Raw genomic sequence first — 57,671 nt, 5'->3', positions numbered from 1 at the left:
GAATAATAAACCATGCACCCACCCTACAATTTTCACAGCCATGGGAAGGTCAAAAATATATTTTAAAGGCATGGCTATAAAGAGAAGAACTAAGAATGATAGACCTTCTGCAATACTAATTTTTCTAAATCTTTTGAGCCATTTTGTTTGTGCTGCAGTATATTGCATTGTCTGATATATTTATGATTTGATTCCAAAAAGCACCTGAAGTGCAGTCCAAAGTGATTTTTTCATGTTTACGTTGCTATTGACATCTTTGAGGTCATCTGCAAACAAATACTCTACGCCATCTACATTGAAGATTTCGTAAGTATTTTGCTTTAATTTTGAAATGGTATGGTTCAGTTTTCCAAAAACCAAAATTTTGTTGGGATTTAATGCATCAATGCTTTCAGGACTTACTTCTTCGACAGACTCTGAGGCAGCTAATGCAATATCTTTTAATGAACAACCCACAGCGCCTAAGATCTTGAATAAAAACTCCCTCAGCTCAGGTTCAAGGTGACTTCCTTGATAGATGATCATGATGGCTTTCTCGTAATTTCCTTCAAAAATCAAGGCATTAGAGTCAGCATCAATCTCTACTTCAGTGAACTCTTCACCTAAAGTGGCATTGATCAGATTGGAAATTAGCTTAGGAACCTCCTCCTTTACCAATACCACATTGTCGTCGAGAAATAGACTGAGATGCTTTAAGTTTAAATTTTCCATTGAAATCGGATAGCAATTAGCTTAAACATTTTCCAAAGATCTAAGCTAAGCAATATCCTTCAATTGTCTAGTGAGTTTTATGATTTGTCTTCAGTTTCGAAGATCGATTTTAATTCAACAGCATCTTTTGGATCCATTCTTTTTGCTAAAACCAACCTCAATTGTCTTCTTCTTAATGCTCCTTCAAATAGTTCTATTTCTTCCGCTGAGACAGGCTCTACTTCTGGGACTTCTATAGGACGACCTCCTTGATCTACAGCAACAAAAGTGAAAAAGGCTCTGTGCGTGGTGATTTTTTTGTTTGCAGGAATATCTTCAGCAAAGACTTCAATAAAAACTTCCATTGAAGAATTGAAAGCGCGAGTTACTTTGGCTTTTAAAGTGACTACATTCCCCAGGGCGATAGGGTGTTTAAAAGAAATGCTATCAGCAGCTGCTGTTACGACGATTCTATTGGAGTGTTTTTGTGCGGCTATTGCAGCCACGATATCCATCCAATGCATTAATTTACCCCCCATGAGATTGTTAAGGGTGTTAGTATCATTGGGTAAGACCATTTCGGTCATGATTACTTCTGATTGTTGGGCGAGTTTTTTTCTTGTCATAAAGATTGTTTTTTACAAAAATACAAAATTTAAGTTTATGAATTATTTTATTTATTGGTAAATCAAAATAATATATTGATTCACCTGCTGATTTTCCAGCCGTCAGCTCCTAGCAAAGGAACAAATGCAAAGTTGTCAAAGGCTTCTTGAATGATTTGTTTATCTGTTTTTTTTGTAAGCTTCATCATTTTCTGGCTTTTCCTATCTCCTACAGGTATTACCAAGATACCACCAACTTTCAATTGATGAAGGAGGGCATTTGGTACCACAGGTGCACCTGCTGTGACGATAATTTTATCATAAGGTGCTTGGGCAATCAAGCCTTGCGAACCATCACCATGATAGAAGTGTATGGGTATAGCAAGCTTAGAAAGGAACTTTTTGGTCTTTTCATATAGCTTGACTTGATACTCTATACTATGCACTATACCGCCCAGTAAATGTAAAATAGTGGCTTGATAGCCTGATCCTGTACCTATTTCGAGAATTTTATCTCCAGGTTTTACATCCAAAAGTTCAGATTGAAAAGCTACTGTAAATGGTTGGGAAATCGTCTGGCCTTCTCCTATTGGGAATGCTTTGTCCTCATACGCATGAGAGTCCAATGCTGTGTCAAAGAAAAAATGTCTAGGAAGTGTATTGATAGCCTCAAGGACTGCCTCGCTTTTGATTCCTTTTTGTCTTAGTAGGTTTACTAATGCGTTGCGTTGTCCTTTGTGCCTGTAGGTATCCTCAAGTCTGAGCATGTTTCGATTTGAATGTATTTTAAGAAACTTAATTCGAAAGTGCTAAGTTAAGGTTAAAAATGGCTTAATTTGAATCAAAATTCATGAATCTAGGTTTAGCTTTGAATTATTAAAGTATAAAACTTCATCACAAATGTTCACAGGAATAGTAGAAACTCTTGGAGAGATCAAACAAATCACTCAAGAAGGTACCAATTTTCATTTTGATATTCAGTCACCTATCACAAATGAATTGAAAATCGACCAATCGGTTTCTCACAATGGAGTATGTCTTACTGTAGTAGCGATACAAGGAGATATGTATCGAGTCACAGCGATAGATGAAACAATGAAAAAAACCAATTTGCAATCTTGGATCGTTGGTAAAAAGGTGAACCTAGAGCGATGCATGCCAGCAAATGGAAGGTTTGATGGGCATATCGTCCAAGGTCATGTTGATCAGACTGGTGTAGTAGAAAACATTTCTGAAGTAGACGGTTCGTGGGTTTTTGACTTTTCATTCGATGCTTCTATAGGGAATGTGACAGTTGAAAAAGGTTCTATTACTGTCAATGGGACAAGTTTGACATGTTTCAATTCAAAAAATGGTCAGTTTTCAGTTGCGATTATTCCATACACTTATGAATTTACTAATTTTCACCAACTCAAAATAGGGGATATGGTCAATTTAGAGTTTGATGTGATTGGTAAATATATTCAACGAATCATCAGGGGTTACGAATCTTGATTGGATCTTTTGAAATGTAATTGGTGGTAGAGCTTTTGTCCAGTTTGATAAGAAATCCAAGCAGCTCCTACGCCAACTAATCCACCTACAATGATATCCGCTGGATAATGTACTCCAAGATATACTCTTGTGTAGGAGAAGAACACTGCCCATAAGATCAACCATTTGATGTTGGGATAATAATTGCCTAGAGCTAGAATCATAAATGTGGCTATGGCAAAACTATTGGAGGCATGGGAGGAAGCAAACCCAAACTGTCCCCCACATCTACCAAAATTATGAACTATTCCTTCCCATTTTGGATCATGGCAAGGACGAAGTCGCTCAAAGAATGGCTTCATAAATCCTGAAGTAAATTGATCGGCAATCAGTATGGTCAAGCCTATGCTTATCAAAAGCCACCAAGAGGATTTTCCGTGGGACTTGATAATAAGATATAAAAGAAACATGTATAATGGAATCCATGGCCATGTTTGCGTCAGTAGATACATAATGGGATCCAAAAAATCGGCATGAATGCTGTTCAAATATATGAACAGCGATTCATCCCAGTTTTTGATAGTCTCGATCATAGTGCTATATTCAAACCCATTCTATGCCCTTTTTCAACAATGAAAGTGTATGTGCTTCTTCCGAGCCTGCTTCTGGCTGATGCATGTATTGCCAGTTGGCAATTGGGGGCATGCTCATGAGTATACTTTCAGTTCTGCCATTGGTGTCTAGCCCAAATTTGGTACCAGCATCCCAGACAAGATTGAATTCCACATACCTTCCTCTTCGCAAAGCCTGCCATTGTTTTTCTTTTTCCCCAAAAGCAATTTTGCTATTTTTATTCATAAAGTGACGATATACTTTCGGGAACAAATAACCGATGGCTTTAGCAAATTCAAAAATTTGATTCATTTCATTTTCATCATCAGAACTGAGGCGATCAAAGAATATTCCCCCAACTCCTCGAGTTTCATTTCTATGCTTGATAAAGAAATAATCATCAGCCCAATTCTTGAATTTTGGATAATAGGTAGCGTTGTATTGATCACAAGTATCTTTTACAGCTTGATGGAAGTATTTGGCATCAGCTTCGTCTACATAATGTGGGGTGAGGTCTATTCCGCCACCAAACCACCTAACCCCATTACTCATTTCAAAGTACCTGATATTCATATGGATGATTGGTACCATTGGGCTATCTGGGTGGATCACGATAGATACACCAGTAGCAAAAAAGTCTGCTTCATCTAGTTTGAGTTTATCAAGGATTTTTTTTGGCGTGGGACCTTCTACAGCTGAAAAAGCTACGCCTCCTTTGGCTATGATATTACCTTCTTGTATGATTCTGGTGCGACCACCTCCTCCTTCAGGTCTTGACCATAAGTCTTCTTGAAACTTTGCTTTGCCGTCTTCAAGTTCCAATTCCTTACATATATGATCTTGAATGGCACGAAAGTCTGCTGATATTTTTTCTTTGTTCATCTTTTGTTCTGGCTGCGTATTAATCCTCGATTTCTAATGATTCTAAAATGTCCGCCAATTCATCAAAATCTCTTACACCAGGTTTTATTTCATCACCACCTTTAAGGCAGATGCCTTTTACACCTGTTTGTTCGACGGTTTCAGTGATATTGTCTGCATTTATACCAAAACCCAATAAAACATTACAACTTGAAGCAAGTGATTTAATTTTCCCGAGCACTTCATCCTCCATGTTGAGGTTATCACTTGAAAGGTGTAAAACGACGTCGAAGTTTTTGTAAGAGTCAGCTTTGGCGATCAAATCATCCAAATCACCCAAGTTTTTTACATTTATTTTCCAAATGATCCCATATCCTGAATTTACAAGCATTTTGATATGAAACTCTTCTTTGATTTCTATCGAAGTTAAATTTGGGTAGGATTTTACTGTTTCTAAAATTTTATCAGGATGGGTAGTTTCAAATTCAGCAACAAAAGCTACCCCTGAAATCCAATCTGTGATTTCTTTGTATTTTTCAGGAGTTACAAAATCTTTGTGATTGTTTTCTAGGTTGAAGCCCATAAGGTCTACATACATCCCTGCACAGTATCGTGCATCACTTAGGTTGTTGATATTGCTTATTTTAACAAAAGTCTTGAGAGCCATGCTATGTTTATTTTTGATTTTCTATGTGCTAAGGTAAAGGTTTTCGTCCGAATAACGTATTTTTAGCGTTCAGAAGCGATATTTATGTTGAGATATATTGTTAAGGCCGTATGCTTGGGTTTGCTCCTCATGGGTTGCCGAGAAGTCGAACAGGTCAATAGAGACATGGGGTTTGATTTTCAACCTTTGGAAGAAGGGCTTTTTTGGGAGTATGAAGTAACCGAAAGGATTATATTCGGTGAAAATGATGAAGAGCTAAATACGTATTTTTTAAGAGATAAAGTAGATTATACCTATTTCAATGATGAAGGTATTGAGGTTTTTGTCCTAGAAAGGGAAAAAGGTGATGCTCCCAATGAATATGATGTGGTTGGCAACTATGCTCTTTTCGTCCGAAATAATGCACTTGTAATTATGGAGGAAAATGAAAGGGTGGTTAAGTTTCCATTTCCTCCAAGTCTGGGAAAACAATGGGATGCAAGAATCTATTCAAGCAATGCTACTGAAACCTTTGAGATTGATTTGTTTGGTTCATATGTATTGAATAATATCAATTACACGCAAGCGGCAAGAGTTTTGCAAGAAGAGGATGATGACCAGATCACTTCTCGAGATAACCGTTTTGAAGTATTTGCAAAAGGAGTGGGGATGATTGAGTCATATTATGAAGTAATCAGCTATTGCTCTAGAAATGATTGTCTGGGACAGCAAATTGAAGAGTCTGGAAGTATGGTCCATATGAAAATTATCAACTATGGGAAAAATTAGATTTTGTTTATTTTTAATGTGTTTTGGTTTCTATGGAGTGGCTTTTTCACAGCATACTTACGCTGTACATTTTAAGCACAAGCCTCATGATAATTTGACGTTTGAGGATCCTCAAGCATTTCTCTCTCCAAAAGCCATCGATCGGAGAGCAAAACAAGGTATAGCAATCGATTCTTTAGATTTACCAGTTTCTCCAACTTACATTGAAGGTATCCGTCCATTTGTAGAAGAATTCTTATACCAGGTCAGTTGGCTAAATGCTTCATTAGCAACAATCAGTGAAGACCATATAGGGGATATTGAGAATTTAGCGTATGTAGATAAAGTGGTTTTGGTTTCTCCCAACTTAGGAAAAGGTGATAAAGCAATTCAAAAAATCAAAAAGGGACTTCAGTTTAAGATAAACCTCAAAGGAAATAGGACTAATGAAGAAGTGTATACCTTTCAAAATGGGGTTTTAGGAATCGATGAAATGCATGCTTTGGGTTTTAAAGGTGAAGGAATGCTGATTGCTGTGTTTGATGCAGGTTTCCCTGGGGTTGACACCATAGATGGTTTGAGACATTTAGTTGACAATAATCAGATTGTAGCTATCAAAGATTTTGTAACCCTATCGAATGATAATGTCTTCACCAAACATCAGCATGGGACAAATGTACTTTCACTCATTGCTGCAAACAAGGAGGAATCCCTTGTGTCAGGCGCACCAGAAGCTTCTTATATCCTTTGTATCACAGAAGACAATGATTCTGAATATCGAATTGAAGAATATAATTGGGTTAAAGCCGCAGCCTTCGCTGATAGCTTAGGAGTTGATGTTATAAATTCATCATTAGGTTATTTTGATTTCGATGATTCGGAGATGGATTATGGCGTTGAAGATCTCGATGGGAATAGCGCTGTGATCAGTCAGGGAGCTGCCATAGCTGGCACCAAAGGTATCTTGGTAGTCAATAGTGCAGGGAATTATGGCAGAAGTGGTGCCTCAACTTTGACTGCTCCAGCAGATGCCAGAGGGATTTTAACAATAGGAGCCACCAATACTTCTGGAGAAATGGCTGCCTTTAGCTCCCAGGGTCCAACCGCAGATGGACGAATCAAGCCAGACTTGTCTACTTTTGGGGAGGGTGTATATTTGTTTCGTTCCAATGGTGCTGTCAATAGAGCCAATGGGACATCTTTTTCATCACCACAAATTGCTGCATTGGCAGCAGGATTGTGGCAAGCTAAGCCTGAGTGGAGTAAGGATGAGTTAATCACCGCCTTGCTTGAAAGTGCCACACAAGCTGATGCCCCTGATAATCGGCTTGGTCACGGTATTCCAAATTTTCATTACGCTTATTATGGTAAGGTGCTAGACATAGAAAACCCAAAAGAGGAAGAAGTATGGAAAGTATATCCAAATCCTATTTCTGGAAATACCCTCAATGTAGTGTTTGGAAGTGAATTTATTGCCACATATGTAATCAAAACACTTTCGGGACAAATGGTGCTAGAAGGTAGGATGCTTCGGGATAGGATAGACAAACCTTATGAAATAGAGCTTCCACTACTTTCCCAAGGTGTTTATATGATAGAGGCACAGTCTGGAAGTACGATCAAGAGGACAAAATTGATCAAAAGATAGGGGAGTATTGACTTTTTTGTTTCCTTTGCAGCAAAATAAAATTTGCTATAAATGTCAGTAAAAATTGCACCCTCGATTTTAGCCTCGGATTTCGCCAACCTTCAGAAGGAAATAGAGATGCTAAACGCATCGGAGACTGATTACATTCATGTGGATATCATGGATGGAGTTTTTGTTCCCAATATCTCTTTTGGTATTCCTGTAACAGAAGCTGTCAATAGACATGCAAATAAGCCGCTTGATGTGCACCTCATGATTACCAATCCAGATCAGTATTTGTCAGCTTTCAAAGAAGCTGGTGCTGCCATCATATCGGTCCATTATGAAGCATGTACTCACTTGCATAGGACTTTACAAGCCATTAGGCAATTGGGATGTAAAGCTGGCATAGCTATCAACCCTCATACATCAGTAGAATTGTTGAAAGATGTTATCAAGGATACAGACTTGGTGTGTATCATGTCAGTCAACCCAGGATTTGGAGGCCAGAAGTTTATCGAGCAAACATACGCCAAGGTGAGAAGGTTAAAAGAAATCATTATCGAACAAGGTACAAGTACCGAGATAGAAATTGATGGTGGAGTGAATCAGCAGAACGCACCATTATTGATCGAAGCCGGAGCAGATGTATTGGTAGCGGGTAGTTTTGTATTCAATTCAGCGGATCCAATTGAGACGATTAAATCATTGAAATCTTTATAGTAATATCATCTCTATTTCTTCCTTCAATCAGAAGAATTTGCCTTTTAACAATTTTTAAGGCAAGGTTTTTGTGCAATTCCTTGTGAAAATGAGCTTTAAACATTTTCTTGTAAATTGAATTTTATTAAAAACTAAATCAAATAAGAGTCATGATGAAAAGAGTATTTGTATTAGCCTTCTTGATGTTGGGTATGATGAGTGTGCAAGTAAATGCACAGGAAGACACTGAAGAAGTGACAGAAGAAGAAATGGCAAAATTTGCCTCAATGGAAGCAAAGGTTGCTAAATTTCTTGCAAATAAGCAGGCTGAAATGGAAGAAATGATCAAATCCAATGAAGTAATTGAAGGTGGTGGAGCAAGATATAATGAGATCAAGGCAGCTTGGGGAGATGAAGAGAAACTTGCTGAAAAAAATGTGACCGACGAAGAAAAGAAAGAATTTCAAAGGATTCAAGACTTTATAGGTTCAATCGGTGATGATATCAAACAATATAAAACTGATTTGATCATGGATCAAGAAGTATTGGGAGCAGCTACATATAACAAAGTAAACAAAGCAATTAAGGAAGACCCTGAAGTGAAAGAGAAAGTGGATACCCTAATCGCTGAGTATAAAAGTAAAGAAGATGAAGCTGCTGTAGAAGGAGAGTCACTTTAATCTAAAATGAATTTTATTTAAAATATTTTGGAAGGTCTTCAATTTGAAGGCCTTTTTTTATGCATTTTTACCATATCAAATCAGGTTAGTCGGTCGTTTATCTTGAGTATGTTTATGAAATCAAAAATTCTAACACTCGTATTTCTATTTATTAGTACATTTTGCTTCAGTCAAGAAGACTTTTTTGGCATTGACACTAAGGCAAAGAAAGGCAGAATGAGTGAAAGTAATTTGGGGAATACGTTTCGAAAAGCGATAAGTAACTTTAGCTTTGAGCTTTCCACTGGTGGAAATTATCTGATGAATAACATGGATTTTAATTCTAGCCAGCCGAGTGATTACCCTGTTTCACAAGTCCGCAATACAGACTTGGCAAGAGATATAACCTTGAATGATACCATAAATTTTACAGGATCAGGATTTGGAGTACCGATCAATCTTGGTGTTAGGCTCAACTTGTTTGATATTTTTGTATTGGGTGGTGGCTATGGTCGAGAGGTTGGGCAGCAGTCTGTAATGGCTGGAGGAGATTATGATTTCAGTTTTGATCAGCAAGCTTATACTTATGATAAGATTTACGGTACTTTTGGCTTGGTACTTTATGATGCAAAGCGGAGAATTAGTTTTTTGAAATGGAAATACAAAAAATACGCTACCCAAAACACCTACATGCAATCTGAAAAAAATCAAAGGATGCGTCAAAACTACCCTTGGAGATTTGTTTTGGAAGGAGAGTATGGACAACTTTACCCTAGAACTTTACCTGATCAACGTTTGATTGTAAACAATGATCCTTACTATGGTATTGCTTTGAGAATTGAAAGGGAGTTTTCTGAGTATGCCAGACTTTTTGTCAAAGGAGGGGCGGAATTTAGAAATGCTTCCTATGCAGGAATCGATATGGAAGAATTTCAACAGATCAAACAGCAGCTTTTTGGTTTGCAAGTAGGAATGTCGATAAGTCTTCCAGGTACAAAGAGGTGTAAAGTACAAGGTTGTGGTGTGGTTATGAAGCACTTACATGATGGAGTAGAATACAGGGGTAGCTCCATTTGGAATCTTCAAAATAGAAAAGTTGGTCAGTGGTACTAAAAAACCAATAAAACCCAATAAATAGTATGTAAAATTCATGTTTCAAAACCATATACTTTTTATTATCTTGCAAGCTTATTGTTGAGAATAGATAAATATGGCTCAAGGAGAAAACGAGAATATCATACCAATTAACATTGAGGAAGAAATGCGTGGAGCCTACATCGATTATTCGATGTCGGTCATTGTTTCCAGAGCACTTCCAGATGTCCGAGACGGACTAAAACCAGTTCACCGAAGGATTTTATTCGGAATGCAAGAATTGGGAGTATTACATAATAAGCCTTTTAAAAAATCTGCTAGGATAGTAGGAGAAGTACTAGGTAAGTATCACCCACACGGTGACTCTGCTGTGTACGAGACAATGGTTCGTATGGCTCAGCCATGGTCATTGAGGTATCCGCTTGTAGACGGTCAAGGGAACTTTGGTTCAGTAGATGGAGATAATCCAGCTGCGATGCGTTATACTGAGGCTAGGCTTAAAAGAATTGCTGAGGAGTTATTGATAGATATCAATAAAGATACAGTCGATTTTCAATTGAACTTTGATGATTCATTGAAAGAGCCTGTAGTACTGCCTGCGAAAATCCCCGCATTGTTGCTAAATGGTGCTTCGGGTATTGCTGTGGGTATGGCTACGAATATGGCTCCACATAACCTCGGTGAGGTGGTAGATGGTATCATTGCTTATATAGACAATAGGGAGATTACAATCTCCGAATTGATGGAGCACATTGTCGCACCAGATTTTCCTACGGGAGCCACTATATATGGTTACAATGGTGTGAAAGCTGCATTTGAAACTGGCCGTGGAAGGATCGTTGTTCGTGGTAAAGCTGAAATCGAGACAAAAGATAGCGGCAAAGAGATGATCATTATCACCGAAATCCCATATTTGGTGAACAAAGCCAATATGATCGAAAAAACGGCTCAGCTAATCAATGAAAAGAAAATTGATGGAATCTCTGCTATCAGAGACGAGTCTGACCGCCAAGGTATGAGAATCGTCTATGAATTGAAAAGAGATGCCATTTCAAATGTTGTATTAAATAATCTCTATAAGCAAACCCAGTTACAGACTTCATTTTCAGTAAATAATGTAGCTTTAGTAAAAGGTAGACCTCATACCTTGAACCTAAAAGACATGATAGTCCATTATGTCAGCCACAGACATGAAGTTGTGGTGAGACGTACGGAGTATGAGCTGAGAGAAGCTGAGAAGAGAGCTCACATTTTGCAAGGTTATTTGATAGCATTGGATAATTTGGACGAAGTTATTTCCTTGATCAGAAATTCGAGAGATCCAGAGACAGCTAGAAATGGTTTGATGGAGAGGTTTGAATTAAGTGAGATTCAAGCTAGAGCGATCTTGGATATGAGACTTCAGCGATTGACGGGTATGGAGCGTGAGAAGATCCAAGAAGAATATGATCAAATCATGAAATTGATAGAAGAGCTTAAGGAGATTCTTGCAAACGAGGACAAGAGGATGCAGATCATCAAGGATGAGCTCACAGAGATGAAGGATAGATACAGTGATCCTAGACGTACGCTGATTGAGCACAATGCGGAAGATTTCAGCTATGAGGATATGATTCCAAATGAAGAAGTGGTAATCACCGTTTCTCATCAAGGATATATCAAAAGAACAGCTTTGACGGAATACAGAACTCAAAGTAGAGGAGGAGTGGGATCAAGAGGAGCCACTACGAAGGACGACGATTGGACAGAGTATTTATTTACCGCTTCCACTCACAATTATCTTTTGATTTTCACTGATCTAGGGAAGTTGTTCTGGTTGAAGACTTATGCGATTCCTGAAGGAGCAAAAGCGTCCAAAGGAAGACCAATACAGAACCTTATCAATATAACTTCAGAAGATAAAATCAGATCAATTATTCAAGTAGGTGATTTGAATGATGTTGATTACATCAACAATAACTTCTTGGTTATGGTTACCAAGAAAGGTATCATTAAGAAAACCACACTTGAACAGTATTCAAGACCACGCGCCAACGGTATCATTGCCTTGAATATCAGAGATGAAGATCAGTTGATGCAAGTGGAAATGACAAATGGTGATACCCATATCATCATAGCTGCAGGATCTGGAAGAGCGATACATTTCCATGAGTCTACAGTTAGACCAATGGGTAGAACTGCTACGGGGGTAAAAGCCATAACGTTAAGTAATGTTAATGATCACGTGATTGGCATGGTATGTGCCTCTCGTGAAGATGCCAACTTGTTGGTAGTATCCGAAAAAGGATATGGTAAAAGATCACCTTTGGATGAGTACAGAATTACAAATAGAGGAGGGAAAGGAGTGAAAGCTATGAATGTAACTGAAAAAACAGGGACACTAGTAGCAATCAAAGAGGTAGTAGATACTGATGACTTGATGATCATCAATAAGTCTGGTATCACCATAAGAACTCCAGTTTCAAACCTACGCGTAATGGGAAGAGCAACTCAAGGAGTTAGACTAATTAAGCTAGGTGAAAACGATGAAATTTCATCTGTAGAAAAAATTAGAAAAGATGAATCTGAAGTAGAATTAGAAGATGAATCGAATGTTAATGTGGAAGGAGAGAATCCTGAAACTGATGGCAATATAACCGAGGAACCAAACAATTAAGTTAATAGAAAAAAATGAAAAAATTAATCCTATCGTTCGCATTAGCAGGTCTTGTTTCTGTGAGTTTCGCTCAGAAAAAGGTTGCGAAATCTGCTGAGAGAAATTTCAAGAAGGGAGAATTGACTACTGCCCTTGATGAAATAAATGAAGCTTTACAAGATCCAGAGACAAAAGATGATCCTGCAAATTATCTTTTGAAAGGGAAAATTCAGACAAAAATGTTTGAATCAGGTGAAGTAGATGATATGTCTACTGTTGATGTAGGAAGAGATGCATTTGATACTTTCAACAGCACTATGGGCATGGTCGATAATGACGAAAGCTCAAAAGTAGGAAAAGAAGTATATAAAGAAGATATTGATGGTATGCCTGAAAATCTTAGGCCTTACGGAATATATACCCTGAAGAATGTATCTTTCAGAAAGGCTATCGATACTTATGAAGAAGATAACTTTGAGATGGCTTATGAGTATTTTGCTTTGGCTGCTGATATTGACCCTGTGGATACTACGATGAATTTCAACGCTGGCTACTTGGCTAACGATCTTGGTAAGACAGCTGAAGCTAAAAAATACTTCACTAGATTGTTAGATATTGAAGAATATAATAAGTTGAATGCTTATTACTTCTTGATTCAAATCGCTAATAGTGAAGATAATGATCCAGAAGAAGCTTTAAGACTTATCGGTGAGGCAAGAAAAGCAGACCCTACAGACAAGACTTTGGCTGAATATGAAATCCAATTGTTACTTCAGTTGAACAAAATGGATGAGGCATTGACTTCTGTAGTTTCTGCATTGGAAAATGATCCAAAAAACCCTGGAATCTTATTAAGATATGGATATTTGCTTGAGCAGTCTGGAGACCTAGAGGGTGCATTGGAGCAATACAAAAAATCAGTAGAAGCTGATCCTGAATTCTTTGAAGGTAATAATTATGCTGGAGCGATCTACTTAGAAAAAGCAAGGGTAATCCTGAATGAAGTAGGTGGACTTTCTGACGAAGAGTGGGAAGCAAAATCAGATGCAATGAACAAAGAAGCTGAGGACCTTTACAGAGAATCAATTCCATATTTCACAAGAGCATCAGAGATTCAGCCTGAGTCAACAGATATCCTTAGGATTCTATTCCAAGTGCATGAAAGACTTGGAAATGAAGCTGAAAAAGAAAAATATAACCAAAAGTTGATCAAACTTCTAGGTGAAGATTGGTTAGAAGAAGGATGATTTGAAATCGAAATCATATAAAGAAGAAGCCGCCCATAACGGGTGGCTTTTTTTTTTTACATAATTCAAAACCCTTTGATAAAAAAATGTTTTTATATCTTTAAAACATCTGTTAGCTTTTACCTTTCAAAATGACCTAAGTTTATGTTCAGAAAATTAGCCTTTGGCTTGATTGTATTTCAATTGGTATCAAGTTTTGCTTTTGCGCAAAATCCCTCGTCCAAACTTTATCATGAATTGCTTAAACTTCAAGAGACGAAAAGGATTCTTTTTGTAGCTGCGCACCCTGATGATGAAAACACAAGATTAATATCCTACTTAGCAAATGGTGAACATGCACAGGTGGCTTATTTGTCACTTACTAGGGGAGACGGAGGGCAGAATTTAATAGGCAAAGAGCTGGGTGTGCCATTAGGCTTGATTCGTACACATGAGCTTCTTAGGGCACGAGAGACAGATGGTGGTCGTCAGTTTTTTTCTAGGGCTTTGGATTTTGGTTTTAGCAAAAATCCTGATGAAACATTGAACAATTGGGACAAGGAAAAGCTATTGGCTGATGTGACTTGGGTAATCAGAAGTTTTCAGCCTGATATTGTTATCAATAGGTTCAATTTGACTCCAGGAACTACACACGGGCATCACACTACTTCAGCCATGCTTTCTTATGAAGCTTTTGATTTGGCAGGAGATTCCAAATCATTTCCAGATCAGCTCTCCAAAGTTAAAGTATGGAAGCCAAAGCGTTTGTTTTGGAATGCTTACAGCTGGGGTGGACAATATGAGGCTAGTGAGGATAAGAAGTATCACGTTTTCCCTGTAGGAGACTATAATCCTTTATTAGGTACAACCTACTCTCAAATAGCTGCCGACAGCAGGACGATGCACAAGTCTCAAGGATTTGGCTCTACACCACAAATCGGCATGGGACAAGACCATATTGAGCAGTTGAAAGGAGATACTTTTAAAAATAGCCCGTTTGAAGGAATTGAAAGCAAATGGAATCAAGTACCTAATGGAAAGGCCATTCAGGATAAGCTAAATCAATTACTTCAAGACTTCGATTTTGTGAATGTATCAAACAATATTGATGGATTGCTGGAACTCAAGAAGATGATCGACAGCAATTCTTTAGAGGAGCTTTGGTACACTGAGAAAAAAGAGGCAATTAATCAATTGATTTTGGATGCGATGGGCATCAAGGCAGAATTCAATGTGAATAAGGAAATTGCCTACGCTGGCGAAACTATAGCCGCTGAAATCACCTTTAACAACCCAAGCAAAATTCCTACAGAACTATCGAAAGCTAATCATCAGCTGTTCGAAGTTGATTTTTCAACTAACTCAAAACCAAATCAACCTTTAACTAAACCAGTTTCTATAGAAATACCTGTTGATTTTTCTATTTCTCAACCATTTTGGTTGGAGAAACCAATCGACAATAACCTATTTGATATAGCTGATCTAGCAAAAATTGGTCCTCCAATCAATCAGCCTTCGATCGCTGCCAATCTTGAATTGACCATACAAGGTCAAAAGTTTGAGATGGTATTGCCATTGATGTATAAATATAATGATCAAGTGGATGGAGAAATCAAGCAACCGCTTACCGTAGTACCCGAAGTAAATGTATCATTGAATCAATCACTGGCATTTTTGATGAAAGATCAAAAGCCTTCTCTAGAAGTTGAAGTGAGTTTCAAGCGAGAAATCTTAAATGGTGTTTTGGAATTGGAAGGTTTGGATAAATCCCAATATAAGGTTCTTTCTGAAGACAGAGATGAGAGAAGAAAAAGAGTGATATATAAAGTGGAATTGATATCTGCTAAAAATCAAAAAACCACAGTCACTGCAGCATATAAAACTGAGGATGGCAGAATATACAACCAAGATATCAATAGGATTCTTTACAAGCACATTCCAAATTTGACTTACTTTACTACAGCATCATTTGATTTGATAAAGTTTGATTTTGCTATCTCTGGTCAAAAGATCGCCTATATAGCTGGTGCAGGTGATGATGTACCAGAAGTATTGAGGTATTTGGGATATGATGTCAATGTCTTAGATAATGGATCGATAAGTAAATCTAATCTCCAACTTTACCCTACTGTGATCATCGGTATCAGAGCATTCAATACGAATCAGCGTTTAGCCAATAATGTTGATCAATTGATGGAATATGTGAAAGAAGGTGGGAATTTGATCGTGCAGTACAATACATCTTCACCACTTTTGACAAGAGAACTTGGCCCTTATCCATTTGCTATATCAAGGGATAGGGTTACGGTTGAAGGGTCACCTGTCGTTGCGGATTATAATCATCCAATACTAACCTCTCCAATACAGATTACCTCCAAAGACTTTGAAGATTGGGTACAAGAGAGAGGTCTATATTTTACATCAGATTGGGATGAAAAATATACCACTCCACTAGAGATGAAAGACCCTGGAGAAGAGGCAAGTAAGGGATCTTTGCTTCATACAAGATATGGTGAAGGTACCTACACCTATTCTGGTATCTCATGGTTCAGGCATTTGCCGGCTGGCGTTCCTGGTGCTATCAAACTTTTTGTCAATCTTATAGAGCAAGGAGATGGAAGATAATCAAAATTGGAATAAATGGTATTTTATATTAGCCGGGACACTTTTGATTTTGATCGCCTTGTTTTATTGGTTAACTAAAGCATACGCATGAGTACGATTGATTGGATAGTATTATTTGCTACGCTTTTGCTGATAGTAGGGTATGGAGTCTACAAGACATACGGTCCTAAAAGTATGGACAACTATCTCCGTGGAGATAGTGACATGAACTGGTGGACAATAGGCTTATCTATCATGGCAACACAAGCATCTGCGATTACTTTTTTGAGTACTCCTGGGCAAGCCTATGAAGACGGTATGCGCTTTATTCAATTCTATTTCGGATTGCCTATAGCGATGATTATACTTTCAGTGACATTTATTCCTATTTATTATAAGCTAAAAGTGTATACAGCTTATGAGTTTTTGGAAAATAGATTTGACCTGAAAACTAGAACACTGGCTGCACTTTTGTTTTTGACACAAAGAGGATTAGCTGCGGGAATTACGATTTATGCACCTGCGATTATTTTGTCCACTTTGTTGGGATGGAATTTGTTTTGGACCAATATTTTTATTGGAGTTCTGGTGATACTTTATACGGTATCAGGTGGTACCAAAGCCGTTTCTATTACTCAAAAACAGCAAATGGGAGTAATGATGGGAGGTATGATTTTGGCAGGAATTTTTGTGATCAAAATGCTCCCTGTAGGTTTCTCTGATGCGCTACATGTTGCAGGAAAAATGGAAAGACTGAACATTATCAATTTCGAATTTGACTTGGCAGATAGGTATAATGTATGGTCTGGTATGACTGCTGCATTATTTCTTTTTCTTTCCTATTTTGGAACAGATCAGTCTCAAGTACAGCGCTATTTGACAGGAAAGTCACTTGCAGAGAGTAGGATGGGGCTGATCATGAACGGTCTCCTGAAGATTCCCATGCAGTTTATCATCTTGTTTATTGGGGTGATGGTTTTTGTATTTTACCAGTTTTTCCAACCACCGGTAGTATTCAATAAAGTGCAAACAGAGCGCTTGATCAATTCTGATTATGAAGAGCCATTTTTGAAACTAGAAGGAGCTTATAGTGAAGCTTTTGAACAAAAGTCAAACCATATCAATGAACTACTTGCGGCTGTCAAGGCTGATGATGAACAAGGGATTAGGAATGCCCAATCAGGAATGAAAGCTTCCCAAAAGCGTCAGGAAGAAATTCGAAATGAGGTAAAGTCTCTTATCGTCCAAAATGAACCTAATGCTGAGACCAAGGACACAGACTATGTGTTTATGCGATTTGTAATGGACTATCTACCGATGGGTATTGTCGGATTGCTATTTGCTGTGATTTTTTCAGCTGCAATGTCCTCTACTGCTTCAGAATTGAACTCCCTAGGTACCACATCTACGATTGATATCTACAAACGTTCGCTTCGTAAAAATGAATCAGACAAGCATTACATGCTTTCATCTAAGTGGCTTACAGCTTTATGGGGAGTATTTGCCATATTATTTGCCACTTATGCCTCACTATTTGAAAACCTCATTCAAGCGGTTAACTTACTTGGTTCATTGTTTTACGGGACAATTTTGGGTATTTTCTTGGTTGGGTTTTATATGAAATGGATCAAGGGACATGCTGTTTTCATAGCAGCTTTGATTGCTGAGGCGATTATATTAATGCTCCATTGGTTTAATGGCGAATCAATACTAGGCATAGACATCAATATAGGTTTCCTTTGGTACAATGCCATTGGCTGTATTCTGGTGATGGTATTGGCTGCTTTGATTCAGTTGATGAGGAGAGGGTGAGGTTTCCCGAATACTTTGTGATGTTTATATTGTATGAGATAGGTGAAATACTAAAGTAGGTGTAAGCCAATTCAGCAATTTGAATGCTTTTGTCAAAAAGCTCAACGTTGAAATTCACTTTTGCTTTTAAAGCTCTGGAAACTTTTAAAATTGTTTCCAGAGATACATTTGTTTGATAGTTTTCAAGTTCTGATAGCTGAGCCCGCTGTACACCAACTAATTTTCCAAGTTCTTATTGTGTTGAGTTTCTTTGCAGCTTTACTTTACGGATTAACTCACCAACTGCTTCAAGTTGAAGCTTTTGTTCGTATTGTATTCTACGATATGTTCCAATTTCACCTATAAATACACCTTTTATTTGCTCAAAAGCAAATTGGATTTATCATCTCGTTATTGGTTGAGGAAACACAGCTAAACTCTCATGTCCATTTTCTCCAACGGCCTGTACAGCGAAGAAATAATTGTCTTTGGAGTAGGGGATAGTCAAGGTCAAGTCTTCGGTATAAAACTTTTTCTGCCACATAGAAGCGTCAGTTTCTCTGAGGAGAACATAGTATCCTTTAGCTTTTCCAGTCTTTGGAGCTTCCCAGCGAAGGGTAGAACTATTGCTTAGCTTTCTTACATCTATGCCTACCATTAGTGGTTCAGAAGGTGCTGTTGCTAGATTTGCTAGTACAGCTAAGTTGATCCCTGTAGCTTTCCTCATGTATTCGAAATCCATGAACTCGGGAAGATCACCATACTGAATAGCATTCTCTAACCTCACATCTTCATGTTGTGCATAGTAGTTTTCATTCATTTCACAAACTCGAATAGCTGTGAATCCTTCTCTTGCAAATGGTGTATGATCCCCGCCTCTCAAAAATCGATCATTTCTGTAAACCAATTTGACTTCTAACTGATCTACATATTTTTCTCCGATTTCTTTGATAAACCTAGCAAGCTGTCTTGATTTGCTATCATTTTCTCCATTAGTATATCTTCTGATGGCAGCCATTTGTTCTGTCTCCGCCATTGGAACACCTTCAGAGAAAATCCGGATTCTGGTATTGTCAGCAATATTTGTTTCTGAAGATCGGCTGTTGCCTATCATATCATTGTTCAGTACTGCGACAAGGTTCCAGTTTTCTTCTTTGGCTTTTTTTGCAAGGTATTCAGCTCCCTTAAGTCCTTGCTCTTCACCGCTCACCACGGCAAACTTGATCGTAGCTGGGAATGATCTACCAGACATGATACTTACCAGTTCCATAATTGCAGCTACACCAGAGCCGTCATCATTGGCTCCAGGAGCATCTATCTTGCTGTTCATCACATCTAATGCACGAGAATCAATATGTGCCATGATTAGGAATACCCTATCATCATTTGGGTCAGTACCTTTCAAGGTGGCTATGACATTCCCAAGCTTGCTATCTGATGGAATCCTACGATTGTCTGCAGGGATGGTGAAGAAGTCTATTTCAGAGCTTAATCTACCTGCACTTTTAGACTCCATAGACTTGAAATGGTCTAGTACATAGTTTTGAGAAGCTAGGATGCCACGATTTTCTTGCTGATCACTCAAGGTATGTCTGGTACCAAAATCAGCCAATTTTCTAACATATTGTTCAAGACTTTCAGCACTGATTTCATTTACCATTGCTTCTATTGCAGGGTTACGTTGTATGATTTGGGTCTGTCCGAAGCAATCTAAACTAGCTATGAGCGCAAGTATGAGTAATATTTTTTTCATTTTTCGACATTATGATGGTATATGCATTAAATTTACCAAAGGACAAGCTATCACCAAACTAATTTTACATGAACGAAACATTCAAGCCTAAAGTAGGAGAATATGCGCCTTATTATGAAAGCTATATCAAAAGGGTTATAAATGAAAACATAGATAAATTGCTTTTGACCCAGATTCAAGAAGTCAGAAGTTACTTTGAGACTATGGGGGAGGAGAAAAGTAATGAAACTTATGCTGAAGGTAAGTGGACGGCAAAGGAGGTATTGTCTCACATGATAGATACGGATAGGATAATGACTTTTCGTGCTTTATGCTTTGCTAGAGGAGAAAAATCTCCACTTCCAAGTTTTGATCAAGATGAATATGTGGCAAGATCTATGGCAAATGCAATTCCACTTAATAAGCTGATAGAAGATTTTGAGTTTTCACGTTATGCATGTGTTTCTTTGCTCAAAACCTTACCGATTGACTCATGGTCAAATATAGGAATGGCAAGTGGTTATGAGGTGAGTGTAAGGGCATTATTTTACATCATGACTGGTCACGTAGCACATCATTTGGCTATACTTAAAGAGAGGTATTGAATAGCGAGATTAGGTTAATTCATTTGAGAATTTTGAATTTATGAAATAATGTATCGATCTATTTAGATAAATATGCTATATTTGCTGAATTTATCTAATACAAAAATTTGTAAAACTGGTATTTTCGCTTGCCTCTGACATGCAAAAGTGAATTAAAAGGAGGGTAGAATCTAGTCAATTTTGCTAAGAAGTAATCAAGGAGAAAGGCCAATTTATAATTGAAAAAAACGAAGAACATATGAAAAGAACTAGAGCACAGGAATCACGCGCAGCCATTGAGAAGCTATACATTACGATGAGGCATTTGTTTATGAGGGGGTCTTATAAGCCAATGGGAGTTTCCGGTGAGTCGCTAGTGAGTTCACTTTTGGTTTTGAGCCCAGAGATTTACGGATTGGTAGTGGATGAAGAAAAAATCGAACTTGATGGCTTATTGTATGTAATGGAGAGGTTGCCAAGAGGGATAGAAGAGTGTCGCTATGTCAGGTTGATCAGTAGAGAAGGTTACGAGCACTCAGATTTCCCAACTTTTGTACCTGCAAGGAGAAAGAGAAACTGTTATAGGGTAGATGAAGAGCAAATGTACGTAGAAATGACGCGAGGCAAATCCGACATATATGATATACTTACCCACCTTACCTTTCTCTATATTGAGGCCGAAAAGATAAGAGAAAATGCTACTGATCAAAAAGGTAGGATGAACCTTAACTGGAAGATGCTTGCAAGTATTGTTGAGAAAGAAAGAAAAGGAGAGGAGTTTGACAAAGAAGCTGCATGTTCTTACCTGAGCCATATTACGGGTAGAACTTTTGATGAGACTCACAATGCCATTGAGAAGTTTGATCAATCATCCAATTCCAATAGCCTGTTTTCCATTATCTATCATTTAGGAAAGTTGTCAATAGATGAGTTTGTAGAGGAAAAAGATAGGGAGATTTCATTTTCTGCGACATTGAGAGAGCGTGTGGGACACCATGTATATGGAGAGCTTTGGGCGACACGGATCAAGCAAGTATTGGATGAAAATGATTTACTGGAAAGACCTATTCATATCATTTCGGCGAATTTGCATAGTGTGGTAAATACAATCTATGGACATCAAGCGTTGGGGCTGAAATCTTATGATGAGATCGAAAAGGTGGCCATGGAAATCAGTACTGGAGAAAAGAAAAACTATACAAAAGAAATCCAAAACTTTGCAAATATCAATGGATTCATAGATTTACCTGATCTTTCTGGAACCAACATAGGAGCTCAAATCATAGATACTGCTCAGATGTCTAAAGGATCAGTGATTCCAGGTGTTTCTTTGCCAAAGGAGAAAAAAGACCGACCAGTAATTGTCGTAATGGACTATGCATTTGGAGAGCAAGCATACGAGTGCTTTGATGAATTACTCAAGCCATACGATAAAGGAGGTAAATCGATTCCTTTGGATGTAGTCTCTGCATCGATCATGGGTAAAGCGGGTATTCTTGAAGGAAATAAAGGGGATATCATGATCCCAAGTAGCCATGTTTTTGAAGGCACTGCAGATAACTATCCTTTGAAAAATGAACTGAAGAAAAATGATTTTGAAGGCTATGATATAGGTGTATATGATGGTCCTATGATCACTGTTCTCGGTACTTCCTTGCAAAACAAAGATGTCCTGAAGTACTTTATGGAGTCTTCATGGAAAGCTTGTGGTCTGGAGATGGAAGGGGCTCATTATCAAAAAGCTATACAGTCTGCAAGTAAGATCAGAAATTCGATAAGAAAAAATGTGAAGGTGCTTTATGCTTACTATGCATCTGACAATCCTTTAGAAACAGGTAGTACACTTGCCTCAGGTGCTTTGGGAATGGACGGAGTGAGACCTACCTATTTGATTACTTACAAAATACTAGAAAAAATCTTTTCTTAAAGATTGGCGCTTTTTAGCACGCCCTATTTTTGTCTATTACCCTTAGGCTAATATCAAAGGTCAACGGATTTGCTTCTGTTGGCCTTTTACTTTTTCAATGGTTTAAGCTTGTTTAAAATCACCCTAAAACCTGATTTTCATCATGTTTTTAAAATGATTGTGACACTACCTTTGAGCCATAATCAAAAACAAAAAGCCATGAGAAAATTTAGCTTTTCAATTATCCATATCATGTTCCTTGCGGCCATGATGATATTTCATAACACAACATTCGCACAAACTAATTATACGCTTGCAACAGGTTCTACCCTGAAAGTGACGGGCACTTCCACTTTGCATGATTGGGAAATGGTCTCTAGTACTGCTAGTGGTAAAGCAAAGTTTACTTTAGAAAGTGGAAAGGTCACTGGAGCAAAGGATCTAGTCGTGACCATGCCTGCCGAAAGCATCAAAAGTGGCAAAAATGGTATGGATAAAAATGCCTATAGCGCATTGAATACCAAGACTCACAAAGAAGTAAAGTTTGTACTCAAAGAGCTTGTTTCTGTTGCTACTGGTTTTCAAGCGGTAGGTGACTTCACAATTGCTGGCGTCACTCAAACTGCAAAATTTCCAGTAACCTATGCAGTATCAGGTGAAAAAATCACCTTCAAAGGGAAGTATGATTGCAAATTATCAGATTTTAAAATAGACCCACCAACCGCCCTTATGGGGACAGTAAAGACAGGAAATGAAGTGAGCATTCATTTCGATATCGCATTCCAACCGACAAAATAATTTGATTGAAAGCACCATTCATCACTTCTCTAGAAAGAGGGAGTCTAAAGTGCACAAACTACCAGATGATAAAAAAAATAAAAAAACCTATGAAAAAGCACGTGTTATTATTCATTGCCATGTTTGCAACAGTAGCATTTACAATGGCACAAGGTCTCCAAAGAGATATGCAATACTGGAGAACATATGATCAAAGAGGAGTCAATGTATTCGAAACAGGAAAAGCTGATACAGTTTCCTTTGATGGGGTAAGGGTAAGAGTCGGAGGACATTTTGCACAGCAATACCAGAATCTAAGCCATAGCAATGCTGTAGGATCACCAGAATTGATCGAAATAGGCGGTGGTACCAACCTTGCTACTGCAAATCTAAATATAGATGTAGCATTGGTAGATGGGGTAAGACTTAACCTAATCACTTATCTTAGCTCTAGACACCACCCAGAAACATGGGTAAAAGGTGGATTCCTTCAAGTTGATAAATTAGGTTTCCTAGGTATCGGAAATACTGACTGGTTTGACAAGTACTTCACCGTCAAGGTTGGGCACATGGAAATTAACTATGGAGATGCCCATTTCAGAAGATCTGACAATGGAAATGCGATCTACAATCCTTTTGTAGGAAACTATATCATGGATGCTTTCACAACAGAAGTCGGTGGAGAAGTATATTATCAGAATAGCGGATTCTTGGCAATGGTTGGTGTCACTGGTGGTGAAATACAAGGAGGTATCACAAGACCTGATGATAGAAAGCTTAATTTTCTAGGTAAATTAGGATATGATAAATATGTTACTGATGATATCAGGGTGAGACTTACAGGGTCTGTTTACAGCACTGCTGGATCAGCTAGAAACACACTTTATGCGGGTGATAGAGCTGGGTCAAGATATTACTTGGTAATGGATCCAGTTGGAGCAACTACTGCTGCTAACTTTACTTCTGGTAGATTCAACCCTGGACAGACCGATAATATTACAGCCATGGTATTGAATCCATTTGTGAAGATCAAAGGGCTAGAGTTGTTCGGTAATTTTGAGCAATCTAAAGGTAAAGCTGCAAATGAACAATCAGACCGTACTTGGAATCAACTAGGCGCAGATGCAGTATATAGAATAGGTCAAAAGGAGCAAGTTTATCTAGCTGCAAGATACAACAAAGTAAGTGGTGAGTTGACCGGAGGTGCTGATGTAAGTATAGATAGGGTTCAAATAGGAGGGGGATGGTTTGTGACCAAAAATATCCTTGCTAAAGTAGAGTATGTAAGTCAGCAATACAATGACTTTGCAGCTGGAGACATCAGAAATGGTGGAAAATTCAACGGTCTAATGATCGAAGGTGTAATAGGCTTCTAAATCTTCAACATCATGCGTGTCCTTCTAGCATTAATCCTCATTATTTGTCAGTTATTCCCAGCTGAATCTCCCATAGTGGTCACCAGTAAGGTGATCACTGTGCAAGGGAATACTTCTTTGGGAAGCTTCAAATGTGACTATAGGAGAGAAGGCTTGAGGGACACTTTATTACTAAATGAATCACCAACAAAGCATACCATTGAATTTGATATCCCTGTTCGTGATTTTGGCTGTGGTAATTTCCTTTTGAACAAGGATTTTAGAAAGACCATAAAAGCAGAGGAATATCCGAATGCTAAGGTAATTGTGAAAAACCTAAAGAGGAGCGGGAAGTATTATACTTGTGATCTACATGTCAATATGGTCGGAAAACGACTTCAATATAGAAAAATAGCGCTGACTAATATCGATCAGCAATTAGTTGGAAATATTGTGTTAGATTTTGAAGAACTTGACCTGTCTCCGCCTCGGAAAATGGGAGGCTTGATCAAAGTAGAAGAACAACTAGCCTTAGAAATTAAACTTGGATTCTAGTCTTAATGACTAGAATCCAATAGTTTTTTTAATGCCGTATCAATTTTCCCAAATTCAAATTGAGAGACTGCCGAATTCATTTTTCTTTTAATATCCTCAGTACATAAGTTGCCAATACTTCCCTCGTGTGTGTGGTTTACTTGATCTTGGACAGGTTCAAAATCGTCTTTTTCTATCGCCAATCCTACTTTTTTGTACGCATCTCTGAAAGGCATGCCTTGTAAAACAAGTTCATTGACTACTTCTACAGAAAATACATGCTTATAAAATGGGTCTATTAGAATCTGTGATTTGATCTGAATCTGTTTCAGCATCATTGTACTCATATCAAGACAATCAATCAACTCATCCAACCCAGGGAAAATATGCTCTTTCAAGAGTTGCAAATCTCTGTGATAACCTGTGGTAGTATTGGTAAGGATCATCATGATCGCTTGTGGACTAGCTTGGATTTGATTGGTCTTAGCTCGGATGAGTTCAAATACATCTGGATTCTTTTTGTGAGGCATGATACTACTGCCTGTAGTCAATTCATCTGGAAATGAAATAAAACCAAAATGCTGGTTCATAAAAATGCAAACATCAGCTGCAAGTCTATTGAGTGTTCCGGCGATTCCTGACATAGCAAAGGCTAAAGTTCGTTCAGTTTTACCTCTACTGTTTTGAGCATTGATCACATTGTGGTGCAGGTCTTCAAAGCCTAGAAGCTCTGTAGTCAATGTGCGATCCAATGGAAAAGAAGAACCATATCCAGCAGCAGAGCCTAGTGGGTTTTTATTGGCAAGCTTGAAAGCTGCTTGAAGCAAATCCATATCTTCGGATAAACCTTCAGCAAAAGAGCCAAACCATAACCCAAAAGATGATGGCATGGCAAGTTGCGTATGGGTATACCCTGGCATCAAGTCAGCCTTATGTTTTTCTGAAAGCAATATCAATTGGTCAAATAGACCTTGAGAGGCTTCCACCAATGCTTTGATTGCAGATCTATAATATAGCTTCAAATCAACCAAAACTTGATCATTGCGAGATCTTCCACTATGTAGCTTCTTACCAACTTCACCGTAGCGTTCAGTCAAGAGAAATTCAACTTGTGAGTGAACATCTTCTACACCTGATTGGATTTCAAATTTTCCGCTCTCTATTTCATCGAAGATTTCTCTAAGTCCTTTCAGTAAAACCTTCAAATCATCAAAAGTTAACAACCCTATCTTTTGTAACATGATGGCATGTGCCATAGAACCAAGTACATCAAACGGGGCCAAAAGAATATCAAACTCAGGGTCTCTTCCTATGGTGAATTTTTCTACCTCTTTGCTGCTTGTCTTATCTTTTTGCCAAAGTTTCATCGTTGATTTTTCGGATTTTCTATGTGGAAATATTGTGTTAATAATTCAATGTAGGTATTGATTCCTTCATTGATTTCTTTAAGGTAAATGTATTCATCGGCTGTATGTGATCTTGCTGAGTCTCCTGGTCCTATCTTGATGGAAGGATAGGGGATAAGGGCCTGATCTGATAGTGTAGGGCTACCATATTGATTGATATTCAATTTGGTAAGGACTTTCATCATCTTATGATCATGGGGAAGTCGACTGGATTTCAACCGGGTGGATCGTGGTGTAAGCTTTGCTTTCAGCTTATTGGTCAACTCTTCCAATGCCTCATCCAAGGTGTAAGCATCTGTCACTCGTATGTCCAAAGTATAAGTACATCTATCTGGTACTACATTGTGTTGAGTTCCTGATTGGATGATCGTTGCACTTACTTTAGATTTGCCTAAGTATTCTGACTCTCGTTCAAATTGATAACTTCTAAGTAAGTTTAAATCATCCAAAGCCTCATATAGTGCATTGATACCTTCTTCCCTTGCAGCATGACCAGCTTTGCCTGTTACAATAGCATCTACTACTACCAGGCCTTTTTCTGCAACAGCTCCTTGAAGCAAGGTAGGTTCTCCAACAATGGCGAGCTCAAATGAAGGCAATGAACTTAATGTACTTTCGATTCCATTTTTTCCTGAAATCTCCTCCTCTGCAGACGCTACATATATTAAATTGTATCCCAAGTCAAGCTTGTAGAAATGAAGAAAAGTAGCCAGTAATGAGACTAAACAACCTCCAGCATCATTACTCCCTAGTCCATAAAGCTTTTCGTCTTGTATTTCTGCTGCAAAGGGATCTCTAGTATAGCCTGCGTTTGGTTTTACGGTATCATGGTGAGAGTTTAGTAATATTGAGGGTTTGGAATGCTCAAAGTGAAGGTTTTGAGCAATGATGTTATTTCCAATTCTCTGAAAGGGAATGTCTTTTTTTGTTAAAAATTGCCCAATAAGATCGGCTGTCAAATGCTCTTCTTTACTATAAGAAGGCGTACTTATCAAGGACTTGAGAAGACTGACTACTTCTTCATAGTATGGCGCTTTAGAATTAGGCATTTTCTAATAAAGGTCGTATTTGTGATTTTCTATATTAGTACCTGATACTTTTCCTTTCACTGCCAAGAGTAAGTTTTCAGCTTTTCCAATCCATACATGGTTTACCCCCTTATGTAATGCAGCAAAGGCATTGTCAAGTTTTGGGATCATACCAGAATGAATCACCTGCTCATTTTTTAACTCTTTGTAGATTTCTTCATTGATAAGTGGAATAATAGATTCATCATTTTTTTCATCTATCAAAACACCAGCTTTATTAAAGCAATAGTAAAGGTTTACAGTATGCTTACTTGACATGGCTACTGCAATTTCTGAAGAAATGCTGTCTGCGTTTGTATTCAGTAATTGCCCTTTCTTATCATGCGTAATGGCGCAGATGACTGGTACGATGTCTTTTTCCAAAAGGGATTCCAATAAGTCTGTATTGACTGCCTTGATATCGCCAACAAAACCATAATCTATTTTTTTGACAGGCCTTTTCTTGGATTGAATAAGGTTTCCGTCTGCCCCAGTCAAACCAAGGGCATTTTGCTTTAATTTCTGAAGTTTTGCGACGATTTGTTTGTTGATCAGTCCAGCATAGACCATAGTAACAATATCCAAAGTATCCTTATCTGTGATTCTACGACCATCTACCATTTCAGGCATGACACCCATCGATTCCCCAAATTTTGAGGCAAGTACACCTCCTCCGTGGATGAGGATTTTTTTGCCTGGAAATCTTGAAAAAAGGAATAAAAATTCATCCAATTTTTCTGGAAAGTCAATGACATTTCCTCCAATTTTGATGATGCTGATGTTCATGGTTTTATAGGTTTGTAGTGTATGCTTTTAATCTTTATTTTCACTTTACCACCTTCATCCTCCTGTAATTACTTTTGGATTGAAGCATGGCATAAAATTTAGAGTCAACAAATTTTTGTTATCTATAAATAACTAAATATAAATCATGCTATCTTTTGTCAATAATCAAAATGCTTAATTAGGTATTCCCTTATTATCCACCCAAGATGTTGCTGAGAACTGCTTGGGCTGCATAAATTCTATTTTCGGCTTGTTTTTGAACAATGCTTCGCTCGCTGTCTAGTATTTCATCAGACAGTTCAACATTTCTTCTCACGGGTAAGCAATGCATTACTTTTGCGTTTGGAGCATTTTTTAGATGAGCTTCTGTCAGCATCCAAGACGAATCTGTACTATGAATCTTACCATAATCATCAAAAGCTGACCAATTTTTCACGTAAACAAAATCTGCATTTTCTAGCGCTTCTTTTTGATTAGGTGTAATGGTAGCACCTTCCGTAAATTTCTTGTCTAGTTCATAGCCTTCTGGATGAGCAATTGTGAGTTCATGACCACAGCCGATTGCCCATTCTGCAAATGAATTTGCCACTGCATGAGGGATTGCCTTGATATGAGGTGCCCAAGTGAGAACTACTTTAGGTTTTTTACCAGCTATCATATGCTCTTGTATCGTTATCATATCTGCCAAACTTTGAAGCGGATGCCTTATGGCACTTTCTAAACTTACGACAGGGATTCCTGCATATTTAATAAACTGACTGAAGATAAAGTCTTCTGTATCCTCCTTTTTATTGGTCAATGAAGGAAATGCCCTTACTGCAAGCACGTCAAAATATGTCCCTAGTACAGCTGCTGCATCTTTGATATGCTCTACAGTCCCTTTGTTCATGACAGCACCATTCTGCATTTCCAATGCCCAGCCTTCTTTATCCATATTCATTACAATTGCCTCCATACCTAGATTCATGGCTGCGATCTGGGTGCTGGCTCTAGTTCTCAATGATGGATTCAAAAAGATACAACCCACTCTTTTACCCAAACCCTTGGATAAATCGACTCGCGGACTTTTCTTGTAGGTCAAAGCCAGTTCTATTAATTTATCCGCTACTGATTTATGCTCAAATTGTGTAAAATGCTTCATGTTTTTTGTAGATTGCCCTGTAAGGGAAATCATTTTATATTGAATTTAAAATATGATTGACTTAGCTTCAATCAGCTTAAAATGCTTTTGATTCGTTAGGCTAGAATTTCTTTGATACTGTCTATGAACGAATATAATTGATTTGTTTCAATATTTAAGGGCGGGAGTAGTCTAATCGTTTGTTTTCCCGCTGAACTTCCTGTGAATATTCTGTATTTTTTTACTAATTCAGTACGAATGGGTGCAGCATCTCTGTCTAGGTCTATGCCTATCATTAATCCTCTACCTCTGACTTCGTTTACTCCATTTACTTCACGTAGGGCTTTCATGAACATTTCTCCTTGCTCATGAGCTTTTTGAATTAAGCCTTCATTTTCGATAACTTCAAGGACTGCTAGACCAGCGGCACATGCTAGGTGATTTCCCCCAAAGGTCGTACCTAAAAGTCCGTGACTTGCCTTGATATCTGGATGAATTAAGATACCGCCTATTGGGAATCCATTTCCCATACCTTTTGCCATAGAGATGATATCTGGCTGAATACCTGACCACTGATGCGCAAAAAACTTGCCTGTCCTTGCATATCCAGATTGAACTTCATCCAAGATCAGTTTTGCCTCGTGCTTTTTACACAAAACAGAAAGCTCTTGGAGGAATGAGTCATCAGGTACGACAATTCCACCAACACCTTGAATGCCTTCTATAATCACACCTGCTATATTACCAAGTTGAAACTGAGCTTCTACAGCCTTGATATCACCCCATGGAAGGATATGAGTATCGGATCTTTGGTTGTTGGGAGCGACTATTTTTGGATTGTCTGTTAGTGCCACTGCTGCGGAGGTTCTTCCGTGAAATGCACCAGAGAATGAAATAAAACCAGATTTTTTGGTTTCAAAAGAGGCTAGTTTCAGTGCATTCTCATTTGCCTCGGCACCAGAGTTACAGAGGAAGAGATTGTAGTCAACATAACCAGAAACTTCACCAAGCTTTTTAGCGAATTCCTGCTGAATGGGGATCTGAACAGAGTTTGAATAAAAAGCAATATTTGCCAATTGTTCATTGATTCTCTGGTTGAAATGTGGGTGAGAGTGACCAATAGATATCACTGCATGACCGCCGTATAGGTCAATATATTCATTCCCTTCATCATCCCACAGCTTAGCACCGAGTGCTTTTGTAGGAGTGACATTCATCAAAGGGTATACATCGAATAATTTCATCTGTGTGTAATTTGTGCTTTGATCACTTTTACCTGCTTAGTTTTTGGTGAAAAATTTGGGTAGTGCTCCGTATATGCACCTATAATTTTTCAAACAAGGCTAGTGTGTATGATAATTGAGATTAGAAGGCTATACTTTTTAGCTTGAGACCTGTGGTTTCAGGTAAGCCAAAAGCTAAATTGAAATTATGAACTGCTTGTCCAGAAGCACCTTTGAGTAAGTTATCAATTGCCGAATAGATGACCAATTGACCTTTTTCTTTTTTTAGGTGTAATACACACTTATTCGTATTGACTACGTGCTTTAGATCAATGTCCTGATCTGAAACTATGGTAAAAGGACTATCCTTATAGAAAGATTTATAGGTTTCGGTGATTTCTTCTATAGACTTATCACAAGGCAAGTAGGCTGTTATCCAAATTCCCCTAGCAAAATTTCCCCTATAGGGTACAAACAAAATGTCTGAACTGAAATCATTATTTACTTGACTGAAAGTCATGTTGATTTCTTTAAGGTGCTGATGTGTGAACAGTTTATAAACAGAGAAATTGTTATTTCTATAGCTGAAATGAGAAGTTTCTGCGAGTTTTTTACCAGCACCTGTACTTCCTGTGATTCCAGATACATGAATAGGAGATGTTGCCCAGCCTGATTTTACAGCTGGTAGTAGGGCCAATTGGATAGCTGTTGCAAAGCATCCTGGGTTGGCAATTTTCTTAGCTTGCGAGATCTTGTGCTTTTTTGTTTCTGGTAATCCATAGACAAAACCTTCACTTTCATCTCTAAAATCTGTGCTCAAATCTATGATTACGGTTTCTTCAGCAAATGAATGTTTGTCCAAAAAGGATTTTGTTTCTCCATGCGGTAAGCCTAAGAAAACGGCATCAATTCCATTAGTATCCACTTCATCGGTAAATACCAGATCTGTGTCACCTAGTAGATCAGGATGAAGAGAAGAGACTGCTTTTCCTTTTTGACTGTTGCTATGGACATAGACTAGTTCCACTTCAGGGTGATTTACTAGTAGCCTTAACAATTCTCCACCTGTATACCCAGCTCCCCCTATGATCGCTACTTTGATTTTCATGATTCGGGCTGATTTACTTGGTGGAAAATGGCTGTTTGATTACCTAATATTCTTGTGAAGCCTTTGACATCTTCTGCAGTGTACCCTTTGTTCATTTCACCATAGCTGCCAAACTTTGAAGCCATTAAATCATGTTTCGATTCAATACCGACCAATTGGAACCTGTATGGATGTAAAGATACTGTCACATTACCACTTACTTGAGTCTGAGTGTCAGTCAAAAATGCCTCAAGGTTTCTCATCACTGGATCTAGATAATGGCCTTCATGAAGGTGATTTCCATAAAATTCAGCAATTTGATTTTTCCAATAAGATTGCCATTTGGTAAGCGTATGTTTCTCAAGCAACTGATGCGCTTTGATGATGATGATAGCAGCTGCAGCTTCAAATCCAACTCTACCTTTGATACCTATTATCGTATCGCCTACATGTATGTCTCTTCCAATTCCATATGGAGCTGCTATTTCTTGTAGTTTTTGAATAGCTTGTACGGGATGTTCGAATTTTTCATCATTGATTGAGACTAGCTCTCCTTTTTCGAATCCTAAGTTGATTGCTTCTGAATCTTGCTTAGTAACTTGTGTAGGCCATGCCGATTCAGGAAGTGTCTGACTTGAAGTCAATGTTTCTTTACCGCCTACAGATGTACCCCATATTCCTTTGTTGATAGAGTAGGCCGCTCTTTCAAAATTCATACTAACTCCATGAGCTTTGAGGTAGTCGATCTCTTGCTCTCTGCTAAGCTTCAAGTCACGGATAGGGGTGATAATTTCGATATCTGGGATGATAGTTTGAAAAATCATGTCAAACCTTACCTGGTCATTACCAGCACCAGTACTTCCATGTGCTACACTTTTTGCACCAATATTTTTGACATATTCAGCAAGTGTTTTGGCTTGGAGGATTCTTTCTGCTGATACAGATAGTGGATAAGTTTGGTTTTTAAGTACATTACCAAACACCAAAAATTTCAATACTTCTTGATAGTACGTTTTAGTAACATCGAGGATTTGAAACGATGCGATTCCAAGGCTATGTGCTCGATTTTCGATCGTTTCTAATTCTTCTTTTTCGAAGCCACCTGTATTGATCAATACGGCGTGGACTTCATAGCCAAGTTCTTTGGATAAATACAGTGCGCAATATGTGGTGTCTAATCCTCCGCTGTATGCTAATACTACTTTTTTCATTTTTATGGTTATTTGTAAGCACCGATGTGCAATATTTTAGAATAAGTTAAAAGTTTTGTCTTTGGTTTTTTTGAGGTTGAGCATAACATATTTCTTCAATCTCGTCCATCTTTCAAACAGCTTGATGTTTTTCTTGAAATCATCTCTTAGAGCGACATCTTCCTGCACTGGTTGTTGTGGTTTCGGGACATAAAGCATGGCTGTGCAAAGACAGTTCTGTCTATTCTTGCTTTGTAAGATTTCAAAATTCACACAGCTTTGACACCCTTTCCAGAATTGTTCATCATCAGTTAAATCTGCGTAGGATACAGGGATATAGCCTAGCTCGGAATTGATTTTCATTACAGCTGCTCCCGTGGTTAAGCCAAATATTTTGGATTCAGGAAATTTTTCTCTACTTAACTTGAAGATTTCTTTTTTGATCAATCTAGCTAAGCCATACTTTCTAAAAGGTGGTGAAACAATCAAGCCAGAGTTTGCGACGAATTTTCCATGTCCCCAAGCTTCAATATAGCAAAACCCAGCCCAGACCCCGTCACTGGTAAGTGCTATCACGGCCTTGCCTTCTTTCATTTTGGTTTGGATGTATTCTGGAGACCTTTTGGCAATACCAGTACCTCTAGCTTTAGCCGATTGCTCCATCTCATCTGTGATGATAGAAGCATATTCCAAATGTGCCTCAGTGGCTGTAGTGATTTTGAAAGTTATATTGTCCATTTCTGGAAAAGATTGGATTTTCAACAGTGAAGTTTAAGAAATTGTATAAATAATTATGCTATTGCTGGCTACCCACTTAAGGTGTGCCATAAAATATAGAAGGGACTATGCCCTAAAGCTGTTCCTAAACCTCCTGTATGGAGCCAAAAATAACATAGCCAAAAGCATATAATCTTTTGAAGTCAAGGTGTTCGCTATGTTTATTGTTTTTCTCATTTTCAAATTTGCCTTACAAAGGTTGTAAGAATGATAAAAATATGCAAGGTGTTTTGTGAATTTTCATGAAATTTAATAATCTTAATATTCTTCGGCAAATTCAATTTGGTAAATCTTTAAAATACTTAAGATTTATGCCCTATATCCCATTTGATAATGAAGTTAACTTAAGGAACTTGATTAGCATGGAACTCAAAATCTTGAAATTTCCTTATCCAATCATTAAAATAAAATTTCAGAAATCATGAAGATAGAGATTTGGTCAGATGTAATGTGCCCGTTTTGTTATATTGGCAAGAGAAGGCTTGAAGCTTCCTTGGCGAAATTTGAGCATCGAGATAAGGTCGAGATCGTATGGAAGAGCTTTTTGCTCAATCCAGATCTTAAAACCAATCCAGACCAATCCACGCTAGATTATCTCTCAGCTTCAAAAGGCTGGTCAAAATCGCAAACTGAACAAATCTTGAGTCAGGTTGTTGAAATGGCTAACAATGAAGGCCTGACTTACCATATGGATAAGACTGTGGTGGCTAATGCAAAGAATGCCCATCGAGTTTTGCAGTTCGCAAAAGCTTTGAGATTAGGCGATAGCATGAAAGAGCGACTTTTCAAAGCATACTTTACTGAAGGAGCCAATATAGATGATACCGCTACATTGCAAAGGTTAGGTGAGGAAGTAGGTTTAGATCGAGAAGACTTGAAGGATGTTTTGGCTTCAGATCAATTTATAGAAAAGGTTAATGGTGATATCCAGGAAGCCATTCAAATAGGAGTGAGAGGTGTGCCATTTTTTGTCTTTGATAATAAATTTGCAATTTCTGGCGCACAAGCTGTAGAGACTTTCGATCAGACTTTGACCAAGGCTTGGGAAAAATATATGGAATCTCAACAGCCACTTAAATTTGAATCTCAAGAAATAAATAATTCGTGTGATTTGGAAGGGAATTGTAATAATGATTAAAAATGTCTTACTTTAAGTACTAAATAATCTTATACAAATGATAAAAAGGATAAAAAAATTAACACTGTTTCAGATACTTAAGGATAGTGTTGTCGATTTTGGCAATAGTGATTCTATGAGTTTTGCGGCTAGTACAGCCTTTTACACGATTTTTAGTATGCCTGCTTTGTTGATCATTTTGCTCAACATTGGGACTACTTTTTACAATGAATCTGATGTAAGAGATGAAATCATCGTACAAGTGAGAGAGTTGGCAGGAGAAGAAAGTGCTCAAACCTTAGCTGATATCATGGCAAACTTCTCCATGGAATCAGATGGAGTTTTGTCAAATTTTATTGCATTTGGGATTTTGGCATTCAGCGCGACAACTGTCTTTGTAAGTTTACAAAATGCCATCAACCACATCTGGCACATCAAAGCTAAGCCAGAGAAAGGGATAGTGAAATTTGTCGTCAATAGACTATTAAGTTTTTCCATGGTTGCTTCCATAGGATTCATCATGTTGGTGTCTTTGGTTTTAGACGCTATCATAATTGTTATTTTTAATTATTTCTCAGAGTTTTTCGAGAATGGTGCTGTATTGTTGGCCTCCATAGTTCATTTAGTGATTGGACAAGGTATATTGGTTGTAATATTCGCATTGATGTTCAAAATACTTCCAGATGCAAAAGTGAGGTGGAGAGATACATGGATAGGTGCAGTAGTCACGATGTTATTATTTGTGCTGGGTAAATACCTGATAGGTCTATACATGGGTAGCTCTGACATGGGTTCTGCATACGGTACTGCGGGCTCATTGGTGGTGCTATTGATATGGGTTTATTATTCTGTGGTAATTTTCCTATTTGGCGGACAAGTGACATATTACATTGCTGAAAAAGTAGGTAAAGGTGTGATACCATATCCTCAAGCAGTAAAAGTAGAATTGAGAGAGATTGAAAACGATAGTTCTGATGCTTGATAGTTTGATCAGTCAAATAGATCAACTCATAGGTTCATTAAATACCTAAAATCCGCAGACCTTTCAGGTTTTTATTGACTAACATACAGTTATTAGAAATAATCGAGTGAAACCTGTAAGGTCCTGTGTCGCTATAAATCTATAGATTACAGCATTCTCTTGCGGATTTAGAAGATACTTTAAGCGTTGTATAGCATTAAGCTTACAAAGCTTTAAAAATAAAAAGGCGACCGCTTTGGAGATCGCCTTTTTCATGATTTTTTTAAGCAAAAAAGCTTTTTAATCCTTCAATTCTCTCTTGGAGTGATTTTTCTACAGCTCTGTATGCTTCTTTATTTGGAAGCTTTTCATTGACGGAGAAGTAGTACTTTATTTTTGGCTCTGTTCCAGAAGGTCTCGCAGAAATCTTGCTACCATCTTCTAAATAGAACTGGATAACGTTAGACTTTGCCAAAGCCAATTCACTTTCAGTTTGATTGATCATATCATAGACCTTGCTTTCTTTTACATCTACAATCTTACTTACCTTTACACCATTGATTTCTGAAGGTCTGTTTGACCTAAACCCTGCCATTAAGTTTTGTATTTGTTCTGCCCCATCCTTGCCCTTTTTAGTTACTGAAATCAAATGCTCTTTGTAGAAACCGAATTGCATGTAAATTTCCGCTAACACATCTTGGATAGTTTGTCCTTTTGATTTGTAGTAAGCTACGATCTCTGCTACAATGGCACAGGCAGACACACCATCTTTGTCTCTTACAAAGTCACCGACGAGGTATCCGTAGCTTTCTTCACCTCCTGCTATAAATGTCTGCTTACCTTCAAGCTCTCTAATGACCTCTGCGATATTTTTGAATCCTGTAAGTACTGCGTAACAAGTGACACCAAAACTTTTACAAATCTCATCGATCAGCTCTGTGGTCACGATAGTGTTAACCATAAACTGATCTCCTGTGAGTCGACCAAATTCTCTCCACTTGTTCAATAAGTAATAGGTAATGAGTGAACCTGTTTGGTTTCCATTGAGTAGTTCGAAATCTCCATTTCCAACAGGTACACATGCAGCATACCTGTCTCCATCTGGGTCACAGGCAAGTACAAGAGAAGCATTGACTTTTTTCCCAAGCTCTAAGGCCATGTTTAGCGCTTCAGCTTCTTCAGGATTAGGGTAAACTACCGTAGGGAAATTCCCATTTGGTTCAGCTTGTTCTTCGACCACGTGAATATTTTCAAAGCCAAATACTTTCAGTGCAGCTGGTACCATCTTACCAGAAGCACCATGAATTGGTGAAAATACAACTGGCATGGCACGTTCCAGCATGATTTCATTTGGAGAAAGGCTAAGTTTTTTTACTTCATTGAGGTAAATAAAGTCGAAGTTTTCATCTATGAATTCGATCAAATCATCATTTTTGTTCCAATTGACATCATCTACAGAGGTGATTTTTTGGACTTCAGTGATGATGTTGGTGTCATGTGGAGCCACTACTTGACCACCATCTTCCCAATAGGCTTTGTACCCATTGTACTCCTTTGGGTTGTGAGAAGCTGTCACCATTACACCACTTTTGCAGCCAAAATGCCTAATGGCAAATGATAACATAGGTGTAGGTCTCATTTCTTTGAAATACTTTACATGGATGCCATTTGCGGTGAATACATTTGCAGTAGTATCAGCAAAAAGGGTGTTGTTGATTCTAGAATCATGAGTGATCGCAACAGCAATGGTTTCTCCTGGGAATGATTTCAAAAGGTAGTTTGCTAGGCCTTGAGTAGCCATAGCGACGGTATAGACATTCATCCTGTTGGAACCTACACCCATTAAGCCTCGAAGTCCACCTGTACCAAACTCTAAGTCTTTATAGAATGAATCTACAAGTTCAGTGGTATCACCAGACATTAATAAATTTCTAATTTCGACTTTACTTTTTTCGTCGATGTTGCTATTGAGCCAAGACTCTGCTTTTGCCCTTATTATTGGATCTACAATGTTCATTTTAATAAAAAGTTTGAATGAGCGTTCAAGTTATAAATTTTAGGATTCAATGTGAAAGGTTTGGGTTGTTATCGTTAATAAAAATGTTTTGTTGGGAAAGTTTTTTGAGGTTAGCAAATACAATTGATCAATTAGTTGATAAATTATTATGGAACTGAACTGGAAATCAATAATGAAAAAGTTAAATTCACACTATGGATTTTTCAAATATTAGCTACTTGCTTAATGGAAGTGAAAGGCATAAGCGTGCTCACAGGTTACTTGATTCTCTTGATGTTTTCGGAGTACTCCAAAGTTATAGGCCGATTCTAGTGGGTACATTTCCTATTAATATAGATATAGAAAGTAGTGATTTGGATATCATTTGCACTTATGAATATGCAGAAGATTTTAAGCAAAACCTAATTGATTACTTTGGGTCACTTCCAGGCTTTGAAATCAGGGAAGCTATGAAGCATACAGGGTATTCAGTGATTGCTTGCTTTTTTGTAGGGGACTTTGAGATTGAAATTTTCGGACAAAAGACACCAACCAAAGACCAGTATGCCTTTAGACACATGCTGATTGAGTATGGCTTGTTGCTAAAAATGGGGGAGGAGTTTAGACAGGAAATTATAGCTTTGAAAAGGCAAGGCTTCAAGACTGAACCAGCATTTGCTAAGCTTCTAGGACTGAAAGGGGATCCTTATGAAGCCCTTTTAGCTTTGGAAAATGAGATTTGATAATTGAAGTGAAAAAGCTGTCTCACCTGTAATCAAGTTTAAATTAATGAATTCAAAAGTACAATTCATCACATTTAGGTCACAGCTGAGACAGCAAGGTACAATTTATAAGTTACCTCTTAATTCTTGTTCTCGCTCAATGGCTTCGAAAAGTGCCTTAAAATTACCCTTGCCAAAGGATTTGGCACCTTTTCTTTGGATGATCTCATAGAATAAAGTAGGCCTATCTTGTACAGGCTTGGTGAAGATTTGTAGTAAATAACCTTCATCATCTCTATCTACCAAAATATTAAGGTCTTTGAGTGGCTGAAGGTCTTCGTCGATTTCTCCTACACGGTCTAGTAAATCATCGTAGTATGTTGAGGGCACTTCTAGAAACTCAACACCTCTTTTTCTCAATTCTGATACTGTATGGACAATATCATCTGTGGCAATTGCCATGTGCTGTACACCTGCACCATTGTAAAAATCTAAATACTCTTCAATTTGAGATTTTTTCTTTCCTTCGGCAGGTTCGTTGATTGGGAACTTGATGTAGCCATTGCCATTGGAGACTACTTTGGACATCAATGCAGAGTATTCTGTAGAGATGTCTTTATCATCAAAAGTGATCAGTAGTTTGAATCCCATAACATTTTCATAGAAATCTACCCACTCATTCATCTCACCCCAACCTACATTACCGACACAATGATCGATGTATTTAAGTCCAATCGAAGTACTTTTGTATTCTGATGTTCTGGGTTTGTAGCCAGGTAAGAAAATACCATTATAGTTTTTCCTTTCTACGAAAGTGTGAATCGTTTCGCCATATGTTCTGATAGAAGCTACTTTTACTTCTCCATTATCATCTTTGAGAATGTTAGGCTCTTGATAAGAAACGGCACCTCTTGATGTGGTCTCTTTCCAAGACTTCTCGGCATCATCTACCCATAGAGCAAGAACCTTGACACCGTCACCATGTTTTTTGATATGATCAGCTATAGGGTGGTCTTGCTGCAAGGGGGTAGTGAGTACCAGCCTTATTTTATCTTGTTTCAATACATAAGAAGCGCGGTCTCTGATTCCGGTCTCTGGGCCTGCATATGCTATCAATTCATAGCCAAAGGCATACTGATAATAGAGGGCTGATTGCTTGGCATTGCCCACGTACATTTCAACATAATCTGTCCCATTGATTGGGAGAAAATCTTGTTCCATTTTGTTCAAATTTGGGTTTATACTGATAGTTACAAAGATAAAAAAATATGTGAGACTATTTTTGTGGGTTTTTGTTTGTCAAAAGGAATATAACTGCAAGAAGTAAATAAGTAAATGCCCAATCCTTATGTCCTAGGGCTGAGCTGACTAGTGTAAAGATAAAATACCATATGGGTAATCCGACCAACCCAATGATGAATTTGAAAGTTGCTATAAAGGTAGCGTCTTTGACACTTCTAGACATGCGCAGCCATGACCAGTAGAGCGGCAAATGAAAAAGCTTCATCAGTTTATTGCGCAGGTAGGTGGTTTTTAAAGGTTTGTTAAGTGCCGGTGTTTCTTGGATGAATTGATCAATAGCTACTTTTGAAGTCAGGTCAATGCGGTGTTCAATCATACTACAAAGTAGATTTTCATAGTTATCATCAGGTATGCTGACCACAAGTTTTTCAAGCCCTTGATGAGTGGTTTTGATTAAGCTATCAAAGTTCGGGTAATGGGTATTTGCCACTATACATTCTCCAAAGGTGATGCGGACTTTGCTTCCAGACTGGAAATGATTAGAATAATTGATACCAACTGGCAGGATAACAAGATCAAGATTTGGATTTTTTTCTAAGGTCTGAAAAGCGATTCTAGCAAAACCCTTTTTCAACGGTCTCAAATTTCTCAAAGTACTATGGCTACCCTCGCCAAAGATCAACATGGCACCTCTGCCAAGTAGAACCTGAATGCTCTTGTCGAAGGTCTCTTGGTTTTTCTCCATATTTTTAACCCCATCTCGGACACGATAGATGGGAATCATCCTGATGTAATCTAGAAGCTTAGCAAAAAACGGATTGCGAAAGGCAGAGGCACGGGTGAGAAAATGCGGCTCTAGTCTTGTATGCGTAGCTATCATCAAGGGATCAATCAAGGCATTTTGGTGATTGCTGACAATGATTACAGCCTTATTTTTAGGTATATTTTCTTTCCCTTCTACGACTATTCTATGATAAAATAAATGTAAGGCAAATTTGACAATCAGTCGGAGAAAGTAGTTGAACCAATATTTCATTGAATTGCTATTGTGATACTTTAAAAAAGGTGGAAAGATGTAATATCTCCCCACCTTTGGTGATTCAAGTGACTTCGTTATTGTAAGTTGCTATGAATTTAGATTTCCCCTGTTTTAAAGGTATTCATCTACTTTGGTTCTGATTTTACCAGATGGCCTATCAGCTGAAGGATCGATGATTTTCCCTTCTTTGTCTAGAAGGATGAACCTTGGAATTGCATTCACCATAAAGTGTTGAGCTAGTTCTGATTTCCATGCATCTTTGGCAAACCATTGTAAACCTTCCATGTTTTTAGCTTTCACCATTTTCTCCCATGGATCTTTTGAATCGTCTATGGATACTGTCAGAAAAGCAATAGATTTGTCTTTATACTCTTCTTTCATTTTGTCCCAATGTGGGTGTTCAGCAATACAAGGTCCACACCAAGTAGCCCATATGTCAATGTACACTAAGTTGCCTTTTAGGTCACTCAAGTTGACTTCTTCACCTTCTATGTTTACAAAAGAAAAATCAGGTACTTCTTTTCCAGGCATGATTGGTTCCCACTTCTCTTTTAAAGCTTCAAGTTTGGCCGCAAGTTTTGGGCTTTGGTTTTCCTCCATGAATTTTTTGTATGATGCTTCGGTATGTGCTGGACCTCGATATTGCATGTTGGATTTGATGTAGTCAAAAAGGAATTTGTCTTTGACCACTTGGTTTTCAATCATATCGTCCATTGCAGTGAATCTTGCATTTTCATAGCCTGATGGATCCTTCTGCAAGGTACTATCTGCTTTCATCATTTCGGAAACCCTTTCTCCAATTCTTCTATCTACCACACTGGTATAAGATCGAGAGTCTAACAAATCCTCTCTTCCAAGGTTGATTTGACCGAATTTAGCTTTTACTTCTTCTTGAGGAAAATCAATGGAATCCTGACTCACTTTATTGATATAAGCATAATACATAGGGTATTGTGCATCATATAACAAAGGTTCATATTCATAATAGGCATCCTCCAAAGTAACAAAGTCTCCGTCAAATGCTCTCTCGGTTTTGATACTTTCATATTTTGATTTGGTCAAACCAAAAATGCTGTCCTTCTTTTTGAAATAGGCATCTTTATCTAATCCCATCAACTCCATGTAATTTGAAAGTCCGCTTTTTGTATTGATATTATTTTTTTCATACAAATAGGCATTTTCAGCTTCGTGGTCTCCAGAGAAAACTATGGATTCGCCAAACTTTGCTGCATCTCCTGTGATATATAGGCTATCACCAGGGCTCAAAAATAGGTTAAGCCTCTCTCTTCCAGCTGTAAGCATGTAGTTTTCAAATTTGTCCGCATCAAAACTTACATGAAAACTTCCGTCTTCTTCGAGCTTTGTGTTGGCAATCTCTTCATCTAAGTATACTTTGATTTCCTTCGCTTCCGAATTTGAAAGGTTTCCCGCGATGATAACTTTTGGATTGAACGCTTTTTCTTGTTTGCATCCAAAAGCAAAAATCACAAGAGCTATCCAGAGCAATGATGTTCTTTTCATAATGTGGTGTGTTAGTGAGTGGAAATTTTCAAGCTAAAATTTAACTATGATTTCTTGTAATTCATAATTTTTGATTCATTTAACCATTATCAAAGGCCTAAAAAAGGTGATGATCTGGAAATAATGATAAACTAATGTGATAAAATTCAAATCGTTTAATTTTTATAACGCAGCTTTTTTCTCATGAAAAAAGACCATGAATCTCTCTATCGACCATATTGACTATAGTAGAAAAGTCTTCTGGATTAGCTACAAAATCCATGTCGTTGACATCAACGATGAGTAACTTCCCTTTATCATATCCACCGATCCAATCTTCATAATGTGAGTTTAGATTTTTCAAATAATCAATCCTTATGGAATTCTCATAATCCCTACCTCTTTTCTCGATTTGACCTACTAGCTTCGGGATATCTGCTTTCAGGTATATCAGCAAATCAGGAGCCTGTACAAATGCAATCATAGAATGGAACAGGTTCAAGTAGTTATCATAATCTCGCTGTGAGATAAGGTTTGATTTATGAAGATTTGCTGCAAAAATATAGGCATCCTCATAGATCGTTCTGTCTTGAATGATCGACTGCTCGCTTTGCCTAATCTTATTGATTTGATTGAATCTACTATTCAAGAAGAAAACTTGAAGGTGAAAAGACCATTGCTTCATATCTTCATAGAAATCTGCTAGGTATGGATTGTTGTCTACAGATTCAAACTCTGCTTTCCAGCCATAGTGTTTTGCCAATTTCTCTGTTAATGTGGTCTTTCCACTTCCAATATTTCCTGATACTGCGATATGCATGATGAAATTTTAAATAAATAAAACGCTGATATTACTTCAATTTCGAATGGGAAATGCTTCCTATAGATTTTGAACTTTCCCAAAGTTGGGTTACTATGTGAAAGCAAAAACTGTGTTCAAGTTTTAACTTTGGAAAGGTTATCTAAACTGAATGAAATTGGTGTTTATTTTTTGAATTGAGAGGATACGATTATTTCTTTGGAGCCAGGAGTATGTTTATAGAATCCTTCTCCAGATTTCACTCCCTTATAACCCGCCTGAACCATATTGATAAGCAGAGGGCAAGGAGCATATTTAGGATTTCCAAATCCTTCATAGAGAACCCTTAGAATAGAAAGGCATACATCAAGCCCTATGAAATCAGCCAGTTGTAATGGTCCCATAGGATGAGCCATACCAAGTTTCATTACTGTATCAATTTCTGATACACCTGCTACTCCCTCGTACAAGGTGTATATGGCTTCATTGATCATTGGCATCAAAATTCTATTTGCTACAAAGCCAGGATAATCATTTACTTCTACAGGCTCTTTTTCCAGGCTTCGAGAAAGTTCCATGATTTCATTGGTAACTTGATCAGAGGTGGCATAGCCTCTGATCACTTCTATCAGCTTCATGACTGGAACAGGGTTCATAAAATGCATGCCGATTACTTTGTCAGGCCTATTAGTTGCAGCACCTATTTTGGTGATAGAAATAGAGCTTGTGTTGGAAGCTAGGACGGTATGTGGAGGACATACCTTATCAAGCTCCTTAAATATATTCAATTTGATGTCCACATTTTCAGTTGCTGCTTCTACGACTAAATCTGCTTGCACAACACCTTCGGATAGTTGAGCATAAGTCTTGATGTTTCCTAGTGCAGTTTCACGTTGTTCATCATTGAGAACACCCTTAGAGACTTGTCTATCAAGATTCTTTTGAATGGTTGCGATTGCTTTCTCTAGAGCGGTGGGATTGACATCGATCAAGGCGACATTGAAACCATTTTGTGCAAATACATGAGCGATTCCATTGCCCATAGTTCCTGAGCCAATTACAGCTATATTTTTCATCATTTATTGGGTTTACATTTATTTTTAAATCTTTCAAGATCAGAAAAGTTTCGGATCAAAGCCAAATCTAAGCCGATTAGGTACTTTTTCCAATTTCTACATCAAGTTATTTCTTTACCTTTGAGGTATGAAAGAATTAGGAAGAATCAACAGCCTATTGATCAATAGATTTACAGCAAATGGTGCTTATTTGGCATTGCATGATGGGGGAGAAGTCCTCTTGCCGAAGAGCTATCTACCAGAAGATATCGAAACTGGTACTGAAATAGATGTTTTTGTATATACTGACAGTGAGGACAGGCCTGTAGCGGTCACCACACCACCAGTAGCTTTGTTGGATGAATTTGCAGTGATGGAGGCAAAGGAAATCACTAGGTTTGGTGCATTTATGGATTGGGGATTGATGAAAGACCTCTTTGTCCCGAAATCCGAAATGCGAGGGGATATGGTAGTAGGTGAGAAGTATTTGATCAGGGTAAGTATAGATTTTAAGACCAATAGGCTAATTGGTGTCAATAAATATGATGATTTTTTAGAGGAGGATACGCGAGGATTTGAGGAAGGGCAAGAAGTGGAAGCACTCATTTTTGCTCAATCAGATCTTGGTTACAAAGCTTTGATAGAACAGGCATTTGAAGGTTTGATCTATAGAAATGAGGTGTTTGAATCTATTGAATTGGGGCAGAAAGTAAGGGCTTTTGTGAAAAAGAAAAGGGATGATGGTAAGCTGGACCTTAGTTTGACACCTTCAGGAAGAGAAAAATACGAGGAAGGGGCTGAAAAAATCCTTGCTTTATTAAAAGTTAAGAAATTTTTGCCCCTTCATGATAAATCATCCCCAGAGTCCATTAAAGAGTTATTGGGTATGAGTAAAAAGCATTTCAAACAATCCATTGGACAACTTTATAGTGCAAAATTGATCAACATCCGACAGGATGGTATCGAGTTGCTCTAAGTTAATGTAGCCTTAGGATTTGGTTGGGTGATGTGCAGAGTACCGCCTTATCTTTCATGATGGCTATAGGAGCCTTGATCAGGTGCGGATATTTGATTAATATTTGTAGCCAGCTTTCATCGTCCCAGCTCTTGCCAGCGATTTGCGACTGATAGTCAGGATGTGCTCGGTTCAATAGGTCTTTAGGCCTAAGGTTAAGTTTAGTCAATATTGATCTCCAGCCAGTAGATGTGATTCTCTCTTTGTCTATGTTAATTTCATTGACGTGTTTAGCGACTGCATGGGCATATGCCCGCACTTGCTTGTCTACATTGTGAGTCGGATTGTAGTAGAAGAACAGTTCGTTTGGATGCATTTTCATGACAGTATGCGTTTGGTGATGGTATAAGTTAAGGTTTAAATTTGAAAATAAAAATAATAAACCGATAAAATTGTAGTAAAAGAAATTTATTTACTGTTTTGAATTAGAATGGATTTAGAAAATTTTAAAAATCAAGCAAAGGCGGATTTTGTAACACACAAAAGGACAAAGGATCGCCTGAGGAAATTAAAACCTAAGGCCTTAGATGAAATGTTCTCAGATGCCCATGAGGAAAAGTTTTCAAAAATTGATTGCTTGACTTGTGCCAATTGTTGTAAGACGACAAGCCCGATTTTTATTCAAACAGATATTGATAGATTAGCCAAGGTTTTCAGAATGAAATCTTCAGCATTTATAGATGAATACCTTTACAGGGATGAGGATGGTGATTTTGTATTGCAATCATCCCCATGTCCATTTCTAAATGAAGACAATACTTGCTTTGTATATGAAGAAAGGCCAAAAGCATGTAGAGAATACCCCCATACAAACCGCAAAAACATGCATGGTATCCTTAACCTGACTTTGACAAATACCCAAGTATGTCCTGCTGTACATGAAATATTTCAAGACTTTGGCAAAGATTTTAGGAAGTAAAGGATTGAGTTTACTATTTTAGCACCTTAAACCTATTGATAAAAAATTATGAATAACAATGACGAGCTTTTTTTGGGAGTAGATGTAGGAGGTACTCACTTAAAGATTGGCTTAGTCAATCGTGCTGGTGAAATAGTATCTTTTGACAAAGAAGATACCACTCCATACAGAGATGATCCAAGAGGATTCAATCAATGTTTCATTGAGGTGGTTGGTAAATATTTGGAAAAATATCCAGAGGTGACAAAAGTCGGTATAGGTCTTCCGGGTCTTATATCTAAGGATAGAACTACAACACTAGAAATCCCAGCAATTCCTGCTTTGAATGGATTTAACTTAAAGCAAGGCTTGTTAGATAAATATCCAAACAAGAAGTTTTTTTTAGAGAATGACGCAGCGGCAGCAGCAGTTGGTGAATTTAGGTATGGCAAAGGGAACCCTTCACCAAACTTCCTTTTTATCACCATGGGAACAGGTATTGGCAGTGCGATGATTGCTGATGGACAGGTTTTCAAAGGCTCAAGAGGCAATGCTATGGAGATGGGCCATATGATGTCCAGAGGTAATGAAGGACTTGAAAGAATCATCGGAAGAGATGGGATTTTAAGAATCATGGACAGAATGATAAGGGCATACCCTGACTTGGCCGGTGAAGACCTGATTGGGAAAGAACTTGGTACGCACCTGCTAGTAGATACAGCAAAGAAGGGTAACCAAGTTTCTATCATGGTGTTTGAAGAAGTGGCACGTGTACTGGGTGAGGCTATCGTATCAGCGATTAGAATACTGGATGTGACTGAAGTCTATTTTGGTGGTGGGATTTCTGCTGGATTAGAATTTATGATGCCTGCTTTGGATAAGACGGTAAGACAGTTTCTTACCAAATACTATGTAGATGATCTCAAGATGGAGAAAGCTACCTTAGAAAACAATGCTGGCACATTGGGAGCAGCTGCCTTATGTTTTATGGAAGAATAATATGCAGTATTTGACTGATAAAAATTAAAAGCCTGATAGCTTTATTGGAAGTAAAGTGTTTTATCCTTTACAAACCTTAATAGCTGTCAGGCTTATTTTATTTAAAATGTATTAAATTTTTAGGTTAATAGTTAAAGTTATGGTTCCAATCTGCTGATTGTGACTTCACTAACTTTATTGATGGCATTGAGTCTGAACATGACTTTCAGTGGTTGTGTTTCATCTCCTTCATAAGCGGGACATTCTTTACTTGAACTAGGTTCGAAAAAGTAGTAAAAATAGCTCTGACTCTTATCAACGAGAATGACACGATCTGGTCTCCCGAAGGTTTTTATCAAGCTTTGGTTATTGGCACCGAGAAAGTTGTTTTTAATTTTTTGAAATTGCTCAAGCTGCTGAATTCTCAATCCATTGCAGCCATAGCGATCATTTTTCCAGTCAACTAAGTTAATGTCTTCTACGTCTAATTTTCCAGAGCATGAAAACAAGACTAGTATAAGTAAACTACCTACTATGCATCTATATTTGTTGTACATTTTCTATTTGATTTGAAACGGACTTTTGAAATCTTTGGATGGTCCTGTGATTTTTCCAAAGCCAAAAATACGAGCATAATGTGTAGCCTGAAAGTACAATCAATATTATATTTTGGTCTATTTCAGCAATTGCAATGTACACAATGAATGCAGAAAGTATTGCCACACGAATAATCTCCTGAATTTGATACCATTTGTTTTGCTCAAAAATCGCTGAAAAACTAACAGTACTCCAAATTATCAATACAGAAAAACTGATTTGCTGAGTCACATCAAGCTTGTTTAAGTTAAAAAGGAAATAGGCTGTCAAGCCCATGAGTATGAGGTATTGAAAGAATACATAATGATTCAAAGCGTTTGGGACAGTGGTATCAAATTTTTTGTAATCAGGACCTATGTCTTTTACTGCCCTATACCCTCCGAGATCATCGGGTAACCAGCCTGGTTTGTAAAATAGGTACTTAAGTTTATTCCTCCAGGTTTTGATTTGAGCCAGCTCATTTTTCATATTGACATAGTGAGACAAATTTACCCATACAGGGTTCCAGCTGTTGACTGGCGTGGTAATTCCGTAGGTCGGTCTTTCTTCTTCTTCTTGAAAAGTACCAAACCACTTATCGAAAATGATAAAAGTCCCTCCATGATTTTTATCGATGTATTTGGGGTTTCTTCCGTGATGCACACGATGATGAGAAGGTGTGTTCATGAATTTTTCCAAAAAACCCATTCTATCAATTGCTTCTGTGTGTATCCAGAATTGGTACAAAAGATTCAGTCCAGATACCAAAACTAATTGAATTGGGTCAAAACCGATAATTGCTAGTGGTAGGTAAAACATAAATGTCCAAATTGTTTGAGTGGAGCTTTGTCTCAAAGCCACGGAGAGATTGTATTCTTCTGAAGAGTGGTGTACTACATGTCCTCCCCAGAATAAATTGATCTCATGAGACTTGCGATGTGCCCAATAGTAACAGAAATCATAAAGGAAAAATAGCAAAAGGAAACTCCAAAGATTGTTAGGAATAGAAAGCAAAGCGAATTTTTCAAATAAAATTGTGTAAATGCCAATAGAAAGGATTTTCAAAAAGACTCCAGTGACTTGAGATACTACACCAAGGTTGATGTTGGTGATGGCATCATTCATTCTATAACTCGGATTTTTTTGAAACCTTAGGACGATCAATTCAATTGCCATTAAAAGAAAATACATAGGAATGGCAATGACAACAGGGCTTAGATTCATCTTATTATCAGCTTTTTGGGTTTAATGTTGTCAGAAAACTAATTATAAAAACTGAATAAACGAAAAATCAGATTCGATTTTGCTTAGCATAAATCTTTATATTAGCGCCTTAATTTGACAAACATGATGTATTATAGATTTGGTAAAGTATTCCATTTTGCGACAGTATTATTATTTGTATTTGTGTTTCTTTACATATATGCTGCACTCGCAGATATTGTAGCATATCAGTTAGATGAAGGTGGAGGATTTGACAAGGTACTGACTAAGGAAACATTTTTTTATGGAGGAGTTATCACTTTTATATTGCTTAACATTGCTTTGGTGATACCTGCCAAAGTGATAGAAAATCAAAGTGTGCCAAGCTTGAGAAGGATTTTCCCCAAAGGAGAATTGTTGACTGATTACATGCTAGCATGGATGTATAGCTTTGTAGGAATTGTAAATGTTGCATTGATTATCATGGCTTTCTTTATACATAGTATCAACAATCAGCATGAGATTAGTGCTGGTGACTTCAGCTTTTTCTTTTACCTTGTCCCGATTTTGTTTACGGTTTGGATAGGAGCATTATTTTGGATTTTGATAAAGAAGTTCAATTCCGTAAAATTAGGCCAGTAACCTGAATATTATCATAGTCAATTAAGTGGAGATTTAGAAAATGGCAGAAAACGTTCAATACACAGAAGATAGTATCAAGTCCTTGGATTGGAGAGAGCATATCAGGCTTAGGCCAGGTATGTATATCGGTAAGTTGGGAGATGGTAGTGCTCAAGATGACGGTATCTATGTACTTGTTAAAGAGATTTTGGACAATAGTATCGATGAGCACATGATGGGACATGGTCGTACGATCGATATCAAAATATCTGAGCATAAAGTAGAGGTAAGAGATTATGGACGAGGTATTCCTCTAGGGAAGGTAATAGATTGTGTTTCCAAGATAAATACTGGAGGTAAGTACGATTCGGGAGCTTTCCAAAAATCTGTAGGCTTGAATGGGGTAGGTACCAAAGCGGTAAATGCTTTGTCAGACTACTTCAAAGTACAATCCTATAGGGATGGGGAAACCAAAGTAGCTGAATTTGAAAAAGGCGTTCTGGTCAAAGATCAACCCATTAGCAAATCTTCGGATAGAAATGGAACGAAAATTATTTTTTCCCCAGATGCTTCAGTGTTCAAAAACTACCATTTCATTCCAGAATACCTAGAAAATCAAATTTGGAACTATGCATTTTTGAATGCTGGACTGACGATCAACTTTAACGGGAAGAAATACTTTTCTGAAAAGGGGCTCTATGACCTCCTACAGAGAAAAGTAGATGAAGAGAGTAGCAGGTATCCTATTATCCATCTGAAAGGCAATGATATAGAAGTAGCAATTACCCATAGCAATCAATATGGTGAAGAGTACTATTCCTTCGTCAACGGACAGTTTACCACACAAGGAGGTACTCACTTAGCGGCATTTAGAGAGGCTATTGTAAAGACTATCAGAGAGTTTTACAAGAAAGATTATGATGCTTCTGATATTCGACAAAGTGTAGTTGCTGCTATTGCGGTGAGGGTTCAGGAGCCAGTTTTCGAATCACAGACCAAGACCAAACTTGGTTCGCAGACTACAGGGCCAGATGGTCCTACCTTGAGAACATTTGTCAACGATTTTCTCAAAACTGAACTAGACAACTACCTTCATAAAAATCCTGCAACAGCGGATGCTTTGTTGAAAAGAATCTTACAATCCGAACGTGAGCGTAAGGAAATCTCTGGTATCAAAAAGCTTGCAAATGAAAGGGCTAAAAAAGCCAACCTTCACAATAAGAAATTGAGAGATTGTAGGGTTCATTATGATGATCCCAAAAGTGATGAAGAGAAAAAAAACAACACCATGCTCTTTATCACAGAAGGGGACTCTGCATCAGGTTCGATTACCAAGTCAAGAGACGTACAAACTCAAGCCGTATTTTCTTTAAGAGGTAAGCCTTTGAACTGCTTCGGGATGACCAAAAAAGTAGTCTATGAAAATGAAGAATTCAACTTGTTGCAACATGCCTTGAATATCGAAGATGGTATAGATGGTCTTAGGTATAGAAAAATTGTGATAGCAACAGATGCGGATGTTGATGGCATGCACATTAGACTTCTGATCATGACTTATTTTCTACAATTCTTCCCAGATTTGGTGAAAAATGGTCACTTATATATCTTAGATACCCCACTATTTAGGGTGAGAAATAAGAAGGAAACGATCTACTGCTACACTGATGAAGAAAGACAACGTGCCATTCACAAGCTTGGGAAAACGGCTGAAATCACGCGATTTAAGGGGTTAGGAGAAATTTCTCCTAATGAATTTGGGACTTTTATCGGTGAAGATATCAGGCTAGAGCCCATCATCTTGAATAAAGAAACAAAAATAGCTGACCTGCTAGGTTTCTATATGGGGAAAAATACGCCCGATAGACAAACATTTATCATCGATAACCTCAAAATCGAAAAAGATATTGTCCATGATGATCCTGCAGGAAAAGGATCTGATGAAGAGGAAGATACTGCGGCTTGAGAAGCGAGAAGCGAGAAACAGCGAGATAGCGACGAGAAACGAGAGATTAGAGACAAGAGGCAAGAAACAAGAGGCGGAAAAGAGACTATTAAGTAAAGTTAGTTTTTATCAGGCTGAGGCTATGTCAAATCTTAGCTCTAAGATCTAATTCCGATGCCTATCGGGACTAAAATTCTCAGCTTCGGCAGGGATGTTAATAAAGAAATTGTATAATAAGTACATTGCATGAGCGAGGAAAATAAAAATATACCAGAGGAAAACGACAAAAGCTTAAATGAATCCATTCCTGTTACAGGAATGTATAAGGAGTGGTTTTTGGACTATGCTTCTTATGTGATTCTTGAAAGGGCTGTTCCAGCTATAGAAGATGGTCTCAAGCCAGTACAGCGAAGAATCCTTCACGCCATGAAAGAGATGGATGATGGGAGATTCAATAAGGTGGCAAATATCATCGGTCAGTCTATGCAATATCATCCACATGGTGATCAATCTATAGGTGATGCGATTGTCAATTTGGGGCAAAAGGAGCTTTTGATAGAAACTCAAGGAAACTGGGGAGATATCCGTACTGGAGATGGAGCTGCTGCATCTAGGTATATTGAAGCTAGGTTGTCTAAATTTGCCCTTGAGGTAGTTTTCAATCCACAGACTACTGAATGGCAACTGTCTTATGATGGTAGAAAAAAGGAGCCAGTTACCCTTCCTGTAAAATTTCCACTTTTACTTGCTCAAGGTGTGGAAGGAATTGCAGTTGGCTTATCTACTAAGATTCTGCCTCATAACTTTATTGAATTGATACAAGGTTCTATTCAAATACTTCAAGGAGAGAGGACCAATATACTTCCTGATTTCCCTACTGGAGGGATGGCAGATTTTTCAGAATACAATGAAGGGCTTAGAGGTGGGAAAATAAAAGTTAGGGCAAAGATTGAAGAAGGGGATAATAAAACTTTATTAATCAAAGATATACCTTTTGGTACTACTACCAATTCTTTGATAGATTCGATCATCAAGGCCAATGACAAGGGGAAGATCAAAATCAAAAAAGTAGTAGACAATACTGCTGCAGAAGTTGAAATCGCAATCCAGCTTGCACCAGGGCAGTCTCCTGACATGACAATAGATGCACTCTATGCATTTACTGATTGTGAAGTAAGTATTTCACCAAATGCCTGCGTTATCATTGAAGAGAAACCAGTTTTTCTTTCTGTCAATGATATCTTGGAATACAATACCAAGCAGACAAAAGCTTTGCTCAAGAGAGAGCTTGAGATTCGAAAGGCTGAATTGATGGAAAAGCTTCTTTTTTCATCTTTGGAAAAGATTTTTATCGAAAACAGGATCTATAGAGACATAGAGGAGTGTGAAACTTGGGATGCGGTAATACAGACTATTGACAAAGGTTTAGATCCGTTCAAGCCAGATTTCTACAGAGAGATTACCACAGATGATATTATCAGGCTTACTGAAATTCGAATAAAAAGGATTTCTAAATTCGATGCCTTCAAAGCAGACGAGTTGATGAAAAAGCTGCAAGATGAGCTCAAAGAAGTCAATCATAACTTGAAGAATTTGACCGCTTTTGCGATCAAGTACTATGAGAATTTGCTTGCAAAATATGGTAAAGGCAGAGAACGTAAGACTGAGATCAGGACTTTTGACCAAATCGAAGCCACGGTAGTAGCTGCAAATAACGCCAAACTATACGTCAATAGAGCAGATGGATTTGTGGGGTATGGATTGAAGAAAGATGAGTTTGTATGTGATTGCTCTGATCTGGATGATGTGATTGTAATACGAAGAGATGGTGTATGTATGGTCACCAGGATTCAGGAGAAGGGATTTGTAGGCAAGGATATATTGTATGTAGGGATTTTCAGAAAAGGAGATGAGCGTATGGTTTATAACCTGATCTACTTAGACGGAATCTCTGGAAGGGCTATGGTGAAGCGTTTTCAAGTGCTTGCAGTGACAAGGGATAGAGAATACCCATTGACAAAGGGAACTAAAGGCTCCAAGGTCCTCTATCTCACTGCCAATCCTAATGGAGAAGCAGAAATAGTAACTGTCTATTTGACGCAAGGAGCCAAGGCAAGAGTAAAGGTATTTGACTTTGAGTTTAGTACGATTGAAATCAAGGGTAGAGGTGCTGGTGGTAATATTCTGACAAGATATCCAGTTAGAAAAATTCAGTTTAAAATGGAAGGAGTTTCTACCTTAGGAGGCTTGGATGTGTATTATGATCCTTCAGTAGGTAGATTAAATACCGATCAGAGAGGTACTTTGATAGGGAATTTTCTTGGAGAAGATAAGATTATCGTATTCTACAAAAATGGAGAATATGAGTTGACTACATTTGAATTGACCAATAGGTATGAGTCTCAACAAGTTCTATTGATACAGAAGTTTGATGTTCAGAAAGTAGTATCTGCGATTTACTTTGATGGGATATCTAAGAATTATATTGTCAAAAGGTTCTTGATAGAGACTTCTACGCTCAATAAAAAATTCAATTTCATCTCAGATCATAAGCAATCAACACTAACCTTGATCACAACTGCAAAAGATCCACAAGTCAAAGTAGAACTTCAAAAAGGTAAAGAGAAGGAATTTGTAGAATACGATTTTGACATGCTAATAGATGTCAAAGGATGGAAAGCGATGGGAAATAAAGTTTCCTCACACCCTATTCTTTCGCTTGAATTGATCGAGCCAAAGAAGAATGAAAAGGAGGGTGAAGATGATGGTAATTCAGAGGGAGAAGGGGAAACGGATGATTCTATTCCAGTAGGTACTACTTTGGATCTGAAGATTCAAAAAGAGGATGAGGATCAGTTAGGTTTATTTTAAATTCAAAGCATGGAGGAGAAAGAGAAGCAATTCTTAGCATATTTGGCCACATACATTACACCTCACAAATTAGAAATGATGGAGGCAGTGATGGCAAAAAGAACCAAGTATTTCACCATTGTGCTGGAAAATATCTACAAGTCACACAATGCTTCGGCCGTCCTCAGGACGGCTGATTGCTTTGGAATTCAAGATGTGTATATGATTGAGGATGAGCAAGAATATAAAGTCAATCCTTATGTCACAAGAGGAGCATCCCAATGGGTAGATATTCATAAATACAGCAACTATGGAGGCAATGGAGTAGCTTGTTGCTTATCTGACCTAAGAGCAAAAGGCTTCAAAGTATATGCAACAAGTCCACGAACGGGAAGCATATCCATACACGACCTACCTGCGACGGAGAAGACGGCATTGGTTTTTGGCAATGAACATGAAGGCGTAAGTGAAGAAATGATTGCAAAAGCAGATGGTTTGGTTCATATTCCAATGGATGGGTTTACAGAGAGTTTTAATATATCTGTGGCTGCCTCTATTTTTTTGTTTGACTTACAGCGAAAGGCCTTGTCTATGCAAATACCTGATTTTTATATTGATGAATTTGAAAAAGAAAAACTGAGATCAAAATGGTACAGAGCGATTGTGAAAAATGCTGATATCCACGAAAGAGAGTTTTATAGTAAAATCAAATAAAAAAAGCCCGGGAATGGGCTTTTTTCTAAAGTTTCAATGGATCGGGAATAATAATCACTTAGGTATTGATTGCTAAGTTTTGGTTCATTCAAAGACATTTTTCTTTGTGATCGGTGATGGTAATCATAGAATGATTTTCTGTCAAGTATCAAATAACATCCAATTTCTAAAAAGAGCCACATGTTTTCACCGCATTTTTACTTTTACAAATAAGGCCTACAAAATTCAAACTACTTAAAAGCTGGAATTCCGGTGATTGCATGACCTAAGATCAATAGGTGAATATCATGGGTGCCTTCATAGGTAATAACAGACTCTAGGTTCATCATATGTCTCATCATAGGGTATTCTCCCGTGATACCCATGCCTCCATGTATTTGCCTTGCCTCCCTAGCTATAGCCAAGGCCATGGCTACATTATTACGTTTTGCAAGGGAAATTTGAGCTGTACTAGCTTTACCTTCATTCATCATTTTTCCCAGCTTCCAGTTGAGCAGTTGAGCTTTGGTGATTTCAGTGAGCATTTCAGCAAGCTTTTTTTGAATCAATTGAAATGATCCAATAGGTTTGTCAAACTGAATTCTTTCTATAGCGTACCTACGAGCAGCATCATAGCAGTCCATAGCAGCTCCCACAGCTCCCCAAGCGATACCATATCTAGCCGAATCTAGGCACATCATAGGAGCGCCAAGGCCAGATTTTTCTGGCAGTAGGTTTTCTTTTGGAACTTTGACATTGTCAAAGACTAATTCACCAGTACATGAAGCCCTAAGCGACCATTTGCTATGTGTCGTTGGCGTACTGAACCCTTCCATACCTCGTTCCACGATCAATCCATGGATACGACCTTCTTCATTTTTTGCCCAAACTACAGCCACATCTGCCTCTGGTGCATTGGAAATCCACATCTTGGCTCCATTGAGCAGGTAGTGATCCCCCATATCTTTAAAGTTGGTAACCATTCCACTGGGGTTAGAACCATGATCAGGTTCTGTAAGTCCAAAGCAACCTAACATTTCACCAGATGCAAGCTTTGGAAGATACTTCATTTTTTGATCCTCGCTTCCAAACTTATAAATAGGGTACATGACCAGAGAGCCCTGAACAGACGCCGTGCTTCTCATTCCAGAGTCACCTCTTTCGATTTCTTGCATGATCAATCCATAGGAGATATAGTCAAGCCCTCCTCCTCCATAGGCTTCAGGAATCTGAGGGCCAAAAGCCCCCACATCTCCAAATTTCTTAACAATCTCTGAAGGAAAGTGAGCATCTTGAGACCATTTTTCAATATTTGGACTGATTTCTTTTTTGACAAAATCTCTTATCGATCCCCTGATTAACTTGTGCTCTTCTGTCAGAAGGTCGTCAATCTCATAAAAATCAACGCCTTCAAATAGGTCTTGTTTGGTAGATTTTGTATTTACTTGATTTGGATTCATATCTATTTTGGTTTTATGCTAATTATAATGGATTTTTGCGCTAGCTATTTCACCATTCTTGCCTTGAATTAAGCAAGAAGCGAGATAAAAAACTACCTTAATTGACAAAATTTTAGCACATGAGCCCGGTTCCTGATCAAAAAGACGTTTTAGAGAAAATAGAGTTACTTCAAGAGAAATTCAAAGCTTCTGGGCAAGATCTTACTTCTTATCTTGAGGGATTGCTTTATGCGGATTATTTGACTTATTGGGATTATATCAACTTGGACGTCTTGCTGTCACTTCAACAGCCAAAGACTTCTTTTAAGGATGAGAAGATTTTTATCATCTATCATCAGATCACCGAACTATACTTCAAATTGATCATATGGGAGCTAGAGCAAATTGCTGATCAGGAAGCTATAGACAGCAACTTTTTCACCCAAAGGCTAGAGCGAATAATCATGTATTTTGATCACTTGATTTCTTCTTTTGCAGTGATGTGGAAGGGAATGGAAAAGGAGCAATTCTTAAAATTTCGGATGTCCTTACTTCCTTCTTCAGGATTTCAAAGTGCTCAATTTAGAATCATCGAAATCATGTCAACGGACGTGAAGAACCTCCTTCATGTTGAAAAAAGAAATGGTTTAAATAATTCTCTTTCTGCTGATGAGCAGTTCGAAATGCTCTATTGGCAGCAAGGTGCTATTGAACTTGCTACTGGAGAAAAGACCCTTACACTCAAGTCTTTTGAAGAGAAATATGGTAAAATGCTTAAGGAGCTGATGGTTTCATTTGAATCCAAAAATATTTGGAAGAAATTTGAGGAATGCAAAAATAAGGATCAAGCACTCATTGACTTGATGAAACAATTGGATCTCAAGGCTAATGTGTTTTGGCCCTTGGCTCATTACAAATCCGCTGTCAGGTATCTTCAGAAAGACCCGCAAGATATTGCAGCTACTGGAGGTACCAACTGGCAAAAATACTTACCTCCTCGATTCCAAAAGGTAATCTTCTTCCCAGCGCTTTGGACAGAAGAGGAAATGAATGATTGGGGTAAAGGCTGGGTAGTAAAGGAGATTTTTGGAGAGGATGTTGGAAATGTAAGAGAGTAGAGGGAGATAAAAGAAAGTACAAAGTAAAATGTAAAAAAGAACCAAGTATATTCAATCAAGATCTCTAAATCTTGTAGAAACTTAATGCCTAAATGCTTCTTTTTTCCGCCAGATAAGTTTGAAGTAATAAAGTGTAGGTGAAGGGCTAGATATAATTCTAGCCAAATTCGAGACTGTTCATTTAAGTGTGTCTGCTAACTTTACAAAAGATGAACAAGAAAAAGAGAATTGAGGATATTTTAAATGATCCTGAGATGAGTGAACGTTTGAAAGAACGTCTTTACAGTAAAAAAGGGTTGTTTGGAAAAGAGAGTCCTTTCAGTGAGATTTTGCAAGGTATGGTAAATACACTACTTGAAGGTGAGATCG

General features: G+C 37.9%; 52 protein-coding genes and 2 pseudogenes (1 of these 54 running past the window's edge). 27 read left to right on the top strand and 27 right to left on the bottom strand.

Annotated features, from left to right (window positions below; genetic code table 11):
- From MM239_RS03120 to MM239_RS03105, 4 genes are all read right to left on the bottom strand, one after another.
- Positions 1-168, bottom strand: partial view of a DUF3817 domain-containing protein gene (locus tag MM239_RS03120; protein ID WP_241346521.1) — the 5' portion only. Its footprint begins 156 nt before the window's first position; 168 of the gene's 324 nt are visible here — the first part of the coding sequence; its start codon is at positions 166-168; its stop codon lies off the left edge, out of view.
- Between the two features lie 12 nt (positions 169-180).
- On the bottom strand, positions 181-711 hold the full coding sequence (locus MM239_RS03115) for a hypothetical protein (protein ID WP_241346519.1): 531 nt from the start codon (positions 709-711) through the stop codon (positions 181-183).
- Between the two features lie 77 nt (positions 712-788).
- Positions 789-1,316, bottom strand: a complete 528-nt coding sequence (locus MM239_RS03110) for an acyl-CoA thioesterase (protein ID WP_241346517.1) — start codon at positions 1,314-1,316, stop codon at positions 789-791.
- Positions 1,317-1,396: 80 nt separating this feature from the next.
- Entirely contained in the window at positions 1,397-2,062 is a 666-nt protein-coding gene (locus MM239_RS03105; protein WP_241346515.1) for a protein-L-isoaspartate(D-aspartate) O-methyltransferase, read from the bottom strand.
- A gap of 133 nt (positions 2,063-2,195) precedes the next feature.
- Here MM239_RS03105 and MM239_RS03100 point away from each other — a divergent pair, with 133 nt between their 5' ends.
- Positions 2,196-2,789 carry a riboflavin synthase gene (locus MM239_RS03100; protein ID WP_241346512.1) on the top strand — a complete coding sequence of 198 codons (594 nt, stop codon included), beginning with the start codon at positions 2,196-2,198 and terminating at the stop codon, positions 2,787-2,789.
- Here the strand turns inward: MM239_RS03100 and MM239_RS03095 are convergent.
- Genes MM239_RS03095 through trpF form a run of 3 tightly spaced genes read right to left on the bottom strand, consistent with a single transcriptional unit; the run spans position 2,777 to position 4,908 of the window.
- On the bottom strand, positions 2,777-3,361 hold the full coding sequence (locus tag MM239_RS03095) for a phosphatase PAP2 family protein (RefSeq protein ID WP_241346510.1): 585 nt from the start codon (positions 3,359-3,361) through the stop codon (positions 2,777-2,779). The two genes, MM239_RS03100 and MM239_RS03095, sit on opposite strands and share 13 nt — an antisense overlap.
- A 10-nt stretch (positions 3,362-3,371) precedes the next feature.
- Positions 3,372-4,262, bottom strand: a complete 891-nt coding sequence (hemF, locus tag MM239_RS03090; protein WP_241346509.1) for an oxygen-dependent coproporphyrinogen oxidase — start codon at positions 4,260-4,262, stop codon at positions 3,372-3,374.
- A 19-nt stretch (positions 4,263-4,281) separates the two neighbouring features.
- The gene (trpF, locus tag MM239_RS03085) at positions 4,282-4,908 is read right to left on the bottom strand and encodes a phosphoribosylanthranilate isomerase (protein ID WP_241346507.1); all 627 of its coding nucleotides are present in this window, start codon (positions 4,906-4,908) and stop codon (positions 4,282-4,284) included.
- An 84-nt stretch (positions 4,909-4,992) separates the two neighbouring features.
- On the opposite strand from trpF, the gene MM239_RS03080 reads away from it, so the two are divergent.
- From MM239_RS03080 to MM239_RS03040, 9 genes are all read left to right on the top strand, one after another.
- Positions 4,993-5,676, top strand: coding sequence for a hypothetical protein (locus tag MM239_RS03080; RefSeq protein WP_241346506.1), 684 nt, complete (start codon positions 4,993-4,995; stop codon positions 5,674-5,676).
- The gene (locus tag MM239_RS03075) at positions 5,663-7,303 is read left to right on the top strand and encodes a S8 family serine peptidase (protein WP_241346504.1); all 1,641 of its coding nucleotides are present in this window, start codon (positions 5,663-5,665) and stop codon (positions 7,301-7,303) included. Before MM239_RS03080 ends, MM239_RS03075 begins: the two co-directional genes overlap by 14 nt.
- Before the next feature lie 51 nt (positions 7,304-7,354).
- Positions 7,355-8,005, top strand: a complete 651-nt coding sequence (rpe, locus tag MM239_RS03070; RefSeq protein ID WP_241346502.1) for a ribulose-phosphate 3-epimerase — start codon at positions 7,355-7,357, stop codon at positions 8,003-8,005.
- 152 nt (positions 8,006-8,157) lie between these two features.
- Positions 8,158-8,664, top strand: a complete 507-nt coding sequence (locus MM239_RS03065; protein ID WP_241346602.1) for a hypothetical protein — start codon at positions 8,158-8,160, stop codon at positions 8,662-8,664.
- Between the two features lie 216 nt (positions 8,665-8,880).
- Positions 8,881-9,756 (top strand): hypothetical protein, encoded by an 876-nt coding sequence (locus MM239_RS03060; RefSeq protein WP_317235600.1) that lies wholly within the window; start codon positions 8,881-8,883, stop codon positions 9,754-9,756.
- Between the two features lie 97 nt (positions 9,757-9,853).
- Positions 9,854-12,394 (top strand): DNA gyrase subunit A, encoded by a 2,541-nt coding sequence (gyrA, locus tag MM239_RS03055; RefSeq protein WP_241346499.1) that lies wholly within the window; start codon positions 9,854-9,856, stop codon positions 12,392-12,394.
- 14 nt (positions 12,395-12,408) lie between these two features.
- The gene (locus tag MM239_RS03050; protein ID WP_241346497.1) at positions 12,409-13,620 is read left to right on the top strand and encodes a tetratricopeptide repeat protein; all 1,212 of its coding nucleotides are present in this window, start codon (positions 12,409-12,411) and stop codon (positions 13,618-13,620) included.
- A 144-nt stretch (positions 13,621-13,764) separates the two neighbouring features.
- Positions 13,765-16,224, top strand: a complete 2,460-nt coding sequence (locus MM239_RS03045) for a PIG-L family deacetylase (RefSeq protein WP_241346494.1) — start codon at positions 13,765-13,767, stop codon at positions 16,222-16,224.
- Positions 16,225-16,311: 87 nt separating this feature from the next.
- Entirely contained in the window at positions 16,312-18,015 is a 1,704-nt protein-coding gene (locus tag MM239_RS03040; protein WP_241346492.1) for a sodium:solute symporter, read from the top strand.
- Here MM239_RS03040 and MM239_RS21135 read toward each other — a convergent pair.
- Positions 17,927-18,235, bottom strand: a pseudogene (locus tag MM239_RS21135) (helix-turn-helix domain-containing protein); the annotation flags it as partial. The gene MM239_RS03040 and the pseudogene MM239_RS21135 overlap by 89 nt on opposite strands.
- A 162-nt stretch (positions 18,236-18,397) precedes the next feature.
- Positions 18,398-19,747: a M20/M25/M40 family metallo-hydrolase gene (locus tag MM239_RS03035; RefSeq protein ID WP_241346491.1), complete on the bottom strand. Its 1,350-nt coding sequence runs from the start codon at positions 19,745-19,747 to the stop codon at positions 18,398-18,400.
- A gap of 68 nt (positions 19,748-19,815) precedes the next feature.
- Between MM239_RS03035 and MM239_RS03030 the strand changes: the two genes are divergently transcribed.
- The 5 genes from MM239_RS03030 to MM239_RS03010 all read left to right on the top strand — a co-directional run bounded on the left by MM239_RS03030 (position 19,816) and on the right by MM239_RS03010 (position 24,903).
- Positions 19,816-20,331: a DinB family protein gene (locus tag MM239_RS03030; RefSeq protein WP_241346490.1), complete on the top strand. Its 516-nt coding sequence runs from the start codon at positions 19,816-19,818 to the stop codon at positions 20,329-20,331.
- 238 nt (positions 20,332-20,569) lie between these two features.
- The gene (locus MM239_RS03025; protein WP_241346489.1) at positions 20,570-22,237 is read left to right on the top strand and encodes a DUF6909 family protein; all 1,668 of its coding nucleotides are present in this window, start codon (positions 20,570-20,572) and stop codon (positions 22,235-22,237) included.
- 198 nt (positions 22,238-22,435) lie between these two features.
- Positions 22,436-23,014, top strand: coding sequence for a YceI family protein (locus MM239_RS03020; protein WP_241346488.1), 579 nt, complete (start codon positions 22,436-22,438; stop codon positions 23,012-23,014).
- An 89-nt stretch (positions 23,015-23,103) separates the two neighbouring features.
- A complete protein-coding gene (locus MM239_RS03015; protein ID WP_241346487.1) occupies positions 23,104-24,369 on the top strand; it encodes a hypothetical protein in 1,266 nt (421 codons plus the stop codon).
- A 12-nt stretch (positions 24,370-24,381) separates the two neighbouring features.
- Positions 24,382-24,903, top strand: a complete 522-nt coding sequence (locus MM239_RS03010) for a hypothetical protein (RefSeq protein WP_241346486.1) — start codon at positions 24,382-24,384, stop codon at positions 24,901-24,903.
- Between the two features lie 2 nt (positions 24,904-24,905).
- Here the strand turns inward: MM239_RS03010 and argH are convergent, their stop codons facing one another.
- The 8 genes from argH to MM239_RS02970 all read right to left on the bottom strand — a co-directional run bounded on the left by argH (position 24,906) and on the right by MM239_RS02970 (position 33,499).
- Positions 24,906-26,249, bottom strand: coding sequence for an argininosuccinate lyase (gene argH / locus MM239_RS03005; RefSeq protein ID WP_241346485.1), 1,344 nt, complete (start codon positions 26,247-26,249; stop codon positions 24,906-24,908).
- A complete protein-coding gene (locus MM239_RS03000; protein ID WP_241346484.1) occupies positions 26,246-27,337 on the bottom strand; it encodes a M20 family metallo-hydrolase in 1,092 nt (363 codons plus the stop codon). Before MM239_RS03000 ends, argH begins: the two co-directional genes overlap by 4 nt.
- Positions 27,338-27,340: 3 nt before the next feature.
- Positions 27,341-28,141: an acetylglutamate kinase gene (argB, locus tag MM239_RS02995; protein ID WP_241346482.1), complete on the bottom strand. Its 801-nt coding sequence runs from the start codon at positions 28,139-28,141 to the stop codon at positions 27,341-27,343.
- A gap of 193 nt (positions 28,142-28,334) precedes the next feature.
- Positions 28,335-29,282 carry an N-acetylornithine carbamoyltransferase gene (locus tag MM239_RS02990; RefSeq protein ID WP_241346481.1) on the bottom strand — a complete coding sequence of 316 codons (948 nt, stop codon included), beginning with the start codon at positions 29,280-29,282 and terminating at the stop codon, positions 28,335-28,337.
- Between the two features lie 95 nt (positions 29,283-29,377).
- Positions 29,378-30,505, bottom strand: a complete 1,128-nt coding sequence (locus MM239_RS02985) for an aspartate aminotransferase family protein (protein WP_241346480.1) — start codon at positions 30,503-30,505, stop codon at positions 29,378-29,380.
- 121 nt (positions 30,506-30,626) lie between these two features.
- Positions 30,627-31,595 (bottom strand): N-acetyl-gamma-glutamyl-phosphate reductase, encoded by a 969-nt coding sequence (gene argC, locus MM239_RS02980; protein WP_241346600.1) that lies wholly within the window; start codon positions 31,593-31,595, stop codon positions 30,627-30,629.
- On the bottom strand, positions 31,589-32,782 hold the full coding sequence (argG, locus tag MM239_RS02975) for an argininosuccinate synthase (protein ID WP_241346479.1): 1,194 nt from the start codon (positions 32,780-32,782) through the stop codon (positions 31,589-31,591). The genes argC and argG overlap by 7 nt, the downstream gene beginning before the upstream one ends.
- Before the next feature lie 36 nt (positions 32,783-32,818).
- On the bottom strand, positions 32,819-33,499 hold the full coding sequence (locus MM239_RS02970; protein WP_241346478.1) for a GNAT family N-acetyltransferase: 681 nt from the start codon (positions 33,497-33,499) through the stop codon (positions 32,819-32,821).
- A 460-nt stretch (positions 33,500-33,959) separates the two neighbouring features.
- On the opposite strand from MM239_RS02970, the gene MM239_RS02965 reads away from it, so the two are divergent.
- Positions 33,960-34,676, top strand: coding sequence for a DsbA family oxidoreductase (locus MM239_RS02965; protein WP_241346477.1), 717 nt, complete (start codon positions 33,960-33,962; stop codon positions 34,674-34,676).
- A gap of 37 nt (positions 34,677-34,713) precedes the next feature.
- Complete coding sequence (locus MM239_RS02960) at positions 34,714-35,637, top strand: YihY/virulence factor BrkB family protein (protein WP_241346476.1); 924 nt, start codon at positions 34,714-34,716, stop codon at positions 35,635-35,637.
- A gap of 262 nt (positions 35,638-35,899) precedes the next feature.
- Here MM239_RS02960 and MM239_RS02955 read toward each other — a convergent pair whose 3' ends face one another.
- Complete coding sequence (locus tag MM239_RS02955) at positions 35,900-37,633, bottom strand: phospho-sugar mutase (protein ID WP_241346475.1); 1,734 nt, start codon at positions 37,631-37,633, stop codon at positions 35,900-35,902.
- A 194-nt stretch (positions 37,634-37,827) separates the two neighbouring features.
- Between MM239_RS02955 and MM239_RS02950 the strand changes: the two genes are divergently transcribed.
- On the top strand, positions 37,828-38,355 hold the full coding sequence (locus MM239_RS02950) for a DUF4269 domain-containing protein (protein WP_241346474.1): 528 nt from the start codon (positions 37,828-37,830) through the stop codon (positions 38,353-38,355).
- A 105-nt stretch (positions 38,356-38,460) separates the two neighbouring features.
- Here MM239_RS02950 and hppD read toward each other — a convergent pair whose 3' ends face one another.
- From hppD to MM239_RS02925, 5 genes are all read right to left on the bottom strand, one after another.
- Entirely contained in the window at positions 38,461-39,555 is a 1,095-nt protein-coding gene (gene hppD, locus MM239_RS02945; RefSeq protein WP_241346473.1) for a 4-hydroxyphenylpyruvate dioxygenase, read from the bottom strand.
- Positions 39,556-39,610: 55 nt separating this feature from the next.
- A complete protein-coding gene (locus MM239_RS02940; protein WP_241346471.1) occupies positions 39,611-40,612 on the bottom strand; it encodes a lysophospholipid acyltransferase family protein in 1,002 nt (333 codons plus the stop codon).
- A gap of 114 nt (positions 40,613-40,726) precedes the next feature.
- Positions 40,727-42,136, bottom strand: a complete 1,410-nt coding sequence (locus MM239_RS02935; protein WP_241346469.1) for a TlpA family protein disulfide reductase — start codon at positions 42,134-42,136, stop codon at positions 40,727-40,729.
- 181 nt (positions 42,137-42,317) lie between these two features.
- Positions 42,318-42,935: a deoxynucleoside kinase gene (locus MM239_RS02930; protein WP_241346466.1), complete on the bottom strand. Its 618-nt coding sequence runs from the start codon at positions 42,933-42,935 to the stop codon at positions 42,318-42,320.
- Positions 42,936-43,099: 164 nt separating this feature from the next.
- The gene (locus tag MM239_RS02925) at positions 43,100-43,990 is read right to left on the bottom strand and encodes a 3-hydroxyacyl-CoA dehydrogenase family protein (protein WP_241346598.1); all 891 of its coding nucleotides are present in this window, start codon (positions 43,988-43,990) and stop codon (positions 43,100-43,102) included.
- Positions 43,991-44,117: 127 nt separating this feature from the next.
- On the opposite strand from MM239_RS02925, the gene MM239_RS02920 reads away from it, so the two are divergent.
- Positions 44,118-44,945 carry a CvfB family protein gene (locus tag MM239_RS02920; protein ID WP_241346464.1) on the top strand — a complete coding sequence of 276 codons (828 nt, stop codon included), beginning with the start codon at positions 44,118-44,120 and terminating at the stop codon, positions 44,943-44,945.
- Position 44,946: 1 nt separating this feature from the next.
- Here the strand turns inward: MM239_RS02920 and MM239_RS02915 are convergent, their stop codons facing one another.
- Complete coding sequence (locus tag MM239_RS02915) at positions 44,947-45,306, bottom strand: arsenate reductase family protein (RefSeq protein WP_241346462.1); 360 nt, start codon at positions 45,304-45,306, stop codon at positions 44,947-44,949.
- 108 nt (positions 45,307-45,414) lie between these two features.
- On the opposite strand from MM239_RS02915, the gene MM239_RS02910 reads away from it, so the two are divergent.
- Positions 45,415-45,903, top strand: coding sequence for a YkgJ family cysteine cluster protein (locus tag MM239_RS02910; protein ID WP_241346460.1), 489 nt, complete (start codon positions 45,415-45,417; stop codon positions 45,901-45,903).
- Positions 45,904-45,951: 48 nt separating this feature from the next.
- Positions 45,952-46,881: an ROK family protein gene (locus MM239_RS02905; RefSeq protein WP_241346459.1), complete on the top strand. Its 930-nt coding sequence runs from the start codon at positions 45,952-45,954 to the stop codon at positions 46,879-46,881.
- 137 nt (positions 46,882-47,018) lie between these two features.
- On the opposite strand, the gene MM239_RS02900 is transcribed toward MM239_RS02905, so the two are convergent.
- Positions 47,019-47,417 (bottom strand): hypothetical protein, encoded by a 399-nt coding sequence (locus MM239_RS02900; protein ID WP_241346458.1) that lies wholly within the window; start codon positions 47,415-47,417, stop codon positions 47,019-47,021.
- Positions 47,401-48,660, bottom strand: a complete 1,260-nt coding sequence (locus MM239_RS02895; RefSeq protein ID WP_241346457.1) for a sterol desaturase family protein — start codon at positions 48,658-48,660, stop codon at positions 47,401-47,403. The genes MM239_RS02900 and MM239_RS02895 overlap by 17 nt, the downstream gene beginning before the upstream one ends.
- A gap of 123 nt (positions 48,661-48,783) precedes the next feature.
- Here MM239_RS02895 and MM239_RS02890 point away from each other — a divergent pair, with 123 nt between their 5' ends.
- The 4 genes from MM239_RS02890 (at position 48,784) to MM239_RS02875 (ending at position 54,766) form a co-directional block, all read left to right on the top strand.
- Positions 48,784-49,281 (top strand): DNA topoisomerase IV, encoded by a 498-nt coding sequence (locus MM239_RS02890; protein WP_241346456.1) that lies wholly within the window; start codon positions 48,784-48,786, stop codon positions 49,279-49,281.
- Positions 49,282-49,321: 40 nt separating this feature from the next.
- Positions 49,322-51,223: a DNA topoisomerase IV subunit B gene (locus tag MM239_RS02885; protein WP_241346455.1), complete on the top strand. Its 1,902-nt coding sequence runs from the start codon at positions 49,322-49,324 to the stop codon at positions 51,221-51,223.
- 225 nt (positions 51,224-51,448) lie between these two features.
- Positions 51,449-54,073, top strand: coding sequence for a DNA gyrase/topoisomerase IV subunit A (locus MM239_RS02880; protein ID WP_241346454.1), 2,625 nt, complete (start codon positions 51,449-51,451; stop codon positions 54,071-54,073).
- Between the two features lie 9 nt (positions 54,074-54,082).
- On the top strand, positions 54,083-54,766 hold the full coding sequence (locus tag MM239_RS02875) for a TrmH family RNA methyltransferase (protein WP_241346453.1): 684 nt from the start codon (positions 54,083-54,085) through the stop codon (positions 54,764-54,766).
- A 230-nt stretch (positions 54,767-54,996) separates the two neighbouring features.
- Here MM239_RS02875 and MM239_RS02870 read toward each other — a convergent pair whose 3' ends face one another.
- Complete coding sequence (locus MM239_RS02870) at positions 54,997-56,205, bottom strand: acyl-CoA dehydrogenase family protein (RefSeq protein ID WP_241346452.1); 1,209 nt, start codon at positions 56,203-56,205, stop codon at positions 54,997-54,999.
- Positions 56,206-56,324: 119 nt separating this feature from the next.
- Here MM239_RS02870 and MM239_RS02865 point away from each other — a divergent pair, with 119 nt between their 5' ends.
- A complete protein-coding gene (locus tag MM239_RS02865) occupies positions 56,325-57,302 on the top strand; it encodes a tryptophan 2,3-dioxygenase family protein (protein WP_241346451.1) in 978 nt (325 codons plus the stop codon).
- Between the two features lie 209 nt (positions 57,303-57,511).
- Positions 57,512-57,671: pseudogene (locus MM239_RS21280) on the top strand (IS256 family transposase); the annotation flags it as partial.

The organism is Belliella filtrata (genome assembly GCF_022549775.1).
GTDB classification, from domain to species: Bacteria; Bacteroidota; Bacteroidia; order Cytophagales; family Cyclobacteriaceae; genus Belliella; species Belliella filtrata.
The sequence above is the reverse complement of the archived record's forward strand: the minus strand, read 5'-3'. Positions and strand labels throughout refer to the sequence as shown.

What these genes read in the sequence shown, in the direction of transcription:
- MM239_RS02870 (WP_241346452.1), bottom strand. Translation starts at nt 56,205, where the DNA reads ATGAATCCAAATCAAGTAAATACAAAATCTACCAAACAAGACCTATTT.
- MM239_RS03040 (WP_241346492.1), top strand. Translation starts at nt 16,312, where the DNA reads ATGAGTACGATTGATTGGATAGTATTATTTGCTACGCTTTTGCTGATA.
- MM239_RS02890 (WP_241346456.1), top strand. Translation starts at nt 48,784, where the DNA reads ATGATGTATTATAGATTTGGTAAAGTATTCCATTTTGCGACAGTATTA.
- MM239_RS03020 (WP_241346488.1), top strand. Translation starts at nt 22,436, where the DNA reads ATGAGAAAATTTAGCTTTTCAATTATCCATATCATGTTCCTTGCGGCC.
- MM239_RS02920 (WP_241346464.1), top strand. Translation starts at nt 44,118, where the DNA reads ATGAAAGAATTAGGAAGAATCAACAGCCTATTGATCAATAGATTTACA.
- MM239_RS02985 (WP_241346480.1), bottom strand. Translation starts at nt 30,505, where the DNA reads ATGAAATTATTCGATGTATACCCTTTGATGAATGTCACTCCTACAAAA.
- argG (WP_241346479.1), bottom strand. Translation starts at nt 32,782, where the DNA reads ATGAAAAAAGTAGTATTAGCATACAGCGGAGGATTAGACACCACATAT.
- argB (WP_241346482.1), bottom strand. Translation starts at nt 28,141, where the DNA reads ATGAACATCAGCATCATCAAAATTGGAGGAAATGTCATTGACTTTCCA.
- MM239_RS03060 (WP_317235600.1), top strand. Translation starts at nt 8,881, where the DNA reads ATGAGTGAAAGTAATTTGGGGAATACGTTTCGAAAAGCGATAAGTAAC.
- argH (WP_241346485.1), bottom strand. Translation starts at nt 26,249, where the DNA reads ATGAAACTTTGGCAAAAAGATAAGACAAGCAGCAAAGAGGTAGAAAAA.
- MM239_RS02915 (WP_241346462.1), bottom strand. Translation starts at nt 45,306, where the DNA reads ATGAAAATGCATCCAAACGAACTGTTCTTCTACTACAATCCGACTCAC.
- MM239_RS02935 (WP_241346469.1), bottom strand. Translation starts at nt 42,136, where the DNA reads ATGAAAAGAACATCATTGCTCTGGATAGCTCTTGTGATTTTTGCTTTT.
- MM239_RS02875 (WP_241346453.1), top strand. Translation starts at nt 54,083, where the DNA reads ATGGAGGAGAAAGAGAAGCAATTCTTAGCATATTTGGCCACATACATT.
- hppD (WP_241346473.1), bottom strand. Translation starts at nt 39,555, where the DNA reads ATGGAACAAGATTTTCTCCCAATCAATGGGACAGATTATGTTGAAATG.
- MM239_RS03105 (WP_241346515.1), bottom strand. Translation starts at nt 2,062, where the DNA reads ATGCTCAGACTTGAGGATACCTACAGGCACAAAGGACAACGCAACGCA.
- MM239_RS02965 (WP_241346477.1), top strand. Translation starts at nt 33,960, where the DNA reads ATGAAGATAGAGATTTGGTCAGATGTAATGTGCCCGTTTTGTTATATT.
- MM239_RS03015 (WP_241346487.1), top strand. Translation starts at nt 23,104, where the DNA reads ATGAAAAAGCACGTGTTATTATTCATTGCCATGTTTGCAACAGTAGCA.
- gyrA (WP_241346499.1), top strand. Translation starts at nt 9,854, where the DNA reads ATGGCTCAAGGAGAAAACGAGAATATCATACCAATTAACATTGAGGAA.
- MM239_RS03110 (WP_241346517.1), bottom strand. Translation starts at nt 1,316, where the DNA reads ATGACAAGAAAAAAACTCGCCCAACAATCAGAAGTAATCATGACCGAA.
- MM239_RS03065 (WP_241346602.1), top strand. Translation starts at nt 8,158, where the DNA reads ATGAAAAGAGTATTTGTATTAGCCTTCTTGATGTTGGGTATGATGAGT.
- MM239_RS02885 (WP_241346455.1), top strand. Translation starts at nt 49,322, where the DNA reads ATGGCAGAAAACGTTCAATACACAGAAGATAGTATCAAGTCCTTGGAT.
- MM239_RS03050 (WP_241346497.1), top strand. Translation starts at nt 12,409, where the DNA reads ATGAAAAAATTAATCCTATCGTTCGCATTAGCAGGTCTTGTTTCTGTG.
- MM239_RS03045 (WP_241346494.1), top strand. Translation starts at nt 13,765, where the DNA reads ATGTTCAGAAAATTAGCCTTTGGCTTGATTGTATTTCAATTGGTATCA.
- MM239_RS03030 (WP_241346490.1), top strand. Translation starts at nt 19,816, where the DNA reads ATGAACGAAACATTCAAGCCTAAAGTAGGAGAATATGCGCCTTATTAT.
- MM239_RS02950 (WP_241346474.1), top strand. Translation starts at nt 37,828, where the DNA reads ATGGATTTTTCAAATATTAGCTACTTGCTTAATGGAAGTGAAAGGCAT.
- MM239_RS03010 (WP_241346486.1), top strand. Translation starts at nt 24,382, where the DNA reads ATGCGTGTCCTTCTAGCATTAATCCTCATTATTTGTCAGTTATTCCCA.
- MM239_RS03100 (WP_241346512.1), top strand. Translation starts at nt 2,196, where the DNA reads ATGTTCACAGGAATAGTAGAAACTCTTGGAGAGATCAAACAAATCACT.
- MM239_RS02970 (WP_241346478.1), bottom strand. Translation starts at nt 33,499, where the DNA reads ATGGACAATATAACTTTCAAAATCACTACAGCCACTGAGGCACATTTG.
- MM239_RS02955 (WP_241346475.1), bottom strand. Translation starts at nt 37,633, where the DNA reads ATGAACATTGTAGATCCAATAATAAGGGCAAAAGCAGAGTCTTGGCTC.
- MM239_RS02910 (WP_241346460.1), top strand. Translation starts at nt 45,415, where the DNA reads ATGGATTTAGAAAATTTTAAAAATCAAGCAAAGGCGGATTTTGTAACA.
- MM239_RS03080 (WP_241346506.1), top strand. Translation starts at nt 4,993, where the DNA reads ATGTTGAGATATATTGTTAAGGCCGTATGCTTGGGTTTGCTCCTCATG.
- rpe (WP_241346502.1), top strand. Translation starts at nt 7,355, where the DNA reads ATGTCAGTAAAAATTGCACCCTCGATTTTAGCCTCGGATTTCGCCAAC.
- MM239_RS02925 (WP_241346598.1), bottom strand. Translation starts at nt 43,990, where the DNA reads ATGAAAAATATAGCTGTAATTGGCTCAGGAACTATGGGCAATGGAATC.
- trpF (WP_241346507.1), bottom strand. Translation starts at nt 4,908, where the DNA reads ATGGCTCTCAAGACTTTTGTTAAAATAAGCAATATCAACAACCTAAGT.
- MM239_RS03025 (WP_241346489.1), top strand. Translation starts at nt 20,570, where the DNA reads ATGAAAAGAACTAGAGCACAGGAATCACGCGCAGCCATTGAGAAGCTA.
- MM239_RS03115 (WP_241346519.1), bottom strand. Translation starts at nt 711, where the DNA reads ATGGAAAATTTAAACTTAAAGCATCTCAGTCTATTTCTCGACGACAAT.
- MM239_RS02895 (WP_241346457.1), bottom strand. Translation starts at nt 48,660, where the DNA reads ATGAATCTAAGCCCTGTTGTCATTGCCATTCCTATGTATTTTCTTTTA.
- MM239_RS02930 (WP_241346466.1), bottom strand. Translation starts at nt 42,935, where the DNA reads ATGCATATCGCAGTATCAGGAAATATTGGAAGTGGAAAGACCACATTA.
- MM239_RS03095 (WP_241346510.1), bottom strand. Translation starts at nt 3,361, where the DNA reads ATGATCGAGACTATCAAAAACTGGGATGAATCGCTGTTCATATATTTG.
- MM239_RS02905 (WP_241346459.1), top strand. Translation starts at nt 45,952, where the DNA reads ATGAATAACAATGACGAGCTTTTTTTGGGAGTAGATGTAGGAGGTACT.
- MM239_RS02990 (WP_241346481.1), bottom strand. Translation starts at nt 29,282, where the DNA reads ATGAAGCATTTTACACAATTTGAGCATAAATCAGTAGCGGATAAATTA.
- MM239_RS02880 (WP_241346454.1), top strand. Translation starts at nt 51,449, where the DNA reads ATGAGCGAGGAAAATAAAAATATACCAGAGGAAAACGACAAAAGCTTA.
- MM239_RS02960 (WP_241346476.1), top strand. Translation starts at nt 34,714, where the DNA reads ATGATAAAAAGGATAAAAAAATTAACACTGTTTCAGATACTTAAGGAT.
- MM239_RS03035 (WP_241346491.1), bottom strand. Translation starts at nt 19,747, where the DNA reads ATGAAAAAAATATTACTCATACTTGCGCTCATAGCTAGTTTAGATTGC.
- MM239_RS02900 (WP_241346458.1), bottom strand. Translation starts at nt 47,417, where the DNA reads ATGTACAACAAATATAGATGCATAGTAGGTAGTTTACTTATACTAGTC.
- MM239_RS03075 (WP_241346504.1), top strand. Translation starts at nt 5,663, where the DNA reads ATGGGAAAAATTAGATTTTGTTTATTTTTAATGTGTTTTGGTTTCTAT.
- MM239_RS02940 (WP_241346471.1), bottom strand. Translation starts at nt 40,612, where the DNA reads ATGAAATATTGGTTCAACTACTTTCTCCGACTGATTGTCAAATTTGCC.
- hemF (WP_241346509.1), bottom strand. Translation starts at nt 4,262, where the DNA reads ATGAACAAAGAAAAAATATCAGCAGACTTTCGTGCCATTCAAGATCAT.
- MM239_RS02865 (WP_241346451.1), top strand. Translation starts at nt 56,325, where the DNA reads ATGAGCCCGGTTCCTGATCAAAAAGACGTTTTAGAGAAAATAGAGTTA.
- MM239_RS03000 (WP_241346484.1), bottom strand. Translation starts at nt 27,337, where the DNA reads ATGCCTAATTCTAAAGCGCCATACTATGAAGAAGTAGTCAGTCTTCTC.